Source organism: Pseudomonas sp. AP19 (assembly GCF_001728855.1).
Taxonomy (GTDB): domain Bacteria; phylum Pseudomonadota; class Gammaproteobacteria; order Pseudomonadales; family Pseudomonadaceae; genus Aquipseudomonas; species Aquipseudomonas fluorescens.
On sequence record NZ_LXJP01000033.1, the window covers coordinates 1 to 56,533 of the forward strand.

The window sequence follows — 56,533 nt, forward strand, 5'->3', positions numbered from 1 at the left end:
CCTTTTTTTTTGCCTCGGATTTAGTTGCACTCATGAATAGGCGGCATAAAAAAAGGTGCGATCCTCATCGAGGTCGCACCTTCTTTTTCAGCGGTGGGCTATCAATTACCCAGCGCCTTGGAGGCCAGCCAGAACAACCCGGCTGACAGGCCTACGGTTGCCGGCAAGGTCAACACCCAAGCCATCAGAATGGTCTTCACCGTGCCGCCTTGCAGGCCGCTCTTATTGGCAACCATGGTGCCGGCCACGCCTGAAGACAGTACGTGAGTGGTGGAAACCGGCAGGCTGAAGATGTTGGCCAGGCCAATCATGCTCGCCGTGGTGATCTGCGCCGACATGCCCTGGGCGTAGGTCATGCCCTGCTTGCCGATCTTCTCACCGATGGTCAGGACCACACGTTTCCAGCCGACCATGGTGCCCAGGCCCAAGGCCAGTGCGACCGCGAGGATCACCCAGAACGGTGCGTACTCGGTGGTGGCGGTCAGGTCTTTGCGCAGCTTGTCGAGGTCGGACTTCTCACGCGCATCCAGGCCCGGCAGCTTGCCGACTTTCTTCGCGGTATCGTCCAGGCACAGCAGGTAGCGGCGCACTTCAATTCGGTGGTCGGAGGTCAACGAATGGTAGTCGGAGACACCTTTGAGCGTTTCCATCAGCGCGCTGATGGTTGGCTCGGTCTGCTGCGGGTTGCACTGGAACTTGCCCGGCAGGTCGTCTTTAACACTTTTACCCAGTGCCAGGAACTCGCCGAGCGTGGCGTTGTTACGCTGGTAGAACTGGCTCAAATGCACGGTGGCGTCGCGGGTCCGTTCGATCTGGTAAGTGGTGCTGCCCAGGTCGAGTACGAACTGTGCCGGTACGATACCGATCAGCACCAGCATGATCAGGCCGATGCCTTTCTGACCATCGTTGGAACCGTGCACGAAGCTCACGGCCATCGCGGAAATGACCAGCACCAGGCGGTTCCAGAACGGCGGGTGCTTCTTGTCGTCAAGCTTGCGGCGTTGGTCCGGGGTCTTGTGCATTTTCGACAGCGGGCGCCACCACTTCAGGCCCAGCAGCACCAGGGCTGCGACCAGGAAGCCAGCCATCGGCGAGAACACCAGGGAGGCGCCGATATCGATCGCTTTCTGCCAGTTCACACCGTCAGCCAGGGGGATATCGTTGATCAGGGCATTGGCCAGGCCGACACCGAGGATCGAGCCGATCAGGGTGTGGGAACTGGAGGCCGGGATACCGAAGTACCAGGTGCCCAGGTTCCAGGTGATCGCCGCTGCCAATAAAGAGAAGACCATGGCCAGGCCGTGGCCGGTATTCACATTGATCAGCAACTCCACCGGCAGCAAGTGCACGATGGCGTAGGCGACACCGACACCACCGAGCAACACGCCGAGGAAGTTGAACACCCCGGAGAAGAACACGGCCAGGTGCGGCGGCATGGCTTTGGTATAGATGACTGTGGCCACCGCGTTAGCGGTGTCATGAAAGCCATTGATGAACTCGAAGGCGAGGACAAAGGCCAGGGCGAGCAACAGGCTCACTAGAACCCAAGCATCCAGTCCGCTGAATAAATCGATCATGAAGGTTTTCTGACCCGGTCGTAAGGGGGCGCGATTATGCCAGAAAACCTCAGTAATCGATGCATTAGCTGCTCATCGGTAACAATCTTCATTGAAAAAATGTCGGCGAAAGCGGCGCATCCCAGGGTTTTCGGGGGTTTGGCAAGTCTTTGATTTATAAAGTGCCGGGTCGAAAACACGCGGTTTTGTCACGCAAACGTCATGTCTGAAACATTTGTATGAAATTTCGCTGATAGCAGCAGGACGCTGACCAGTTTCGTGTCAATGCGAGGAGCCCTCCGCCGGTGGTGGGCCGGCAGAGACAGCAAGACCCTGGACTCTGAGCGAAGCGCTTATGGCTCTTCGGCTTTGAGTTCCTGTTCAATCTTTTGGATTTCCTGGGCAAATGCCTGATCCAGCAAACTGGCGCGCTTGCGCCATGGTTTGCGCTCCGGCTCAGGCTGAGCGGCGTAGGTGGTGACTTCCCCGCCGTAAACGTCCTTGTAACGTTGTTCCTGGCGCTCAAGTTCCGCGCGCAGTTCGTCTTTCGTCACAGTGTTACCTAATTGAGATGAGTTGAGCTTATTGAGTGTGCAGCGTCATACCTGAAAGGCGTCCTCGGGATGTTTCAAATTGAACGGTAGAACCATTCAAGTTTGAAAGGCGGCCAAAGGGCAGATCTTTTAAGCGGGTACTTGTGACCTGTGATGCATGCGACGGCATCGCCTGGTGAGCTCCCATCCCGATTGTGATAACGGGCCGACCTCTGCACAGGTTGCATTATAGCGGCGCATTTGAATAACACTATCATCGTGAAGTTAAAAAGCGTCAATGTTGTGTGAGGGTTTTGTTACATGTGAACGTCGGTATTTGCAAAAAGCGCCGTCATCAATGTGCGCGTTTCTAAATGTCAGCATGAATACTCGAACTTTATGACGCTATCAGACAAACCCTAAACTTGAGGTGTCGAGACTGACCCGCGCGCGCTCGCCAAATTGCGATAATCGCATGATCGTCCGATAATCGCCCAATGTTGCCGGTGCTGCCTTGTACATCCCGGCTGGCGCGGCTTGTAATAGCGGCCAACCCTCCCAGCGGTTGAAAATAAGAGAAGGACCCTGAAATGAACGATCAATTGCGCAACTCCTTCGCGTCAGTGGCGCCGCCGATCGTGGCTTCACCGGCCAAGCGCATCCAGGCGTTTACCGGTGATCCGGACTTCATGACCTCCCTGGCGCGTGGCCTGGCTGTGGTCCAGGCGTTTCAGGAGCGCAAGCGCCACCTGACCATCGCCCAGATCAGCCACCGTACCGAAATCCCCCGCGCCGCCGTGCGTCGCTGCCTGCACACCTTGATCAAGCTCGGTTATGCCACTACCGATGGGCGTACCTACTCGCTGTTGCCCAAAGTCTTGACCCTGGGCCATGCCTATTTGTCGTCCACGCCACTGGCCGTGTCGGCCCAGCCGTACCTGGACCGCATGAGCGAGCAGCTGCATGAAGCCTGCAACATGGCGACACTGGAAGGCGACGACATCCTTTATATCGCGCGTTCCGCCACCACTCAGCGCCTGATTTCCGTGGACCTGTCGGTGGGCGGGCGCTTGCCGGCCTATTGCACTTCCATGGGCCGAATCCTGCTCGCCGCGCTCGATGACGCTTCGTTGCAGGACTACCTCGACCACGCCGAGCTGCAGACCAAGACCAGCCGTACCCTGACCACCCCCGAAGCGTTGTTCGAGTGCTTGCAACAAGTGCGTCAGCAAGGCTGGTGCATCGTTGACCAGGAACTGGAGCAGGGTCTGCGCTCCATCGCCGTGCCGGTGTATGACGCCTCCGGCCAGGTGTTGGCCGCGCTGAATGTCAGCACACACGCCGGGCGGGTCAGTCGCAGTGAGCTGGAGCAGCGTTTCCTGCCGAGCATGCTCAGTGCCAGCCGTGAGTTAAGTGCGCAATTGTTTGCCTAAGGTGTTCGGTGACCGCACAGATCCAGGCTTGATCAATTGACGGTGTTTCCCAAGGCTTATTAATGTGCGGCAGCGCTCTCAGCGTCGCCCCAATAATAATGACGGCCCCAGGCCGCCAGCCCGCCATCGGTGTGGAAATAACAATAATGAATCAACCTTCTGTCGGTATTAACCTGGACGTGCAGTCCTTTATCAATGCCCAGCCGCTGTCGCGCTATCAGTGGCGCGTGGTGATCCTGTGTTTCCTGATCGTCTTCCTTGATGGCCTCGACACCGCCGCCATGGGGTTTATTGCGCCCGCGCTGTCCCAGGATTGGGGGATCGACCGCGCCAGCCTCGGCCCGGTGATGAGTGCTGCGTTGATCGGCATGGTGTTTGGCGCACTCGGTTCCGGCCCGCTGGCTGACCGCTTCGGCCGCAAAGTGGTGTTGGTCGGTGCGGTCCTGGTATTTGGCGCGTTCAGTTTGGCTTCGGCCTACAGCGCCAATGTCGACCAACTGCTGGTGTTGCGCTTCCTGACCGGCCTGGGCTTGGGCGCGGGGATGCCGAACGCGACAACTCTGCTCTCCGAATACACCCCCGAGCGCCATAAATCGCTGCTGGTGACCAGCATGTTCTGTGGGTTCAACCTGGGCATGGCCGGTGGCGGGTTTATCTCGGCCAAGCTGATCCCGGCGTTCGGCTGGCATAGTTTGCTGCTGATCGGCGGCATCCTGCCGTTGCTGCTGGCGGTGGTGCTGTTGGTGTGGTTGCCGGAATCGGCGCGTTACCTGGTAGTGCGCAATCGCGGCACTGACCGGGTGCGCAAGACCTTGTCTCCCATCGAGCCCAACCTTGTCGCCCAGGCCAGCAGTTTCAGCGTGCCCGAGCAAAAAACCGTCAAGGCCCGCAACGTCTTCGCGGTGATCTTCTCCGGCACCTACAGCGCCGGCACCTTGTTGCTGTGGCTTACCTACTTCATGGGCCTGGTGATTGTTTACCTGCTGACCAGTTGGTTGCCAACCTTGATGCGCGACAGTGGCGCCAGCATGGAACAGGCCGCGTTTATCGGTGCTTTGTTCCAGTTCGGCGGGGTACTGAGTGCGGTGGGTGTGGGCTGGGCAATGGACCGGTTCAACCCGCACAAGGTCATCGGCATTTTCTACCTGCTTGCCGGGGTGTTTGCCTACGCGGTAGGCCAGAGCCTGGGCAATATCACGCTGCTGGCGACCCTGGTGCTGATCGCCGGGATGTGTGTCAACGGTGCGCAATCGGCGATGCCATCCCTGGCCGCACGTTTCTACCCGACCCAAGGTCGCGCCACGGGCGTGTCGTGGATGCTCGGCATCGGCCGCTTCGGCGCGATCCTCGGCGCGTGGATGGGCGCCACCTTATTGGGCCTGGGCTGGAACTTCGAGCAAGTGCTGACGGCGCTGGTGATCCCGGCCGCATTGGCCACCGCAGCGGTGGTGATCAAAGGCATGGTCAGCCATGCGGATGCCACATAAAAACGGTCGCCATTCCTGTGGGAGCAGGCGTGCTTGCGATGCAAGCGACGCGGTCCAACAGGTGGGCCGAGTCGATGCGATGGCAGGCACGCCAGTGCCCACACAGACCGCGCCCACGGGCGGATGGCGGTTTTTCAGAAACGGTTAGCTAGACAACAATCCGTTCGATAATCGAACAGTGAGTCGATTATCGGATTGTTCGGCCCATGGCCACGGCTTAACCTTCAAGCACTTCGGCGCGACCTCAGCGCCTTTTTCGATCAACACCGGGAGCCCGACCCCATGGCTGAAATTCTTGCGCTGCGTGACGCCGTGAAGCAATTCTTGAACGACGGCGATACCGTCGCACTCGAAGGCTTTACTCACCTGATCCCTACCGCAGCGGGTCATGAAATCATTCGTCAGGGCAAGAAAGACCTGACGCTGGTGCGTATGACGCCTGACCTGATCTACGACCAGTTGATCGGCGCCGGTTGCGCCCGCAAGTTGATTTTCTCGTGGGGCGGCAACCCGGGTGTGGGTTCTCTGCATCGCCTGCGTGACGCAGTCGAGAAGCAGTGGCCGCAACCGTTGGAGATCGAAGAGCACAGCCATGCCGACCTGGCCAATGCCTACGTCGCCGGTGCCTCGGGCCTACCGTTCGCGGTGCTGCGCGCCTACGCCGGTTCCGATCTGCCCAAGGTCAACCCATTGATCAAAAGCGTGACCTGCCCGTTCACCGGCGAAGTGCTGGCGGCGGTGCCGTCGGTACGTCCGGACATCACCGTGATCCACGCCCAAAAGGCCGACCGCAAGGGCAACGTGTTGCTCTGGGGCATTCTCGGCGTGCAGAAGGAAGCGGCCTTGGCGGCCAAGCGTTGCATCGTCACGGTGGAAGAAATCGTCGATGACTTGAACGCGCCGATGAACAGCTGTGTGCTGCCGACCTGGGCCCTGACTGCGGTGTGCCATGTGCCCGGCGGTGCGCACCCGTCCTACGCCCACGGTTACAACGAGCGCGACAACCGTTTCTATCAGGCGTGGGACCCGATCGCCCGCGACCGTGAGACCTTCACCGCCTGGATCGACGAATACATCCATGGCACCGCCGACTTCCGTGAATTCCAGGCCAAGCTGGCCGCCGCGCAGGAGGCCAAGTAATGGCTTACTCGACCAATGAAATGATGACCGTCGCCGCCGCGCGCCGCCTCAAGAACAACTCGGTGTGCTTCGTCGGCATCGGCTTGCCCTCCAAGGCCGCCAACCTGGCACGCCTGACCTCGTCGCCGGATGTGGTGCTGATCTACGAATCCGGCCCGATAGGCGCCAAGCCGTCTGTATTGCCCCTGTCTATCGGCGATGGCGAGTTGGCGGAAACCGCTGACACCGTCGTACCGACCGGTGAGATTTTTCGCTACTGGCTGCAAGGCGGGCGTATCGACGTCGGCTTCCTCGGCGCCGCTCAGGTCGACCGCTTCGGCAACATCAACACCACCGTGGTCGGCGATTATCACCACCCCAAAGTGCGCCTGCCAGGTGCCGGTGGCGCGCCGGAAATCGCCGGCTCGGCCAAGAGCGTGCTGATCATCCTCAAGCAGTCGGCCCGTTCGTTTGTCGACAAGCTCGACTTCATCACGTCGGTCGGCCACGGTGAAGGCGGCGATTCGCGCAAACGCCTGGGCCTGCCGGGGGCCGGTCCTGTAGGGATTATTACCGACCTGTGCATCATGGAACCGGAGGAGGGCAGCCACGAGTTTGTGGTGACCGCGTTGCACCCTGGAGTGACCCGTGAGCAAGTGATCGCGGCCACCGGTTGGGCGATCCGCTTTGCCGACCAGGTGAGCACCACCGCCGCGCCGACCGACGTAGAACTCACGGCCTTGCGTGATCTCGAAGCACGCACCGCCGCCGCCCATGGCCAAGCGCCGGGAGAAGCCTGATGCGCGACGTATTTATCTGTGACGCCATCCGCACGCCCATCGGCCGGTTTGGCGGTGGTTTGTCCACGGTACGCGCCGATGACCTGGCCGCCTTGCCGATCAAGGCACTGGTCGCGCGCAACCCCTCGGTGGATTGGACTGCCGTTGATGAGGTGTTTCTTGGCTGCGCCAACCAGGCCGGTGAAGACAACCGCAACGTCGCGCGCATGGCGCTGTTGTTGGCGGGCCTGCCGGAGAGCATTCCGGGTGTGACCCTCAACCGCCTGTGCGCTTCGGGCATGGACGCCATAGGCACGGCGTTTCGCGCCATCGCCAGTGGTGAAATGGAGCTGGCGATTGCCGGTGGCGTCGAGTCGATGTCACGCGCACCGTTCGTGATGGGCAAAGCTGACGCCGCCTTTTCACGCGCCATGAAACTGGAAGACACCACCATCGGCTGGCGTTTTATCAACCCGCTGATGAAGGCCCAATACGGCGTGGATGCCATGCCGCAGACCGCTGATAACGTGGCTGACGACTATAAGGTGTCACGCGCCGACCAGGACGCCTTTGCCCTGCGCAGCCAGCAACGTACCGCCGTCGCGCAAGCCGCCGGGTTCTTCGCTGAAGAAATCGTGCCGGTGCGCGTCGCCCATAAAAAAGGCGAAACCGTTGTGGATCAGGATGAACACCCTCGCGCGGACACCACGCTGGAGGCCCTGGCCAAACTCAAACCGGTGAATGGCGCCGACAAAACCGTCACTGCCGGCAATGCTTCTGGCGTGAACGATGGCGCGGCAGCGCTGATTTTGGCCTCGGCTGAAGCGGTCAAGAAACACGGCCTCACCGCCCGCGCTCGGGTATTGGGCATGGCCAGTGCGGGTGTCGCGCCGCGGGTGATGGGCATCGGCCCGGTGCCGGCGGTACGCAAACTGGTGGAGCGCCTGGGGTTGGCGGTCACCGACTTTGACGTGATCGAACTCAACGAAGCCTTCGCCAGCCAGGGCCTGGCGGTGCTGCGTGAGCTGGGTATTGCAGATGACGCGCCTCAGGTGAACCCGAACGGCGGCGCCATCGCCCTCGGCCATCCGCTGGGTATGAGCGGCGCGCGTCTGGTATTGACGGCGTTGCACCAGCTGGAAAAAACCGGCGGCCGCAAAGGCCTGGCGACCATGTGTGTGGGCGTGGGCCAAGGCCTGGCCCTGGCAATTGAACGCATCTAATAAGAGAGGATTGCTCCATGAGTGACAAGCCTGGATATCGGCGCCCGCAAGCGGGCACTCAACCGGATTACCTGCACCCGGCCTACCAGTCGACGAACCTGCGTTCGCCGTCCAAGCCGTTGGTGTTCCTGCCCCATTCCTTGTCGGAAATCACCGGCCCGACCATCGGCGCCGAGCGGGTTAACGAGAAGGATAACGACCTCACCGCCCAGCACGATGGCGAGCCCCAGGGCGAACGCATCATCATCCATGGCCGCGTGCTGGATGAAAACGGTCTGCCCGTGCCGGGCATTCTGGTGGAGATCTGGCAGGCCAACGCCGCCGGTCGCTACAACCACAAGCGTGACCTGCACGACGCGCCGCTGGACCCGAACTTCACCGGTACCGGCCGCACCGTCACCGACGCCGATGGCTGGTATCAGTTCCAGACCATCAAGCCTGGCGCCTACCCATGGGGCAACCATCACAACGCGTGGCGCCCGGCGCATATCCATTTTTCGCTGTTCGGCCCGAGTGTGCTGACGCGTCTGGTGACGCAGATGTACTTCCCCGGCGACCCATTGCTTGAATATGACCCGATCTATAACTGTGTGCCGGACACCTCGGCCAAGCAGCGCTTGATCGCCCGCTTCGACCTGGAAAAAACCATTCCTTCCTATGCCCTCGGCTACCGCTGGGACATCGTCCTGCGCGGCCGCGACGCCACGCCGATGGAGAAATGAGATGACACTCAACGCGACCACGTCCCACACCGTTGGGCCGTATTACCACATCGGCCTGACCTGGCTGAACCGCGAAGACTTGACCGTGCCCGCGACCCTGGGCGAGCGCGTGGCGATCAGCGGGCAAGTAGTGGACGGCAACGGTGATGTCGTCAACGACGCCATGCTTGAAGTCTGGCAGGCCAATGCCGCCGGTAAATACGACCACCCGGAAGATGAACAGGAAAAGGCTGTCGACCCGAACTTCGAAGGCTTTGGCCGGGTGCCGGTGGACGCCGAAGGGCGTTTTCGATTTACCACCATCAAGCCGGGCAGCGTGCCGGGCCTGAACGGCACGACCCAGGCGCCGCACCTGGTGGTGCTGGTGTTTGCCCGTGGCTTGGTGAAGCACTTGCTGACGCGGATTTATTTTGACGGTGAAGCGCTCAATGGCGATGACCCGTTACTGGCGTGTGTGCCTGCAGAGCGGCGCAGCACCTTGATTGCCAAGGCGGATGCAGACGGTGTGCATCAGTGGAATGTGATTTTGCAAGGCACGGACAAGGAAACGGTGTTCTTCGACTATTGAGTCGGCTTAAGGGCCTCATCGCAGGCAGGCCCGGCTCCCACAGGTGATTACGGTCAAATGTGGGCGCCGGGTTTGTCCGCGATGCGGCCCTTGCAGGCAACCGATATGCAAAAGTCTGCTTGCGGAACATGGTTGTTGCAAAGTATGTCTAGGCTATAACCGTTCCCACTGAGTGAAAAAACATGACAACAACAACGAGTCACTACACCGGAGAAGAACGCAAAAAACGGATTTTTGCGATTGTCGGTGCTTCCTCCGGCAACCTCGTCGAATGGTTCGACTTCTACGTCTACGCGTTCTGCGCCATTTACTTCGCCCCGGCGTTTTTTCCGTCGGATGACCCAACGGTCCAACTGCTCAACACCGCCGGCGTATTCGCCGCCGGGTTCCTGATGCGGCCTATCGGCGGCTGGCTGTTTGGCCGGGTGGCCGACAAGCACGGGCGCAAAAACTCGATGATGATCTCGGTGCTGATGATGTGCGCCGGTTCCCTGGTCATCGCGTTCTTGCCCACTTATAAAGACATTGGCGCCTGGGCCCCGGCCTTGCTGCTGGTAGCACGCCTGTTCCAGGGCTTGTCAGTGGGTGGCGAATACGGCACCACGGCCACCTACATGAGTGAAGTTGCCCTCAAGGGCCAGCGCGGTTTCTTCGCTTCGTTCCAATACGTGACCCTGATCGGCGGCCAGTTACTGGCGGTGCTGGTGGTGGTGATCCTGCAACAAATCCTCACCGAAGACGAATTGCGCGCCTGGGGCTGGCGGATTCCATTCGTGATCGGCGCGATTGCCGCGGTGATTTCGCTGTTGTTGCGACGCACGCTCAAGGAAACCACCAGCAAGGAAATGCGTCAGGACAAGGACGCCGGCAGCGTCGTCGCGCTGTTTCGCGACCACGGTAAAGCGTTCGTGACGGTGCTGGGTTATACCGCCGGCGGCTCGCTGATTTTCTACACATTCACCACTTACATGCAGAAGTATTTGGTGAACACCGTTGGCATGCACGCCAAGACGTCGAGCTACATCATGACCGGCGCGCTGTTCCTGTATATGTGCATGCAGCCGCTGTTCGGCATGTTGGCGGACAAGATCGGCCGACGTAATTCGATGCTCTGGTTTGCCGGCCTTGGCACCCTGTTTACCGTACCGATCCTGCTGACCCTGAAAACCGTCAGCAGTCCGTTCCTGGCCTTTGTGCTGATCACCCTGGCCCTGGCGATTGTCAGCTTCTACACCTCCATCAGCGGCCTGGTCAAAGCGGAGATGTTTCCGCCCCAGGTGCGTGCGTTGGGCGTGGGCCTGGCCTATGCGGTGGCGAATGCGGTGTTTGGCGGTTCGGCGGAAGTCGTCGCGCTGAGCCTGAAGTCCATCGGCATGGAAAACACCTTCTATTGGTACGTCACCGCGATGATGGCGGTGGCCTTCCTGTTCAGCTTGCGCCTGCCGAAAGAGGCGGCGTACCTGCATCACGATTTGTAAGGGATGAGTTATGACACTGCGCACGAGCAATCAAATGTTCGACGCCTACTTCACCGCTGACAGCATGGCTGAGGTGTTCTGCGACGAGGGGCGTTTGCAGGGCATGCTGGATTTCGAAGCGGCGCTGGCCCGGGCGCAGGCCGGGGTCGGGTTGATTCCGCAGGCCGCGGTCGCACCGATTGCCCAGGCGTGCCTGGCGTCTTTGTATGACGTGGATGCCCTCGGCGTGGCGATTGCCACGGCGGGCAACTCCGCGATTCCGCTGGTGAAGGCGCTGGGCAAATTGATTGCCAGTGAAGACGCGGGGGCCGAGCGTTATGTGCATTTGGGCGCGACCAGCCAGGACGTGATGGACACCGGCCTGGTCCTGCAATTGCGGCGCGCGGTGGGGTTGATCGAAACCGACCTGGCGCAATTGGGCGAGGTGCTTGCGGCGCAAGCCCAGCTTTACGCGCAGGTGCCGTTGGCCGGCCGCACCTGGTTGCAGCACGCCACACCGGTGACGCTGGGGATGAAAATTGCCGGTTGGCTGGGCGCCGTGACACGCAGTCGTCAGCGCCTTGCCGAACTGAAGCCACGCTTGCTGGTGCTGCAGTTCGGCGGTGCGTCCGGCACCCTGGCGGCGCTCGGCGAACACGCCATGCCCGTCGCCGAAGCCTTGGCGGCTGAGTTGCAACTGAGCCTGCCCGAGCAACCCTGGCACACCCAACGTGACCGCCTGGTGGAGTTCGCCAGCGTGCTCGGCTTGATCGCCGGCAGCCTGGGTAAAGTGGGGCGTGATATCAGCTTGTTGATGCAGACCGAGGCGGCCGAGGTGTTCGAGCCGTCGGCGCCGGGTAAAGGTGGCTCGTCGACCATGCCACACAAACGCAACCCGGTCGGTGCGGCCGTGCTGATCAGCGCTGCCACACGCGTACCGGGCCTGGTGGCGACGATGTTCAGCGCCATGCCCCAGGAACACGAGCGCAGCTTGGGCCTCTGGCATGCCGAATGGGAAACCCTGCCGCAGATCTGCCGGTTGGTGTCCGGCGCCTTGAAACAGGCGTTGCTGATCAGCGAAGGCTTGGAAGTCGACCCCGAGCGTATGGCCCGCAACCTTGATTTGACCCAGGGCCTGGTGCTGGCCGAAGCCGTCAGCAGTGTGCTTGCCCAGCGCCTGGGGCGCGAGACCGCGCACCACCTGCTGGAACAATGCTGCAAACGTGCCGTCGCCGAACACCGCCATTTGCGCGCGGTGCTGGCGGATGAGCCGCAGGTCACCGCCGAGCTGTCGGCGGCCGAACTCGACCGTCTACTCGACCCGGCCCATTACCTGGGCCAGGCCCACACTTGGGTCACCCGTGCGGTGACCGACCATTTTGCATTGACCGCGTAAGGAGACCGCTGTGGCCTTTGTACAACTCGCCGAGGGCGAACTGCATTACCAATTGGACGGTCCGGTCGACGCGCCGGTGTTGGTACTGTCCAATTCGTTGGGCACCGATTTGCATATGTGGGACATCCAGATCCCGGCCTTCACCGCGCATTTTCGCGTGCTGCGGCTAGACACCCGTGGCCACGGTAAATCCCTGGTGAGCAAGGGCCCCTACAGCATTGAGCAACTTGGCCGCGACGTGATCGCGTTGCTGGATGCGCTGGATATCCAGCGTGCGCATTTTTGCGGGCTGTCCATGGGCGGCCTGATCGGTCAGTGGCTGGGCATCAATGCCGGTCACCGTCTGCAGCGCCTGGTGGTGTGCAACACCGCCGCGAAGATCGGTACCCCGGACATCTGGAACCCACGTATCGACATGGTGTTGCGCGACGGCGCGGCAGCCATGGTTGCGCTTCGCGATGCGTCGATTGCACGCTGGTTCACCGCCGATTTCGCCGCCGCCAACCCGCACCAGGCCCGGCAGATTACCGACATGCTCGCCGCCACCTCGCCTGAGGGTTACGCGGCCAATTGCGCGGCGGTGCGCGATGCGGATTTGCGTGAACAACTGTCGAAGATCCAGGTGCCGACCCTGGTCATTGCCGGCACCGAAGACGCCGTCACCCCGCCGGCCGGCAGTCATTTTATCCAGCAGCAGGTCAAGGGCGCCGAGTACGCCGAGTTTTACGCAGCGCACCTGTCCAATGTTCAGGCCGGCGCTGATTTCAGCAACCGTGTGCTGGAATTCCTGCTGGCCCGCTAAGGAGCTTTTTGTGGACGAGAAACAACGTTATGCCGATGGCCTGCAAGTGCGCCGCGAGGTGTTGGGCGACGCCCATGTCGACCGCAGCCTCAATGCCCTGACCGAGTTCAACAGCGAGTTCCAGGAAATGATCACTCGCCATGCCTGGGGTGATATCTGGACCCGCCCGGGCCTGCCTCGGCATACCCGCAGCCTGATCACCATCGCCATGCTGATTGGCATGAACCGCAGTGAAGAGCTGAAATTGCATCTACGTGCTGCCGCCAGTAACGGCGTGACCCGCGCCGAGATCAAGGAGGTGCTGATGCAGAGCGCGATCTACTGCGGGATCCCGGCGGCGAACGCGACGTTTCACTTGGCCGAGTCGGTGTGGGATGAGTTGGGCGTCGAGTCGCGCGAGTAAGTGGAGCGAAAACCCGCCTGGCGCAGGTCAGGCGGGTTTTTGTTACGAAGGCCTTCGCTTTGCACGCTTTCACGCTGTCGCCAATACACACCGCGAGTCGTGAGGTCGTGCCTTACGCGATTCAGGCGCTTGCTTGAACGGGGTTATAGTTCTGTGGGTGATAACGCCGTTTCAAGCCAGGTTCTTCTTCGCCGGAAACAAACCCCCCACCGCTGTACAGCGTGCCTGCTTTACCATCGCCCATATTGATAAACGCATAATTTTTTACATTGGAATCAATGGTGACTTTATCGTCACCGTCGCCGGCCTGTAGGAAAAGCCTGGAACCGCCGGCGGGATCATTTTTAATCGGCAGGAGAAACTTCTGCCCATTCACCTCAGCCATCAATGAGTTGTCTGGCCCCACACTGATACGAAGGGTGTCATTACCCGCGCCGGTGATAATTTGCATGACCCCATCGCCAAACTGCCTCGGGTTTTCGTTAGGCGAAAACTTGAAAGTAGTCTCGCCGTGTTTGAATTCGGCATTTTTTTGCAGATGAGGCGCGATGGCGATGATGTCTTGCTGCGAGAACGTTTTGAGTCCCGAGGACTCGGGGGCGGAGGTGTATCCATTTATCCCGGAGACTGAGTGCTGGTCGTTAAGACTGACGGTGGTCTGGAACCAGATGTCGTCCGCGATCTGGACGTGGTCATCGCCCCCATTGGTTTTTATTTCCACCAGTTCGGTCATGCCGCCAGCATTCTGAATGGGCAGCAAGTAGCGCCTGTCGTTTATTTCTGCGACGACGCCGATATCCGGCAGGCTCTTCAAGTGGACCTTGTCTGCGCTATTACCGGTTTCGATCGTGACTTTATTGCGCACCATGGGCGCGCCGTGAAAACTGCCCTCATGGGCCGTCGCCGAGGTGATCCGCACATTGCCGTTGTCGTAGGTGTGAGTGACCGGGGTGCTGGTAGGTGCGCGTGGAACTTCTGTGATTGCGCGCGATTCCATGGGCTGCGATGCCGGGGCGGTGAGTGCGGTGGCTGCGGGCTTATCCATTAAGGTGTGAATGCGCTGGCCGGTAAGCGATGTGATCGCTCTACCATGCGTCGATGCTTTTTTTTTGCCGCTGCTGGACGGTAGAAAGTTAGCGTCTGCGCGATGAAGCGTGCGTGCTGACCCTGAGTGTTTTTTATCTGCTTCAGTGGTCTTTTCGTTAGGGCCGAAATGAATGGGCGAATAGCGATGCAGCGAGGATACAGGCGACATGGATAAGTCCTTTTGGCGGTCGGGAATATAAGGGGTCACGTAGTCCGCAGTAAGTTTGCGGGCTACTGATCCGGTAGTGGGAAGGCAAGGTCTCTGCGTTCCAGCACTACTTGTTTCATATTCCTACACGTGCTTTGGATTTATAGCCGGTCGGCTGTTGATGAATAGTCAGGCGGGGGCGCCTGAAGGGGACTACGTGTCCACAATAAATGCCCTGCGAAGGCTGGCGGGTGTGTCAGTGTGAATCTGCGTCCCATATCCAACTCCACGCACCTGGCAACTGCACGGGTTCATTGACATCCTTCACCGTGCGCGCCAGTGCTGCGCGTTCCAGCGCGGCATGCTCGGTGTAGAACGGCTCGGCGGCGGTCTTCATGCCGTTGATCCGGGCACTGTCCATCAGGATCTGTAGATACTCCTGCATATGCCGCGCGGTGTAGCGGTTGATATCGTGGAAGGTCACCACCACCGGTATCACACCGTCGACGGTCGGTAACTCACCCAGCGCAATGCGCTCGCGGACTACCGACAGTTGCCGATACAAATTCGCGCGCCGACGCGGGCTGCCGTTGAAGCCCCAGATCTTGCCGTCATTGGCACTCAGGTCCGTCAACAATACGTGCATGCCGTGGCGCTGGTAGGCAGCGAAAGTGCGCTTGTCGTAGTTCCAGAAGGGCGGGCGTACCAGCGCCGGTGAGGCGCCAGTGATCGACGCAATGTCGGCTGCACCCTGGGTGAGCGTGCGTTCAAGTTCGGCGTCATTCAGCCAGCGGTGGTTGGTATGAAACGCCGTGGCCGTGTGGAAGGCCAGGACATGCCCGGCGGCGTATTCGCGTTCCATGGTCTTGTGCCCCCGCGGGTTACCGCCGGACCGGGAGGCTTCGGTCTGCAGGAAGAACACCGCCTTGATGCCCGGCAGCACCGGGTTTTTCGCAAGATCGGCCATCACCGAGCGGCTCGGGTTGTTATAGCCGGAGGCGCTGGGGCCGTCATCGAAGGTCAGCAGAAAACGGATCGGCGCCTGGGCCTGCAGACGCTCTGTGGTCTGCGGCGTCAAGGCAATAGGCGCACTCATACAGCCGCTGAGGCTCAGCGCCAGGGCGATTGCGATGGCGAAAGATTTCATGGTGTGCACGGGCTCGAATGGAGGCCGCTGCTGGGCGAATCAGCAGCGGCAGGCGCGAACCATACAGCAAGTCCGACGCCGGTTTACAGCAGACTTATCGGGTAGCTGACGATCAACCGGTTTTCGTCGAACTCGTTGTTGCTGTAGTCCCTGCGCATCGTCGAATTGCGCCAGCGTACGTTGAGGTCCCGGAGTGCGCCGCTTTGCACGGTGTAGCCCAATTCGCTCTCACGGCCCCATTCCTTGCCGTCGGTGATGGTCCCGGTGTGCACATTACTGCCGCTGATATAGCGGTTCATCAGCGTCAGGCCCGGTACGCCGAGGGCGGCGAAGTTGTAGTCGTGGCGCACTTGCCAGGATTTCTCCTGGGCGTTGTCGTAGCTGGAGTTGTAACTGTCGTTGGCCAGGGTGCCACCGCTGGTGCCGTTGACGCGCATCCAGGCACTGTTGCCGGTGAGTTTTTGCAGGCCGACGTAGAACGTGTTGCCCCCGTAGCGAGCGGAAAACAGGCCGGACCAGGTCTTGTTGTCCAGGTCTCCTGCGCGGGCGCTGCCGTCATCCTTGCCATAGAAAAAGCCGAGATTGGCGCCCAAGGTCCAGTCGCCGATGGGCTGGCTGTGGGTCAGGTTGATGTATTGCTGGCTGTAGATGTCCTTGAGCTGGGCGTTCCACACGCCGATTTGGGTGCGCTTGTCATTGAACGCGTATTCGCCGCCCTGGAAGTTGAAACGGTCGGAGGTGAAAGCGGCTTTGCCGGTCATCGACATGTCCGACATGCTGCTGTCATCGCGCGGGCTGTTGGCCCGGAACTGCCCGCCATAAAGGGTCAGGCCGGCAATTTCCCTGGAGGTAATTTGCCCGCCGCGCAGGGTTTGCGGCAGGGAGCGGCCGTCGTCCGCGCGCAGGATGGGCAGCACCGGCATCCACTCGCCGACCTTCAGTTCGGTCTTCGAAATCCGCGTTTTAAAGGCAACGCCGAGGCGCCCGAAGTTATCCGCCGGGCGGCCGTCGTGGTCCAGCGGCAACAACTGGGTGCCACCGGTGCCGCGCCCGCCATCAAGCTTTTGTGAGTACATACCCAATACATCCAGCCCGAAACCGACGGTGCCCTGAGTAAAGCCGGACTTGGCGTCGAGGATGAAACTTTGCGTCCACTCCTGCGCGCCGCCCTGGGCTTTGGTCGGGTTGGTGTAATTGCGGTTGAAGAAGAAGTTGCGCATGTTGAGGTTGGCGCTGGCGTCTTCGAGAAAACCGTGTTCCTCGGCGACCACGGGTAGGGCAAGGCTGGCGACAGCGGTCGCCAGCAATAGCTGGCGCGGGTGGAAAGTGCTCATGGTGGTGGACCTGTTGTTATTGGGGTTATGCAGGTGCCGGCCATGGTGCTTGGCGGTGTGGGGGCGATGAAAGTGGGGGAGGGCGGGTTGTGGGCGATGATCGAACGCAATTGTGGCGCGTCAACTCGTCAGCTTCTGGCGTATGGGGGCTGGTGTCTACTGTCAGGTTTAACAGTAGATGCCGTGTATTCAAGCGCCTATTTTCGTGGCGGCAGCCGTTGCTTTCCAAGTGTTTAAGGGAGAAGAGCTCATGAATTTTGGATCATATGTGGGTCAGTGTTTAACGTCTTCGGATGAGTTCGACGCCAGCCTGACCATTGCGCACAAGAAGCCGATTCCGATTAACTTCGACAACCTTGAGTTGCAGTCCTGCATCGAGGGCGGTCAGCTGTGCATTCGCCTGGGGATTCAAAGCAAGCCTGGCGCCAATAATGAGTTGACCCTTGAGGCTGACGCGCTCCCGTTGAAACCGGGAATGACCTATCCCATCGGTCCGAAATCCTTGCCAGTGAGGGCCCGCTTTGGTTTGGAAGGCTACCTTGAGCACCTCCCCGACATTTATTGGGGCAATTTAGACGTCAATCACATCTACACCGACAAAGCCGGCAAGACATCGATCAATGTCAGCTTCTCGATCGGTTGGGATGACGATGACGGTAACGAGATGGAGCTCAAGTGCTCGACGCTGCAGGTCAGTACCTAGGCTCATTGGGATGATGACCAATATGTCGGGATATAAAAAAACCGCTTCCTGTGAGGGAAGCGGTTTTTTTCACAACAGCACGATCAGAACAACTTCAGTGCCGGTGCTTCTTCTTTCAACGGCTCGTTCTTCGCGGTCTGCTCATTCCAGCCACCGCCGAGGGCCTTGTACAGGTTGACCTCGCTGTTCAGCTGCGCCAGGCGGTCGGTGATCAGCGATTGCTGGGCACTGAACAGCTGGCGTTGGGCGTCGAGGAAGGTCAGGTTGCTGTCGACACCAATGCGGTAGCGACGCTCGGCCAGGCGGTAGTAATCCTGGTTGGCGGCGACAAAACCACGCTGGGCATCCAGCTGCTGCTTGTAGGTCTCACGCGCGGCGAGGCCGTCGGAAACTTCCTGGAAGCCGGTCTGAATCGCCTTCTCGTAGTTGGCCACGTTGATCTCTTTCTGGATCTTCGAGTAGTCCAGGCTTGCGCGCAGGCTACCGGCGTTGAAGATCGGGATGTTGATCTGCGGGGCGAACGACCAAGTACCCGAGCCGCCTTTGAACAGGCCGCCCAGCGTCGGGCTGGCAGTGCCGGCGCTGGCGGTCAGGCTGATGCTTGGGAAGAACGCAGCACGCGCCGCACCGATATTGGCGTTGGCAGCCTTGAGGTTGTACTCGGCCTGCACAATGTCGGGACGACGTTGCAGCAGGTCGGAGGGCAACCCGGCCGGCACTTCGCTGAGCAGGTCATCCGACAGCGGCTTGCTGGCGATATTCGCCGGCAGGCCAGTGCCCAGCAACAGGGTCAGGCTGTTTTCGTCCTGAGCCACCTGGCGGGTATACCGCGCCAATTGCACGCGGGCATTTTCCACCGAGGTGCGCGCCTGGCTGAGGTCGAGGGCCGAGGCCACGCCAACTTCGTTACTGCGCGTGGTGAGCTTGTAGCTCTGCTCGAATGCGCCCAGGGTTTCCTGGGTCAGCTTGAGCAGTTCCTTGTCGGCCTGCCAGGTCAGGTAGGCGTTGGCCACACTGGCCACCAGGCTGATCTGGGTGCTGCGCCGCGCTTCTTCAGTGGCGAAGTACTTTTGCAGGGCTTCTTCACTCAGGCTGCGCACGCGGCCGAACAGGTCCAGTTCATACGAGCTGATCCCCAGGCCCGCCGAGTATTGGCTGGCGATGGTCGATTCGCCGCTTTGCGACAGTTTGGCCGGGGTGCGCGAACGGCTGCCGCTGCCGGTTGCCGAAACGGCCGGGAACAGGTCGGCACGCTGGATCTGGTATTGCGCCGCGTAGGCGTCGATGTTCAAGGCCGCGACACGCAGGTCACGGTTGTTCACCAGCGCAGTCTGGATCAGCTGTTGCAGGGCAGGGTCGTGGAAAAACTGCTTCCAGCCTTGCTCGGCAGCGGCCTGGCCCGGCGCCTGGGCCGACGAATACGCCGGCCCTTGCGGGAACTGAGCAGCCACCGGTGCTTCAGGGCGCTGATAGTCAGGTATCAGCGAGCAGCCACTGAGCACGAATGCCGTGACGGCTAGGGAAAGTAGCGACTTGCTCATTGGCCAGCCTCTTTAGGAGTTTCAGTAGTAACCGTCTTTTTACGTTCGCCCGCGGCCGATACGGTCGCGAAGAACAGTGGGACCCAGAAGATCGCCAGGACGGTGGCGGTGATCATACCGCCAATTACGCCGGTACCGATTGCATGCTGGCTGCCTGAGCCTGCGCCGCTGGAGATCGCCAGTGGCAATACGCCGAGGACGAACGCCATGGAGGTCATGATGATCGGCCGCAGACGCATGCGGGACGCCTCGATGGCCGCCTCGACGATGCCTTTGCCTTGTTCGTGAAGCTCCTTGGCAAACTCCACGATCAGGATGGCGTTTTTCGCCGCCAGGCCCACCGTCACCAACAGGCCCACCTGGAAGAACACGTCGTTGGACAACCCGCGCATGCTGGTCGCCATCAACGCACCCACAACCCCGAGGGGCACTACCAGGATCACCGCAATCGGGATCGACCAACTTTCGTACAGTGCCGCGAGGCAGAGGAACACCACCAGCAGCGACAAGGCGTACAGCGCAGGTGCCTGGGAGCCGGACAGACGTTCTTCATACGACAGGCCGGTCCACGCATAGCCAACACCTGCCGGCAGTTGCTTGGCGATACGCTCGACTTCGGCCATGGCGTCACCGGTACTGTAGCCCGGCGCCGGGGTGCCGAGGATTTCCATCGCCGCAACACCGTTGTAGCGCGAGAGTTTCGGCGAACCGTAGATCCACTTGCCCGACGCGATGGCGGACAACGGCACCATCTTCCCGGAGTCGCTGCGCACGTACCATTTGTTCAGGTCTTCAGGCGACATGCGGCTGGCGGCGTCACCTTGCACGTACACCTTCTTCACCCGACCACGGTCGATGAAGTCGTTGACGTAGCTGCCACCTAGGGCGATCGCCAGGGTCTGGTTGATATTCGACAGGGTGATGCCTTGGGCACTGGCCTTCTCGTCGTCGACGGTGAGCTCGTACTGCGGCTCATCGTTCACGCCGTTGGGGCGCACACCTGCCAGAATCTTGCTTTGTGCTGCCATACCCAGGAACTGGTTACGCGCCGCCATCAGTTTATCGTGGCCGACACCGCCCTGGTCTTGCAGGAACACGTCGAAGCCGGTGGCGTTACCCAGCTCCAGTACAGACGGCGGAACGATGGCAAATACCATGGCGTCCTTGAATGTCTGCATGAAGTAACCCTGGGCGCGCTTGGCGATCTCGAACACCGAGGTGGAAGCGTCACGCTCGCCCCACGGTTTGAGCATCACAAAGGCCAGGCCCGAACTTTGGCCGCGACCGGCGAAGTTGAAGCCGTTTACGGTAAACACCGATTTCACGCCTTTGCCTTCGCCTGGCTCGCCTTCCTTGTCGTTGAGCAGGAATGTGCGCATGTCGTCGATGACTTTTTGCGTACGTTCAGCCGTAGAACCGACCGGCGTCTGCACCTGGGCAAAGATCACGCCCTGGTCTTCATCGGGCAGGAACGCCGCAGGGATGCGCATGAACAGCCAGATCATGCCGGCGATGATCAGTGCGTACACCAGGAACGCCGGGATCTTGTGCTTGATCATGTTACCCACGCCGCGCTCGTAGCTCAGTACGCCACGGTCGAAGGTGCGGTTGAACCAGCCGAAGAAACCACGCTTGGGTTGGCCGTGTTTTTCCGGGTCGATCGGCTTGAGCATGGTGGCGCACAAGGCCGGGGTGAAGATCAGCGCAACCAGTACCGACAACGCCATGGCCGAAACGATGGTGATGGAGAACTGTTTGTAAATCACACCGGTGGAACCACCGAAGAACGCCATCGGCAACAGCACCGCCGACAGTACCAGGGCAATACCCACCAGGGCACCCTGGATCTGGCCCATGGACTTGACCGTCGCCTCCTTGGGCGACAGGTGCTCCTCGGCCATCACCCGCTCGACGTTTTCCACCACGACGATGGCGTCATCCACCAGCAAGCCGATGGCCAGGATCATGCCGAACATGGTCAGGGTGTTGATGGTGAAGCCGAACGCAGCCAGGATCCCGAAGGTACCCAGCAACACCACCGGTACGGTCATGGTGGTGATGATGGTCGCGCGGAAGTTCTGCAGGAACAGGAACATCACCAGGAACACCAGCACGATCGCTTCGACCAGGGTGTCGACAACACCGGAGATCGATTCGGTTACGACTGGGGTGGTGTCATACGGCACCACCGCCTTCATGCCAGGCGGGAAGAACGGTTCGAGCGACGCGACGGTGGCGCGGATGGCCTTGCCGGTGTCCAGGGCGTTGGCGCCCGACGCCAGCTTGATCGCCATACCGGAAGCCGGCTTGCCGTTGAACTGCGCAGCAATGCTGTAGTTCTGGCCACCGAGCTCAATACGGGCGACATCCTTCAGGCGTACCTGTGAACCGTCGGTATTGACCTTCATCAGGATATTGCCGAACTGCTCGGCCGTCTGCAGGCGGGTCTTGCCGATGATCGTGGCGTTCAACTGGGTGCCGGGCAGGGCAGGCAGGCCGCCCAGTTGGCCGGTGGCCACCTGTACGTTCTGTGCGGAAATCGCCGTGCTGACATCCACCGGCGTGAGCTGGTAGTTGTTCAGCTTGCCCGGGTCCAGCCAGATACGCATCGCGTACTGCGAACCGAACACCTGGAAGTCACCGACACCCGCAGTCCGCGAAATCGGGTCCTGGATGTTCGACACGATGTAGTTGGACAGGTCGTCCTTGGTCATGCTGCCGTCTTCCGACACCAGACCGATCACCATCAGGAAGTTCTTCACCGACTTGGTCACGCGGATACCCTGTTGCTGCACTTCTTGCGGCAGCAGCGGGGTGGCCAGGTTCAGCTTGTTCTGCACCTGAACCTGGGCGATATCCGGGTTGGTACCCTGGTTGAACGTCACGGTGATGGTCATGCTGCCGTCGGAGTTACTGTCCGAGGAAACATAACGCAGGTTGTCGATACCGTTGAGCTGTTGCTCGATGACCTGCACCACGGTGTCCTGCACGGTTTGTGCGGACGCGCCTGGGTAGGTCACCTGGATGTCGATGGCGGTCGGCGCGATGGCCGGGTATTGGTTGATGGGCAACTTCATGATCGAAAGTGCCCCGACCAGCATGATCACCAGGGCAATAACCCAGGCGAAAATGGGGCGGTCGATAAAAAATTTCGACATGGGTTACTCCCCTTTGCCAGCAGCGGCAGCAGGAGCAGCAGCAGTGCCAGCGTCAGCAGGCTTAGCGTTGTCGGCTGCCTTGACCTTGACCTCGACGCCCGGCTTGACGTACTGCAAGCCTTCGGTGATCACACGGTCGCCGGCGTTCAGGCCTTTTTCCACCAGCCAGTAGGCGCCGTACGTACGGTTGGCCACCAGCTCACGTTGCTCGACCTTGTTGTCGGCGTTGACGATCAGCGCCGTTGGCGTGCCCTTCAGGTCGCGGGTCACGCCTTGTTGCGGTGCCAGGATAGCCTTGCTGTTCACGCCGGCTTGCAGCTGGGCGTGGACGAACATGCCCGGCAGCAGGGTGTGGTCAGGGTTCGGGAACACGGCGCGCAGGGTCACGGAACCGGTGGTCTGGTCGACCGACACTTCGGAGAACTCCAGCTTGCCGTCCTGGCCGTAAGCGGTGCCGTCTTCCAGGGTCAGCTTGACCTTGGCCGCGTTTTCGCCGGATTTTTCCAGCTGGCCGCTTGCCAGGTCGCGGCGCAGTTTGAGCATTTCTGCCGAGGACTGCGTGACGTCGACGTAGATCGGGTCCAGTTGCTGGATCACGGCCATGGCATCGGCCTGGCCATTGCTCACCAGTGCGCCTTCGGTGACCGAAGAGCGGCCAATACGCCCGGAGATCGGCGCGAACACTTTGGTGTAGCGCACATTGATCTGGGCGGTTTGCACATTGGCTTCGGACGTCATGCGGTTGGCGACGGCGGTGTCGTATTCCTGACGGCTGACAGCTTGCTCATCGACCAACTGCTTGTAGCGGTCGGTGATCGACTTGGTTTGGGTCAGGCTCGCTTGTGCGCTTTTCAGGGTGGCTTCATACACCGACGGGTCGATCTGGTAGAGCTGTTGCCCTTCCTTCACGTCGCCGCCTTCCTTGAACAGGCGCTTGAGAATGATGCCATTGACCTGAGGACGAACCTCCGCGATGCGGTAAGCCGTGGTGCGGCCCGGCAGCTCGGTGGTCAGGGTGAAGGCTTGCGGTTGAATGGTGACCACGCCGACCTGAGGGGTTTGAGCGGGCGGAGCCGCTTCTTCCTTTTTACATCCGCTGAGCAGCGATGCCAGGGCGACGGCAGTGACCAGAGCGGTAACAGCTGGCTTAAGTTGCATGAAGATCCTCGGGTCAGGCGCGCAGAATGCGCACAAGAAGTGTGGAAGGGTAAAAAACAAGCTGTGAGTAGATAAGTAGCTTGCTACGCAATATACTTACGTTCATGGTTGTTTGTAAACTCTTGACAGGCTTCGCAGGTTGTTGACAAAGCAGCCCCGAAAGCCTCGATTTTAGTACGTTCGGTGCCCAAGACGGTGTCGTCCCACAATTATTCAGATGATCGTTACCGCCTATTAAAGCAGCGTTACCGATAGTCCCAAGTGTTCTGATTGAGGTTTTACTGCCATGGTTCGTCGCACCAAAGAGGAAGCTCAGGAAACGCGCAGCCAGATTCTCCAGGCCGCCGAGCAAGCCTTTTATGAGCGCGGCGTCGCGCGGACTACGTTGGCGGACATCGCCGCGTTGGCCGGGGTGACGCGCGGGGCTATCTATTGGCATTTCAGTAACAAGTCCGATTTGCTGCAGGCACTGCTCGACACCCTGCACGAACCGTTGGACGAGTTGGCGCGGGCCAGTGAAAGCGAGGATGAAGTCGACCCGCTTGGCTGCATGCGCAAGCTGTTGATTCATTTGTTTCATCAGGTGGCTCTGGACCCGAAAACCCGGCGCATCAACGAGATTTTGTTTCATAAGTGCGAGTTCACCGATGAAATGTGTGACATGCGTCGCCAGCGCCAGACCCATAGCCTGGAATGCAACCTGCGTATTGGCCTGACCTTGCGTAACGCGATCCATCGCGGGCAACTTCCGGAAAATCTCGACACCACCCGTGGGGCGGTGTGCATACATGCCTATATCAACGGGATCATTGGCCAGTGGCTTCTGGTGCCCGACAGTTTTCAACTGCATCAGCAGGCTGAACGCTGGGTTGATGCGGGGCTGGACATGCTGCGCCTGAGCCCCAGCCTGCGCAATTAAGACAAAATGCGTAATTACTTCCAGTTGTGTCAACAGTAAAGACGAGACACAGTCCATCGTCCCTTCGGACGATTGGTGGGGTGACTTTATATACGGGCTGGCGGGCGGTTGATAGGTAGCCGCCTAAGTATTTTGTAGCGATATTGTTGCAAGGCTGTAAAGGAATGTTTCCCGGCCCCAATGAAAAAGCCCCGGTTCCTTCGAACTGGGGCTTTTTCGTTTCAGCGGATTACATCAAATTGCCAGTGTCGGGTAGTCGATGTAGCCGACCGGGCCCTTGGCGTAGAAGGTTTCCGGGTGCGCTTCATTTAATGGCGCATCGGCCTTCAGGCGCGCCGGCAGGTCCGGGTTGGCAATGAACGGTACGCCGAAGGCCACCGCATCAGCCTTGCCGGAAGCCAGCCAGGCATTGGCGCTGTCTTTGGTGAAGCGTTCGTTGGCAATGTAAGCGCCGCCGAAAGCTTTTTTCAGTTGTGGGCCGAGGCTGTCGCCGGCTTCTTTTTCACGCGAGCAAATGAACGCGATACCCCGCTTGCCCAGTTCGCTGGCAACGTAGGTGAAGGTTTCGGCCAGGTTGTCGTCGCCCATGTCATGGGAGTCGGCGCGCGGTGCCAGGTGCACACCCACACGGCCGGCGCCCCAGACTTCGATGGCCGCGTCGGTCACTTCCAGCAGCAGGCGCGCACGGTTTTCCAGGGAACCACCGTAGTTGTCGGTACGTTTGTTGGTGCTGCTCTGCAGGAACTGGTCGAGCAGGTAACCGTTGGCGCCGTGGATCTCCACGCCGTCAAAACCTGCAGCCTTGGCGTTTTCGGCACCGACGCGGTAAGCGTCGACGATGTCGGCGATTTCAGCGGTTTCCAGGGCGCGTGGGGTTGGGTAGTCGGCCAATGGGCGCACCAGGCTCACGTGACCTTTTGGCTGGATGGCGCTCGGTGCCACCGGGGTTTCGCCGTTCAGGTAGGACGCGTGGGAGATCCGGCCAACGTGCCACAGTTGCAGGACAATCTTGCCACCCGCGCCATGCACGGCCTTGGTCACATTGGCCCAGCCGCGCACTTGGTCGTTGGACCAGATGCCCGGCGTGTCCGGGTAGCCCACGCCCAGCGGCGTCACGGACGTGGCTTCGCTGAGGATCAGCCCGGCGGAAGCGCGTTGCACGTAATACTCGGCCATCAGCGCGTTGGGTACGCGACCGGCATCGGCGCGGCAGCGGGTCAGCGGTGCCATGATGATGCGGTTCGACAGTTCCAGGTCGCCCAGTTTGATCGGATCGAAAATAGTCGTCATGGGATAACACCCTTCTCTTTAAGTGGATTGATCAGTTGGTCGCAGGGGCCAGGTCGGCATCGCCGCTCTGACGGAAAGTAATCAAGGTCACCAGCAAGGCAAGAATCGCCAGGGCCGCAGCGGCCAGAGGCACGCTGGTCAGGCCGAAACCGTGGGCAATCACACTGCCGCCAACCCAGGCGCCCAGGGCGTTGCCGATGTTGAAGGCGCCGATGTTCAAGGTGGACACCAGGTTCGGTGCCGCCTTGCCGAAGGTCACCACGTTGATTTGCAGCGCCGGTACGGCAGCGAACGAGGCGGTGGCCCACAGGAACAGGGTGATTTCAGTCGGGATCACCGCGACGCTGGTCCAGGTCAACACCGTGGAGACCACCGCCATGCTGATGAACACGCCGATCAGGGTGGCCGCCAGGCGTTTGTCCGCCAGCTTGCCGCCGATGATGTTGCCCACGGTGAGGCCCAGGCCGATCAACAGCAGGGTCCAGGTCACGCCTTTGGGCGACACGCCGGTGACGTCGCCAAGCAGTGGTGCGACATAGGTGAAGAGGGTGAACATGGAGGCGGCGAACAGCGCGGTCATGGTCAGCGACAACCAGATGCCGGCGCCCTTGAGGGCGGCCAGTTCGGCGCGCATGTCGAGTTTTTCTTCGTCGCGCTTGGCCGGCAGGAAACGGATCAGGCCGATCAGCGCCACCACACCAATGACGGTCACTGCCCAGAAGGTCGAGCGCCAGCCGGCTTCCTGACCCAGCGCGGTGCCCAGCGGTACGCCGAGTACATTGGCCAGGGTCAGGCCGGTGAACATCAAGGCTACCGCCGACGCGCGCTTGTTGGCCGGCACCAGGTTGGCGGCGACCACCGAACCGATACCAAAGAAGGCACCGTGGCACAGCGCGGTGACCACACGGGCAAACATCAGCACGTTGTAATCACTGGCCAGCGCACAGAGCAGGTTGCCGACAATAAAGATGCCCATCAACGCTACCAGGGCGGCCTTGCGTGGCAGCTTGGCGGTGGCCAGTGCCATGAAGGGCGCGCCGATGGCCACGCCCAGGGCGTAGCCGGTGACCAGCCAGCCGGCGCCGGGAATCGACACGCCCAAGTCCGCCGCCACGTCGGGCAGCAAGCCCATGATGACGAACTCGGTGGTGCCGATGGCGAAGGCGCTCAGGGCCAGTATGAGTAGCGAGAGGGGCATTTGCGTGTCCTTGGTTACAGCGGTTCGATGATTTCGGCGCTGAGTTCAGTCGTGAGTGCCGCGAGGAATGCTTGGATCACTTCCTCGTTACGCTTGAAAAAGTGCCACTGCCCGGCCTTCTGGCTGCTGATCAACCCGGCGCGTTGCAGGGTGGCCAGGTGGGCCGACACGGTCGACTGGGACAAGCCGCAGCGCTGGTCGATCTGCCCGGCGCAGATGCCGTATTCGTGGTTGTGCAATTGCTCTGGGAACTGCACTTTCGGGTCTTTGAGCCAGGTGAGAATGTCTCGTCGTACTGGGTGTGCCAGTGCTTTTATTATTTCGTCGAGGTCGATGGACATGGCGGTTGCTCGGTTTCGTAAAGCGTTATATCGCGATGAAGCGAACTTTAAATCGGTATATCCCGATATACCAATATGATTTTGGTCTTAAGCCAGATCAAATCGGTATATCGGGTTATAACGATACGTTGACGGCAGTGCTAAACTGCGCGCCATGAATTATCTCGCACATCTGCACCTGGGCGGCCAACTTCCTGCACAACTGCTGGGCAGCCTCTATGGTGATTTCGTCAAAGGCCGGCTGCAGGGGCAGTTCAGCCCGCAAATTGAGTCGGCGATTCAGTTGCATCGCTCGATTGACCGTTTCACCGACAGCCACCCGCTGGTAGGCGCGGCGTTGTCACGCTTCAGCCTGACCCGCAAGCGCTACGCCGGGATCGTCCTCGATGTGTTTTTCGACCACTGCCTGGCGCGGGATTGGGCGCTGTATGCCGAGCAGCCTCTGGAGCACTTCACGTCACAGGTGTACCGCGTACTCGCCGCCGAGCCCCAGTTGCCGGGGCGGCTGGCGCAGATTGCACCGTATATGGCAGCGGATGATTGGCTGGGCTCATACCGAGAGTTCGCGGTAATGGAGCAAGTGTTGCGGGGGATTTCGCGGCGCCTGACCCAGCCCGAGGAATTGGGCCATGCGATGCAGGAGTTGCGGGTGCTGTATGAGCCGTTGAGCGAAGACTTCCGGGTGTTCTACCCCGAATTGCAGAAATTCGCACACGCCCAACTGATGAGTGGGATCTAAATGTGGGCGCGGGCTTGCTCGCGAATGCGCTGTATCAGTCAGCCTATTTGTTGCTGACAGACTGCATTCGCGAGCACGCCCGCTCTCACATTTTTTAACCGTGCCCGCTTTAGGCCGCAAACGCCGGTCGCACCGCCACGTGCTCAGTTTCCGGCAACGGCCCAAACAACGCTTTCTGAACCGCCTGTTGCGCCTGGAACGCCAGCGCTGCGCGTTCCTGCCCGGCACAGGCAATCGGCGTGAGCACATGGATTTCCACATCGCCCTGGTCATTGGCAAACAGGCGCATCAGGTGCGAGAGCAAATCGTCATCGCCGATAAACGGTGCCAGCGGGTCCACTTGCCCGTCGCGCAGGTAACGGATCGCCACCGGTTGCAGTGACACGTCCGCATCAATCGCACTGGCCAGCAAGCGTCCGTGAAAGGTGCGCAGGCTGCGCCCGTCGGTGGTGGTGCCCTCAGGGAACATCAGCAGCGGGTGCTGTTGTTCCAGGTGACGGGTCATCTGCTTGCGGATCAACTGGCTGTCGCCCGAACCCCGGCGGATAAACAGGCTACCGGCCTTGGCCGCCAACCAGCCGGCCACCGGCCAAGTGCGCACTTCGGCCTTGGACAAAAACGACATCGGCGTGACCATGCCCAGCAGCGGAATATCGGTCCAGGACACGTGATTGCTCACCCACAGCATCGGCGTTTGCGGCAACTCACCGTGGACTGTCACGCGAAAGGGCAGGGCGTTGGTCAGCCGCGCCATGAAAAACCGCGACCAGCGCTGGCGCCGCACCATTGAGTTGGCCACACCCAAACGCTCGAACACACCGAACACACTGGCCATGCTCAAGCCCAGCGCGACCACCAGCAGCACTCGGGCGATGCGCCCGTACACACGCAGGCGGCCCATTACATGGCCGCCTTGAAGTGGCGTGCGTAACGCGGGCACAACTCATCGCGCTTGAGCAGGATGAACACGTCGGCCACCTGGAAATCTTCATCCCAGCACGGCTCGCCGCAGATCTTCGCACCCAGGCGCATATAGGCCTTGAGCAGCGGCGGCATTTCCGCGATCACGTTGGTCGGCAGGTCCAGCGCCGGCAGTGGTTTTTTCGGCTCAGCGCGCAAGTGTTCGTTGCACAGGTAACGTTCGCGAAGGCGCTGCATGATCGCGTGGGCCTGGATGCCGCCGTCGTGCATCGGGATGCTCGCGCAGCCCATCAAATAGCTGTAGCCGCCCTGATTCAAGACTTCCGCCAGCTCGCCCCACAACACCGCAATGGTGCCGCCATTGCGGTAGGCCGGGTCGACGCAGGTGCGGCCGATTTCCAGGATCGGCCCTTGCAGGTGCCGCAAGCCATGCAGGCTGAATTCTTCTTCGCTGTAGAACCGGCCCAAGGTGCTGGCGGCCTGGTGATCGAGTAAACGGGTGGTGGCCACCAATCGACCGCTGTTCAAGTCACGCACGCCAATGTGGCTGCAGTGAACATCATAGTCATCCATGTCCAGACCCAGTTCCGCGCCTTTCAGCTTGGCGTTGAACTCGCCGCTGAACACGTTGAACCGCAGGGCCTGGGCTTCCTGCAAAGCCTGTGCGCCAATCAGGCGTTCGGCTTGCAGACGGCGTTCATTGCCGGTGTCGCTGATGCGGGCGATCTGAGTCATGGCGAATCTCCGAGTGCCAGCCACGTTCCGGCCGGTCGACTTGTTTGTCCAAACTCAGGCTATGTAGGCTCGGTGTCATCTCCATGAAGTTCCAGTGACGCTTAGATGACAGCCGCGGCAGGGCGTCTGCTACCGGATGCAGCGCGATCCAAATGTGGGAGGGGGCTTGCTCCCGATGACGGTGGATCAGTTACAGATAAGCTGACTGAGCCACTGCCATCGGGAGCAAGGCCCCTCCCACAATTAACAGGCACCCACTCAAGACTCGCGTAGCAAAACTGTCACTCATCCAGGCTAGGCTCGCGGGCTTGAATGCCCCCTTGAGTTTGTGCCCATGGTCCGAGGCCTGTTGTGTGTTGCCCTGCTGTTAGTCACCGTCACCGCCCACGCCGAAACCTGGCCTGACAAGGCGTGGGCCAAGGGCACACCGCTCGACGGTGCCGCTGTTGACGCCCTCAATGCCTACGCTTTTCCAACCCGTGACGATGCCACCCGCCAGGGCATCCGCACCGACGCGCTGCTGGTGATCCGCGATGGCGTGATCATCTACGAACGCTACGCCGCGCCCACCACCGCCGACACGCCGCACCTGACCTGGTCGGTGAGCAAAAGCCTGATGGCCACCGTGCTCGGCGTGGCCTACGGCGAACACCGCTTCAAACTCAGCGACCCGGCGGCGCGCTTCTACCCACCGATGAAACAACACCCCAAGGTGACCCTGGCCGACCTGCTGCACTGGGCCTCGGGCCTGGACTGGCAGGAAGACTATGAATACGCTCCGCTGAAATCCTCGGTGGTGGCGATGCTCTACACCCGTGGCCGCGCCGACATGGCCGAGTTCGCCGCCGATACCGAGGCCGCCGCAGCACCGGGCCAGGCCTTCCGATATTCCAGCGGTGACAGCGCTATTTTGTCCGCCACCCTCAAAGGCATGCTCGGCCACAAGGCCTATGTGGATTACCCGTGGGAGGCGCTGTTCAAGCCGCTGGGCATTCATAACGCCACCTGGGAAACCGACGCCGACGAAACCTTTGTCGCCTCGTCCTACGCCTACCTCACCGCACGCGACCTGGCACGCGTCGGCCTGCTGATGGCGCGCGACGGTCGTTGGGGTGAGCAGCAATTGCTGCCCAAAGAGTGGGTCGCTTTCAACCGCCAACCCTTCGACAAATACCAGCCAGGCCAGGACGAAGCCGTCCCCGGCGGCCAATGGTGGCTCAACCGCGAAGTGCAGGGCGCCCGCCGACCGTGGCCCGATGCGCCGGCCGACACGTTCGCCGCTCTCGGCCACTGGGGCCAGGCGTTGTTTGTGATGCCGGATGAACACCTGGTGATCGTGCGCTACGGCGATGACCGCGATGGCAGCTACCGCCACAATGAGTTGCTCAAACGCGTGCTGGCGGCGGTGCAGCCATGATCCGCCGTCACCCGGTTATCAGCGTTTTCCTGCTGCTATTACTCGCCCTGCTGGGCTGGGTGTGGCACGAGCGCGTCAACCTGCAAGCCTTCCCTGACATCATCGCGGCGTACACGGCCAAGGAGTATTGCTCGTGCCGGTACGTGGAGAACAATCCGGCGGCCTATTGCCTCGGCTATGTGAAGCAGTACGTGCCCGTCAGCCGCTTCATCGACACGCCGGAACGCAGTGAGGTCACGGCGAGTGGGTTGGGGCGTACGCACACGGCAAGGTGGTTGGGTGAGCGCCAAGGCTGTCGCTTGAATCCCTGAAATACCCAAAATCCAATGTGGGCGCAGGCAAGCCAGCGCCCACATTGGATTTGCGCCGTTTGTGACATTGCGCTTAAGGTTCGTCCAGGTTTTTTTCCCCATGAGTCTTTATGTTCAATGCCAAACCTTTGGCTTTCACGCTGCTGACCTGTGCAGCCCTGCCTGCCCACGCCGATTGGTACCTGGATAACGAATCCTCACGGCTGTCGTTCGTGACCACCAAAAATACCGAAATCGCTGAAGTGCAGCGCTTTTTGGTATTGCACGGCAAAGTCGACAGCCAGGGCGCAGCGCAAGTGGAAGTGGAGCTCGAGTCGATCAACAGCGGCATCCCGCTGCGCGATGAGCGTATGCGCAATGAGCTGTTCCAGATCAAAACCTTCCCTGAAGCGTTGATCCGCGCGCAGATCAACCTGCAACCGATTAATGACCTGGCCCCCGGCGCGCAAGTGGAATTGCGCCTGCCTCTGAGCGTCACCCTGCATGGCAAGACCCAGACCTACAGCGCCGAGTTGTTGGCCACCCGCCTGGATGACCGGCGTTTCCAGGTGGTAACCCTGGAGCCGGTGGTGTTGCATGCCGAGGATTTCGAGCTGGCGCCGGGCGTGGCGGCGTTGCGTAAGGCGGCGGGGCTTAAGTCGATCAGTTTGTCGGTGCCGGTGGGTGCGGTACTGATCTTTACGGCGCGCTGAGATGAGCGGCGCAGTGTTTCCGTGGCGCAGCGCCAACCGGTTCGAGTTGCTGGTCGACGGGCCGAATTTCTTCCCGCAGATGCTGGTGGGCATTGCCCGCGCCGAGCGGCAGGTCGAATTGGAGTTGTACCTGGTGGAAGCCGGTGCATGCGCCGACGCCATGGTGCAGGCGTTGGTGCTGGCCGCCGAACGCGGCGTGGGCGTGCGTTGCCTGTTTGATGATTACGGCAGTCTGGCGTTTACGCTGGGGCTGCGCAAACGCCTGACCGACGCGGGCGTGGAGCTGCGCTTTTACAATCGTTTGAGCTGGCGGGGTTGGGTGCGCAACCTGTACCGCGACCACCGCAAACTGTTGCTGATCGACCAGAGTATCGCGCTGGTCGGCGGTACGGGCGTCACGGATGAGTTCTGGACGCCGGGGCAAGACACCGCCGAGTGGCATGAAGTGATGGTGCAAATCAGCGGCCCGCTGGTGCTGGACTGGCAAGCCCTGTTCGAACGTCAATGGCACGCCAATGTGGCGCGCCGCGCGTGGAAGCCCTCCACCCACTTTGGTTTGCCGCGCCTGCCCAAGGTGCCTGCGGCCGGGCCGGGTCTTGGCCGCGTGGCCTATGCCGACGCCCGCCAGCACCGCGATATTTTGCAGTCGCTGATTCGCGCATTGAACAAAAGCCAGCGACGGGTCTGGCTGGCGACCCCGTATTTTCTGCCGACTTGGGGCGTGCGCCGTGCGTTGCGCCGTGCGGCCGGACGCGGTGTGGATGTGCGTTTGCTGCTCACCGGTCCGCGCACCGATCACCCCTCCGTACGTTACGCCGGGCACCGTTATTACCCGCGCTTGTTGCGCGCGGGTGTGCAGATCTTTGAATACCAGCCGTGCTTTTTGCACCTCAAAATGGTGCTGGTGGATGATTGGGTAAGCATCGGTTCGTGCAATTTCGACCATTGGAACTTGCGCTTCAATCTGGAAGCCAACCTGGAGGCACTGGACCCTGAGTTGACGCTGGCCGTGGCGGGCAGTTTCGAGCGCGATTTTGCCCAGAGCCAGGCGGTGAGTCTGGAGGCGTGGAAGGCGCGGCCGTTATGGCGGCGCGTGAAGCAGCGGCTGTGGGGATGGATTGATCGGTTGGTGGTGAATCTGTTGGATCGGCGGGGGTAATTCACCCCCGCCTGTTACCGCCAACGCGGCTTAAAACTGCAGTGAATACTGCGCCGTGAGGCTTTGGTCGCGTGTGCGCTCACCGTGTTGCCGGTTGAAGCTCAGGTCCAGTGCGCTGTCGCGTGTCAGGCGCGCGGTGGCGCCCAGTTCCAGCCGGGTGCTGAGGCGATCCAGTGGCGCGCCGCTGACGCTCATCACGCGCCCGCCGTCCCAGGCCGCCTGGGTGCTGGGTTGCAGATCGCCGCTGGCATGGGTGTAGGCCAGGCCACCCCGCAGGCTCAACCATGACGGGCCGACTTGCGCCTTGCCCAAGTCCAGGTTGAACCGCACGCCACCGGTGGTCAGGTTGACGTGTTCCTGCGAGCGTTTGCCCTTCAGTGCGGCAATACCGCCGCGCTCGTTGAAGCCTTCGCTGCGCTGCTGCACATTGGCCACTTGCAGGTACGGCTGCCAATTCCAGGCACCATGGTTGAAGGCGTAGTTAGCCTCGGCAAACGTCTGCACGGTGCGGCTTGCGTACTGGGCGGACAGGCGATTGTCGAGGCCTGGGAAGCTGACGCGGCGTTTGGTCTGGATCTCATGCTGCGCATAGGCGATGCCGCCATAGAGGCCAAAAGCGTCCCAGTTGTGGCCAATATGCAGGCCCACCTGGTAGGTATCGACGTTCGCCTTGCCGCGTGCTCCGGCCTTCACCTCGGTTTGACTGCTGCCAGTCACCACACCCAGTCGTGTGCCTTGCTCCAGGGTGTGATCGAACCCCACCAGCAGGCCCGTGCTGCTGTGGGACGTGCGGGCGGTGTTGCCATCGCCGGCGAGTTGGCCGGACTGGCGAGGCAGTTGCACCCAGGCACCCTGCTTCAACTCATCGGGCCGCGCGATGCCGCCTGGCGTGCCACGCTGGCGGTCAAGGGCCGCCTGACGCAGCACGCGGCTGTTCTCGATCAACGCCGCTTGGGTACTGGCGTGCAGCTCACCGCTCAACGTGTCCAGGGCTGAAGGTGCCTGCTCGGGAAACAACGCTGTCAGGCGTTGCAGCAACGCGGACGGCAGGGTTTCAGCGTCGGCGGCATTGGCGACGGCGCGCTGGTTGGGTGTGTTTGCTGCCGACGCCAGTGACTGACCACGGCCGAACTCCACCTGTAACGTGTTGCCTTCCTTGACCTGGGAAACACTCAGGAAGGGCGAGAACTCGCGGCGGTCGATCGAGGCGAATTCGCCATTCAACCCACCTTGGGCCTGGAGGATGTTGTAACGCTGACCCAGGTAGTCGTTATTGGGTTGCGCGCTCAGGTACAGCGAGCCGCCGTTGAGGGTCGCCTGGTGACTGACGTGCAGTTTTGCCGGATCGGCCGGGGCTGCCAGCCCGGTCATCAGGGTTGAGCCGGCGGCGTGTTGATAGTCGCCTTCGACGGCCAGTGAACCGTTCAGGCGCAGAACACCGCCGTCGACCTTGACGTCGCCCTTGAGGGCGTTGGTGCCGTCCAGTTCCAGAATGCCTTCCTTGAGCGTGGCGCCGGCGAAGCTGTTATTACCGCTCAGGCGCAGCCAGCCGATGCCGGTTTTTTCCAGGCGGCCCGGGCCGCTGATATCGTTGCGCCAATCGTCCCAGGCGCCGCCTTGCCAGACGACTGCGCCGCCGGCAGGGCGGTCCATGTTCACCGCGGTGTCGACCCGCAGTTGGCCGGGGCCGTCGATGGCTTTTTTGAGGTTGATCAGGCCCCAGCCGTAGACGTCGTCCACACCCGGCTCGCCGAGGTCGGTGGCGGTGGTGAGCAGCACGTCGCGGATTTGCGGGTTGTCGAGGTAGGGGAAACGCTCCATCAGCAGTGCCAGGCCACCGCTGACGTGGGGGGCGGCCATGGAGCTGCCGGAACTCAACGCATAACCCAACTCGGGGTTATCGCCGGTCACAGTAAAACCGGTGACTGCACCGTCCGGGCCATAGTGGTTTTCGGTCTCTATCGAACCGCTGACCCAGGACGAGTTGATATCCGTTCCGGGCGCCGCCAGGCACCAGTCCTTGCTGAAGCCGCAGCGCTTGGAGGAATCGCTCAAGGTCAGCTCTTTCGTTAAGTTGACGACGGTCAACCAGTAAGGCTCCAGTTCTGCAATGGCACGTGGCAGGCTGGGATGCAGCCCGGCGGTTGGCGCTGCTTGAGGCGACGCGTTGGCGGTGCTGAGGTTGCCCGCTGACCACACTTGCAGGATCCCGTACTTGATAGCGTTGTCTGCGATGGCCTTGAGTTCTGAATAAACCGGGGTTTGCGTTTCGCTTAATGCCGTGTCCAGCTCTGCGGCATTCGCCGGCGAAAATGCGCTCCCCCAACTGTTATTCACGACACGCACATTCTGCTTGTGCAATTGGGCGTAGGCGGCGTCGACCGCTGCCGCTGTCGGCAGGGAAAGCCTCAACACATCTGTTATGGCAATCGGACCGCCCAGATAGGTATTACCGAACTTACGCACGGCACTCACGTTGGCCGCGTACGCCACACCATGAACCCCGGAGCCATCCCGGTTGGCGAGTGCGGTACCGGCAACGTGGGTGCCATGCGCGTCGTAAGTCGTGCCAACAAATCCGAGATATTCGTCCAGTTGCTCTCGGGTGAGGTTGCCATCGGCCACCGCTTCTTCAAGGCCTGCCAATGCTTCGGGTGGCAATGAGTCGATAACGGTGACTGCGGCGCGATCGCCTTCGCTGTAGAAGCAGCCTCGCTCCAGCACGGTCCCACTCATGCAACCGGTGTCAGCCATCAGCACACCGACATTTGCCTTCCCGGCAAACTCGCCATGGCGCAGGTCGACGCCAGCGTCGTAAACGCCTATGTGCACCCCGGCGCCATTCAACCCTCGCGCATAAGCGAAGTCCGCGCCGACCGCGCCCAACCCCCAGTTACGCTTGAACTCCTCACTGCGCCAACTGGCGGCGTCGTGCAGTCGGCCTTGTTCGACATAGCTCGCCGCCTCAACCGATCTGCCTGACAGGCAGCCCAGTACACAAAGGGCCAGCAGGTTTTGCTTGAAGGAACATTGAACGGGCACTTTTTTGATTGCCGCTCGGGCGTTTTTCGTGGGCGACATGGCTCACACACCTGCACATTAATATTGGGCGGACAGGGTGTGCGAGTGAGCAGGGGGCTGGATGTAGGACTCGACTGTTAGGGGGGAGTGAAACTTAGGTTTTTACTGACCGAGACGGGGACGCGAGCAAGCCCCCTCTTTAAAAAGAGGGGGCTGCAACGGTTACAACAACTCGAACGTCTGCTGCTGTACATCCTGGGAGTCGAGCCCAATCTGCACATTGAACTGGCCCGGTTCCGCGGCGAACTTGAGTTGGGTGTTATAGAACTTCAGGTCATCCTCGGTGATGGTGAAGTGCAGCGTGCGCTCTTCACCGGCCTTGAGCATGACCTTCTGGAAGTTCTTCAGCTCTTTCACCGGCCGGATCATCGAGCCGGCCACGTCCTGGATATACAGCTGCACCACGGTTTCGCCGTCGACCTTGCCGGTGTTTTTCAGCGTGACGCTGGCGTCGAGCTTGCCGGTTTTATTCAAGGTGGTGGAGGACAGCGCCATGTCCGCCAAGCTGAACGTGGTGTAGCTCAGGCCATAACCAAACGGGAACAGGGGCCCGGTGACGTCATCGAAGTATTGCGAGGTGTAGTTGCCCGGCTTGCCTGGGGTGAACGGCCGGCCGATGCTCAGGTGGTTGTAGTACGTCGGAATCTGCCCCACCGAGCGTGGGAAGGTGATCGGCAGCTTGCCCGACGGGTTGTAATCACCGAACAGCACGTCAGCAATCGCGTTGCCACCTTCGGTGCCGGCGAACCAGGTTTCCAGGATCGCGTCGGCTTGCTGGTTCTCTTGCAGAATCGACAGTGGGCGACCGTTCATCAGCACCAGCACCAGCGGTTTGCCCGTGGCTTTGAGTGCCTTGATCAGGTCGCGCTGGCTCTGCGGGATGTTCAGGTCGGTGCGGCTGGAGGATTCGTGGGACATGCCACGCGACTCGCCCACGGCAGCCACCACCACGTCGGCGTCTTTCGCGGCGTTCACCGCTTCGTCGATCATTGCCTGCGGGGAGCGGGTGTCATCCACCACTTCCGGTGCATCGAAGTTGAGGAAGTTGAGGTAGTCGACCACGGCCTTGTCGTTAGTGATGTTGGCACCACGGGCGTAGATCACTTTGCCTTTTTCGCCGATCACGGCGTTCATGCCGTCGAGCAGGGTCACCGATTGTTCCGGCTTACCGGCAGCGGCCCAGCTGCCCATCATGTCGATGGGGGCCTTGGCCAACGGGCCGACCAGGGCGATGGTCGCGGATTTTTTCAGCGGCAGGGTATTGTTCTGGTTTTTCAGCAAAACCAGGCTGCGGCGTGCGATGTCGCGGGCATCGCTGCGGTGCAGGCGGCTGTCGGCATAGGTGTCGACCGGGTCATCCTCGGCCTTGCCGATACGCAGGTACGGGTCTTTGAACAGGCCCATGTCGTACTTGGCGCCGAGTACTTCACGCACGGCGTTGTCGATGTCGCTTTGTTCGATCTCGCCAGACTTCAGCAGGCCGGGTAATTCCTTGCCGTACAGCGAGTCGTTCATGCTCATGTCGATGCCGGCCTTGATCGCCAGCTTGGCGGCTTCACGCCCGTCTTTGGCCACGCCGTGCTTGATCAGCTCGAAGATCGCGCCGTGGTCACTGACGGCCAGGCCTTTGAAGCCCCAGTCTTTGCGCAGCAGGTCGTTCATCAGCCAGGTGTTGGCCGTGGCGGGTACGCCGTTGATCGAATTCAACGCCACCATCACACCGCCGGCACCGGCCTTGATGGCTGCGTGGTAGGGCGGCAGGTAGTCCTGGTACATCTTGACCGGGCTCATGTCGACCACGTTGTAGTCGCGACCGCCTTCCACCGCGCCGTACAGGGCGAAGTGCTTGACGCTGGCCATGATGCTGTCGGCATTCGCGGGGCTTACGCCCTGGAAGGCCTTGACCATCACTTCGGCAATGCGCGAGACCAGATAGGTGTCTTCGCCGAAACCTTCGGACGTACGGCCCCAGCGCGGGTCGCGGGAGATATCGACCATGGGCGCAAAGGTGATGTCGAGGCTGTCGGCGGCGGCTTCCTGGGCGGCGATGCGCCCGGAGCGGCCGATGGCGTCCATGTCCCAGCTGGAGGCCAGGGCCAGGCTGATCGGGAAGATGGTGCGATGGCCGTGGATCACGTCATAGGCGAAGAACATCGGGATCTTCAACCGGCTGTGCATGGCCGCGTCCTGCATCGGACGGTTTTCCGGGCGGGTGATCGAGTTGAAGGTGCCACCGATGCGGCCGGCGGCGATTTCCTTGCGGATCAGCTCGCGGGGCATTTCAGGGCCTATGCTGATCAGGCGCAATTGGCCGATCTTTTCATCCAGGGTCATCTGCTTGAGCAGGTCGCTGACAAAGGCGTCCTTGTCTTTAAGCGCAGCAGGCTTTGTTTCTGCCCACACGGGGTGACTGGCCAGAGTGGCAACAAGGCCGAGCAAACACAGCTTTTTCATGAATATCCTTTTTCGGCTCACTGCACAGCACAATCGCGCTGTTCTGCCAAAATGTGGGGGAACCTATGTTGTTGTTCGAGTGTTATTGCAGTAAATGCACGACACTTGTGAACTCTTATTCGCGCTGGGCATCTTTTTAGCTGATTGGCTCGACGCAATCCAGTGGTGGCGGATTATGCCCCAAGCGCGCGGTGTATAGGGTTAGTCGTCACAATCCATCCAGTTTGGCCAGGAGAAACATCATGCAAGCAGCACACGCTTACCGCTGGGGCTTCAAGGCCGCGGCTCTGCTACTGATCAGCAGCGTGCTGAGCGGTTGCGGCATCAACACCATTCCCACCCTGGACGAACAGGCCAAAGCCGCCTGGGGCCAGGTGCAGAACCAATACCAACGCCGGGCCGACCTGATCCCTAACCTGGTGGAAGTGGTCAAGGGCTACGCCGCCCATGAACAAGACACGCTCACCGCGGTGATTGAGGCGCGGGCCAAGGCCACGTCGATCCAGGTGGACGCCAGCACCCTCGACAACCCGGAAAAACTCAAGCAATTCCAGCAAGCCCAGGATGGCCTGAGCGGTGCCCTCAGCCGTTTGATGGTGGTGTCCGAGCGTTACCCGGACCTGAAGGCGAACCAGAACTTCCTGGCGCTGCAATCCCAGCTTGAAGGCACCGAAAACCGTATCGCCGTGGCCCGCCGCGACTTTATCCAGGCGGTGCAGGCCTACAACACCGAGATTCGCACCTTCCCGGGTCGCCTGTGGCATAGCGTGATGTACAGCGACCTGCCGATCCGCGCCACGTTTGAAGCGACCAGTGCCGACGCCGATAAAGCGCCGCAAGTGAAGTTCAAATAAGGCTTCTCTGAGGTGTCGATGCGTTTATTACGGACAGGCTTGGCGCTGTGGTTGCTGGCGTGCGTCGGTGTCGCCCAGGCGGCGCTGACCTTTCCGGCATTGACCGGGCGGGTGGTGGACGCCGCGCAGATGATCGACCCGGCAACGCGCGCGCAGATTACCCAGCAGTTGCAGGCGCTGGAACAAACGTCTGGCGACCAGCTCGTGGTGGTCACCGTGCCCGACCTGCAAGGCGTGCCGATTGAGGACTACGGTTACCAATTGGGTCGCCAGTGGGGCATCGGCCAGAAGGGCAAGGACAACGGCGCACTGTTGATCGTTGCCCGTGATGAGCACAAATTGCGCATCGAGGTCGGCTATGGCCTCGAAGGTGTGCTGACCGATGCGCAGTCATGGGTGATCATCAACCAGGTGATTACGCCCAAGTTCAAGGCCGGCAATTACAGCCAGGGCATCAGTGACGGCGTGGCGGCCATGGTGCAAGTGGTGGGCGGTGAACCGCTGGCGGTGCCGGCGCATGTGGCGGATGCGAATTTCGCCAAGGATAATCCGGGCTTTTCCATCGGCTTGTTTATCCTGCTGATCGGCGTGTTATGGCTGTGCAATCGCCTGGGCCTGCCGGTTGGCGCTATCCTGCTGGCGATCCTCAGCAGCAGTGGCCGCGGCGGTGGTGGCGGGGGTGGCGGCGGCGGTGGCTTCCGAGGCGGCGGCGGTGGTTTCGGCGGCGGCGGTGCCTCTGGTGGCTGGTAATGAAGGTGCGGCGGGTAATGACAATAACTAGAAAAGAGCAACTACAACCATGGCATTACTGACTGAACACGAGCAGCGCCAAGTCGCCGAAGCGATCGCCCGGGTTGAAAAAACCACCGACGCCGAACTGGTCACCGTGCTGGCGGCCCGCGCCGACGATTACGCTTACATCCCGCTGCTATGGGCCAGCCTGATTGCGTTGGTGGTGCCTGGCGTGGTGCATTACTTGTCGGGCTACCTGACCATGTACACCTTGCTGTTGGCGCAGTGGGCGACGTTTATTGTGCTGTGCCTGGTGTTTCGCTTGCCCAAGGTCACCACCCGCTTGATCCCGCGTTCGGTACGCCATTGGCGCGCGTCGAACCTGGCACGCCGGCAGTTTCTGGAGCAGAACCTGCACCACACGCTGGGCGGCACCGGCGTGCTGATTTTTGTCTGCGAGGCGGAGCGGTATGTGGAAATCCTGGTGGACGAGGGGATTTCCAAACGCCTGGATAACAGCAGTTGGGATGGCATCGTCAAGGCGTTTACCCAGCAGGTGAAACACGGGCAAACGCTGGCGGGGTTTATCGCCTGCATTGAAGCCTGTGGCGAGTTGCTCAAGGTGCATGTGCCGGTGACGCAGACGCGTAATGAACTGCCCAACCGGCTGATCGTGCTGGAGTAACCCAAACACCGCTGAACGTAAGGGCTAGCCGCTTTTCTGTGGGAGTCGGGCTTGCCCGCGATGGCCTCACCTCGGTTTGCCTGATGGACCGCGGTGCCAGCATCGCAGGCAAGCCAGTTCCCACACAAAGCAGCTCTCACATTTGATTTGCGGCGGCTGAGTGACCGTTGATCAAATAACCCCGTGCCCTCAACGCCTATCCCCCCTAAAATGCCCGGCATTCCCAGCCCGAGGCGTTTTTGTTCATGTCCGTCACCGCTCAACCTGCCAGCCCTGCGCCGGATCATCACGCCCAGTTCATCGAACTGCTGAGCGCAAGCCTCGCGCAGCAGGCCTTTATCAAGCTGGTGCTGGCCAAGTACGTCGGTGAGGAAGCCGAGTTGCAGCGGCTGATCATCAAGCCCGTGACGGTCAAGGAACAGCCGTGCCTGTCCTTCGTCTACCGCTACAAAACCCGCGACATCACCAAGAACTTCCCGCTGGCGGACGGCGTGGCGGCGATTGCTGCGTTGTTGCCGGCGTCATTCAAGAACGCGCACTTGCTGTCGCTGACGGATGAAGCCCAGTTGGAGTACAGCAAGAAGAACAAAAGCTCGCTGTTCAAGAGCAAGCCGCAGCAACTGCGTGAGGCGCCGTCCGCAGAGCATAACCGCGAGAAAAATCGCTTCCTGGACCTGACACGGCCGTTCCTCGCGGACCTGGGCGTCACCGACGCCAAGCAGGCGCTGATCCCGTCGATGTCGCGCAAGTGGAAGCAGATCAATAAATTCATCGAAGTGTTCAGCCATGCGCTGACCTCGTCACCGTTGAAACTGGACCGGCCGGTGCGTGTTGCCGACTTTGGTTCGGGCAAGGGCTACCTGACCTTCGCTATCCACGATTACCTGCGCAACACCCTCAAGGCCGAGGGCGAAGTGACGGGTGTCGAGCTGCGCGAAGACATGGTGACCCTGTGCAACACCGCCGCTGCGCGCCTGGAACACCCGGGGCTGGTGTTCAAATGCGGGGATGTGCGCAGCGTCGCGCCGAGCGAACTGGACGTGATGATCGCCCTGCATGCCTGCGACATCGCCACCGATTACGCGATCCACACCGGCATCCGCTCCGGCGCGTCGATCATCATGTGCTCGCCGTGCTGCCACAAACAGATTCGTCTGCAAATCCAGAGCCCGGTGCTGCTCAAGCCGATGCTGCAATACGGCCTGCACCTGGGCCAACAGGCGGAAATGGTCACCGACAGCCTGCGTGCGTTGTACCTCGAAGCCTGCGGTTATGAGACCAAGGTGTTCGAGTTCATCTCGTTGGAGCACACCAACAAGAACAAGATGATCCTGGCGGTCAAACGCACGGAGCCGATCGACAACGCGCAGTTGCTGGAAAAAATCCAGGCGCTGAAGGCGTTCTACCAGATCAGCGAACACTGCCTGGAAACCTTGCTGCGCGCGGAGGGTTATTTGAGCTGAGAACGCTGCAAATCAAATGTGGGAGCCGGGCTTGCCCGCGATGGCATCGCCTCGGTTTTCTGACAGACCGAGTTGCCTGCATCGCAGGCAAGCCAGCTCCTACACAGGCCTGCTTTCACATTAAATAGCGTTCGGCTTGGGAAGGGGGGCAGGCTGCACCGCCGTCTTGCGCCCGAGCATCACCGTCACGATCACCCCGCAGGCAAACACCCAGGTAATCGGCTCGATATGTTCACCAAAGAACAACGCCGAAAACGCGATGGTGAAGAAAATCTGTAACAGCTGAATCTGGCTGACCCGTGCAATGCCGCCCATGGCCAGCCCGGCGTACCAGGCAAAAAACCCCAGGAACTGCGAGAACAGCGACACATAGCCAAACGCCCACCAGGTGCGCATGGAAATTGCGCCTTGGTGCTGCGCCGCCAGGTACCACACCGGGCCGATCAACACCGGCGTCGACAGCACCAGTGCCCAGCAGATCACCTGCCAGCCACCCATCTCTTTGGCCAGCCGGCCACCTTCGGCATAACCCAGGCCGCCCACGGCAATTGCGCCGAGCATTAACAAATCACCGGCCTGGATACTGCCGGCGCCGGTGATCAACGCGTAACTCAACACCAACGCACTGCCCAACGCCGCGCAGGCCCAGAAGGCTTTCGACGGCCGCTCATGGGACAGCCACGCCGCATACAGCGCCACGCACAGCGGTTGCAGGCCGTTGACCAGCGCGCCATGGGACGCCGGCAAGGTTTGCATGGCCCAGGCCGACAGCACCGGGAAACCGAGAATCACGCCGGCGATGACCAGGCACAACCCGCGTACCTGGCGCCAGGTCGGCCAGCGCTCACGGCGCCACAGCAACAGCGCCGCCGCCGGCACCGCCGCGAACAACGCGCGACCCAGGCCGTTGAGCAACGGGTGGATTTCCTGCACCACGATGCGCGTGAAGGGCAGGGTCAGGCTGAAGATGATGACGCCCAGCAAGCCGAGGGCCATGCCGGTGTTTTCGCGCGAACTCATGAGTCGGGACCAGAATCTGGAGGGCTTCAAGGAACGCCCATCTAGCCACAACCCCCGCCAAACGCGGGCCTACAGCTGGTCGCAGATTGATCCGTACAGTTCCACTCTCACCGCAGGCGGGCGCGCCGCCGTTGCGGGTCAGCCCGGCTCCCGGGTTGGACCGCTACGGCCTGGCAGACCGAAAGCTGCTGTGCGAGCTGGCTTGCCTGCGAGGGCGTCAGCCCGGTCTATTAGAAGAACCGCGTAATGCTGATCTTCGCATCGCGGCCTTTGGTGTAGGCACGGTCGCCGCTCAGGGCCGGGCGGAAGTTACTGTTGAACAGGTTGTCGACGGTGACATTCACTTCGGTGCCTTTGAGGTAAGCCTGTTGCGGTTTCCATTTGGCGAACAGGCCTTGGGTGTTGTAGGCCTTGTTGCCGTACTGGTCGTAGAACAGGTCGCCCAAACTGCTGCCGGGGCCGCCGGAATATTTGTCACTCGGCAAGCGATGGGTCGCGCCGATGAACTGGCCCATCCAGCCCACCTGAGCATCCCAGGCTGGAATGTGGGTGCCCAGTACCAGCACCCATTTGGTCGGTGGAATGTCACGTGCCGGCACGTCCGAGCCCCACGGGTTGGTGTAGGCGCCCTGGTGTTCGCCTTTGGCGTAGGCGAACGACACCGAGCCGAACAGGTAGGTGGAGTTGTAGAACGATTCGAGCTCGAAGCCCTTGATGGTCAGGCCGCCGATGTTGCGGTAGTTGGGCATTGCCCCCGCTGGGCAGGCGCTGGAAATCGTGCCGCCATTGATGGCCTGGTTCTGGCAGCCGACGCCGGTGGCTTTGAAAATTTCGTCTTCGACTTTGTTGTGGAACACGGTGGTGCGCACTTGCAGGTTGTCGTCCTGGGCAAGCACGTTATCGAAGCTGACGACACTGCCCAGGGTGATCGACGTGATGCGCTCGGGGTCGAGGTCAACGCTGGTGGCCGTGCGGCTGCCCAGGCCTTGCACTTCGTACTGTTCGTCGATGACCGGTGCGCGCCAGGTTTTGCTCCAGTTGGCGAACAGCCCAAGGTGCGGGGTGACGTTCCAGAACAGCGCCAGGCGCGGTGACCAGCCGGTGTAGGTGCGGTCGCTGTAGTCGTGGCCGAAGGCTGGGTCGGGGTTGTTGTAGTACGGCGCATCGTTGCCTTCGCCACGGTTACGCACGTGGTCGTAGCGCAGGGAGGGAGTTACGGTCACCTCGCCGACGGTCACCGCATCCTGCACAAAGACGCTGTGGGTATCGACCTTGCCGTGGGGCATGAAGCCTGGCTGGAAATGCCCATAGTGATAGCGCGCGGTGTTGTACGTGGCGCCAGGCATCCACATCTCGGTTTCGCGGCTGTGCCTGCGAACCTGCCCGCCGACGGTCAGCGCGTGCTGCAACGGCCCGCTGTCGAACAGGCTGACGTTGCGGATGTCGAGGTGCTTGTCGGTGTAGGCAGTGTCCATCTTGCGCCCGCCGCTGGCCAGTTGGAAAAACGCGCTGGCGTCGCGCTCGTCGGTCTGGTCGGTGTTGGACTGCGAATACTTGACGGTCAGGTCCACCAGCGGGTTATCCAGCGGCGTGTATTCGTACTTGCCCGACCAGGTGGTGTCGACGGTGTCGCGGTGGGCTAAAAAGCGCTTCAACGCACCTTCGTAGCCGTAACGGTCGATGTTGGCCTGGGTCGGCGGCGTCGGGTAGCTGGCAGCGGAGAAGGGTGTCCAGCGATTGCTGTGGGACCGCGAGTAGGACAGGCCTACGCTGTGCTCATCGGTGAAGTGCGCGTTGACCTTGAACAGTTTGCCGTCCACATCCTGGGCGCTGTTGGGCAGGCGCTGAGGGTTGACCGGGTACTCGTTGTTGTCGTTGGGCAACTTGCCGGCCACTTTCATATCACCGCCGTCGCGTTGGGTCAGGTAAGCCAGCGCGTCAAAACGACCGTCGTCGGTGCGGCCATACACGGCACTGCTGTAGACCTGTTCGTGGTCATTGCTGGAGTAGCCATATTTGAGCATGGCGCCGCTGTTGCGACCGTCCTGGAGCAGGTCCGGCGCGTCCTTGGTGGTCATGTTGACCGTGCCGCCAAACCCGCCGTTGCCGGTGAACGGCGAGTTGGGGCCTTTTTCGACCTCGATGCTTTTGATCAACTCCGGCTCGATAAACACGGTGCCTTGCTGGTAGCGCTCGAAGCCGCTCTTGGTGGCGCCGTCGACGGTCAGCGGTACGTCTTCGGCATCACCGAAGCCGCGGATGTTGATGGTCTGGCCACCGGGTTTCAACGAACCGCCCTGGCTCACGCCGGGCAAGGTCTGCAACAGGCTGGGGATGTTATTGGACTGGTAGCGGTCAATGTCGGCCTGGGTCAGGGTCGAGCGGTTGACGGTGCTCGCGTCGACGTCGTTACCGGTGCCTATCACGCTGAGGGCGTCGAGCTGGATCGCGCCGCTGTAGCGGGTTTTGTCTTCGGCGGGGCGCACGATGTAAGTGGTGCCGACTCTGATCAGGCTGAACTCGCTGTTTTTCAGCAGGGTGCGAATCGCCACTTCCGCGGTGAACGCACCGTTGAGTGCCGGTGCCTGCGCGTTCTTGAGCAGCGCTTCATCGAACAGCAGCTGGATTTTCGCTTGCTGCGCCACTTGGCTCAGCGAGGTGGCCAGCGACTGGGCGGGCAGTTGCAGCGTGAATGTCTCGGCCTGCGCACTGAGGCTGAACGCCAGGCAGCTGGCAATAACGGACGGTCGAAGAAACAGGTGCAAAGCGTGGCAAGGCGCGCGAAACATGGAATCCCCCGGGGCGGCTAACTAGCCAAAAAGGTGTGCGTATCAAGCACAGTCGGGAGGAAGACGGCGCAGGCCAAAAAATCCACACCTGCGAATGCAAAATATTCTCAAATGGGTGCGAGCCCTACTGGGTCGGCTCGATTCTTAAGATGCCGTCGGCCGACGCCACGGCCTTGACCGGCAGCAGGGCAGGCAGGGCATTGAGCAGAGCGTCCGGGTCATTCACATCCAGATTGCCCGAGACCTTCAGTTGCGCCACGGCTTTGCTGACCTGTAACGGTGCCTGGGGCCGGTAGAGGCTCAACTCGTCAATGAGGCTGGCCAGGTCGCGATTGCGAAATGAGAGGTGCCCGCTGCGCCAATCGGCGACTTCTTCGCCGGTAAGGGTTTGCTGTTGAACAGTGCCTTTGGCGTAACTGTAAGTCGCGCGTTGCTGCGCACCGAGCACGGTGACGGGGCTTTTGGCGTCCGCTTCGAAGGCGACCTGGCCATGGGCGACACTGATCACCAGTTGCTGCTGGCTGCGCCGCACATCAAACCCGGTGCCGACCACCCGCACGTTGGCTGCGCCGGCTTGCACGTACAACGGCCGTTCCTTGTCGGCCGCGACCTCGATGTACAGCTGGCCCTTGTCCAGATGCAGGATGCGTTGATGGGCGTTGAAATCCACCCGCAGGTGGGTGTTGGCATTTACATACAGCGTGCTGCCATCGGGCAGGTTGAGCGTGCGCATGCCTTTGGCGTGCCCGGCGATTTGGCTGTGGTAGAGCTCACGAGGCGCGCCGATGTGGCTGGTCAGCACTGCGCAGACCAGCGCTGCCGCGGTGGCGAGGGCGGGGCGCCAGAACGAGGGTTTGCGCGTGGGCAGTGGCACGGGTTGGTTCAGTTGCTGCAACTGGGCGAGGTCGGCCCACAGTTGCTCGAATTCGGCATAGGCGCGGGCATGGGCAGGCTCGGCCTGCCAGGCGGCGAAGGCTTTGCGGTCGGCACGCGCCGGGTCATTGCGGTTGCGCGCGAACCAGCTGGCGGCTTGGGCATCGATGGAGTCGCTCGCTTCGATGTCCAGGGCGTCGATGTCGCTCAAGCGGTTCATTCTGGCTGCTCCGTGCCGGGGTCAATGTGAAGACGTCGCTTGCAATGCAGCAGGGCGAAAGCGATGTGCTTTTCGACCATGCTGGTCGAAATGCCCATGCGCTCAGCGATCTGCGCCTGACTCAGGCCTTCGAAGCGATGCAGCATAAGGGCTTCTCGCCTGCGGGGCGAGAGTTCGGCGAGGACTTCTTTCAACTGTTCCAGGCGTTGCAGGCGCTGCGCGGCGGCCATCGGGTCGTTTTGTTCATCGGTGAGCGGCTCGGCGTGGGGATCGGCCGGGTCAGCGTAGGCGATGTGCCGTACCTTCTGTTTACGCCAGTGATCGCGCAGCAGGTTGCGCGCCATCTGGAACAGAAATGCCCGTGGCTGCTCGACCTTGGCGCGGTCGCGGTAGTCCAGCCACTGGGTGAAGACATCCTGGGTCATGTCCGCCGCGTCGCTGGCGTTGTCCGTGCGTTTGCGCAGGAAATACAGAATATCTGCATAGAACCTGCGAAAGGCATCGACCGACAACGGATCGGGCTTGGGACGAGACATGGCTATCCTTCTTGACGAAGTACGACGTAGATAAGCCATGAATGATATCGAGAATTATTGTCATTTGTCGCTGTGTAATGAATGAACTCGGTCAAAATGTGGGAGCTGGCTGGCCTGCGATGCAGGCACCACGATTTGTCAGCTAAACCGAGGAGATGCTATCGCAGGCCAGCCAGCTCCCACAGGAGGCCACGGCTCTATCGCAGTAATGTCCTAAGCTGCTCGACCCCCGCTGCACCCAAGGGGAACACCGGCAACCTTGGATCACCCGCGTCCAACCCGGTCAAACGCAACCCGGCCTTGATCGTCGCCGGCAACCCACCCTTGAGGATGAATTCCAGCAGCGGCAACTGGCGGTAGAACAGTTCGCGCGCCTTGCTCAGATCATTGGCCAACACCGCCTCGTACAACGCCAGGTTGAGCGGCGCGATCAGGTTCGGCGCCGCCGTGCACCATCCTTTTGCGCCCGCCGCAAAGGCTTCCAGGGCCAGCGGGTTGCAGCCGTTGTAAAACGGTACGTCACTGTGCCGATGCAACTGGTGCATGCGCTGAATATCCCCAGTGCTTTCCTTAACCATGCTCACGTTTTCGACGTGCTGGACGATGCGCAGAATCAGCTCCACCGACATGTCCGTGCCGCTGGTGGCCGGGTTGTTATAGAGCATGATCGGCACGCCGACGCTCTCGCCAATCGCGGCATAGTGGGCGAGGATTTCTGCTTCGCTGAGTTTCCAGTACGAGGTCGGCAGTACCATCACCACATCGGCGCCATTGGCCTCGGCGTAACGGGCGCGACGCACGGCCTTGGCGGTGGTCAGGTCGGACACACTGACGATAGTCGGTACGCGCCTGGCGATTTTCGCCAGGCTGTAGGCACTCACTTCATCCCACTCGGCGTCGCTCAAGTAGGCGCCCTCGCCGGTACTGCCCAAGGGCGCGATGGCATGCACGCCGCTGTCGATCAAACGGTCGATGGAGCGGCCCAGGGCGTCGAGGTCAATGCGTTGGCCGTCGGCGCTGAACGGCGTGATGGTGTATCCGATGATGCCGTGAATAGCGGGTGTGGGCATGGGAAGTCTCCAGTCAAAAAAGGGCAATCAGTTCAAGCAGTCGGCGTGTTGGCGCAGGCTCTGGCGGGCGTAGTAATTGAACGCGGCGCCGTGGCGCTTGGGCTTGGAGATCCAGGCATGGGCCTCGCGGCCCAGCGCCGGCAGGATCGGCTTGATCGTGCCCGCGGCCATCGCCAGCAACTGCAACTTGGCCGCGCGCTCAATCAACTGCGCGATCACGCAGGCTTCTTCGATGCTCGCCCCGGTGGCCAGTTGGCCATGATGCGAGAGCAAAATCGCGCGTTTGTCGCCCAGCGCCGTGGTGATGATTTGCCCTTCTTCATTGCCCACCGGCACGCCCGGCCAGGCTTCCAAGAAAGCGCAGTCTTCGTACAGCGGGCAAAGGTCCATGTGCGACACCTGCAGCGGTACCTCCAACATCGACAGCGCGGCAATATGGGTGGGGTGCGTATGGATGATGCAGTTCACATCCGGCCGCCCACGGTACACCCAGGTGTGAAAACGGTTAGCCGGGTTGGGGATGCCGTGGCCTTCCAGGACGTCCAGGTCCTCATTGACCAGCAACAGGTTGCCGGCGGTGATTTCGTCAAACCCCAGGCCCAGTGGCTGGGTGTAATAAGTGCCAGGCGTGGGGCCTCGCGCGGTGATCTGCCCGGCCAGGCCGGAGTCGTGGCCATGTTCGAACAGGATGCGACAGGTGAGCGCCAGCTTTTGCCGGTCGGTCCACGTATTATCCGCCAGGGAATTTTGCATCTGGATCAGCGCTTGCTTGACCAGTTGTTCTTTGGGGAGTGCTAATGTCTTGGCCATATCGGTGTCCTTTGGGTGGTTCAATGGACGTCGGATTTGCGGGTCTCCAGCGCGAGCAAGGCTGTTGGGTGAATGCAAATGACACTAAAGATGCTATATGACACATTGTGTCATTGGCAAGCGCAGCTCTCGCTTTTCTGCATGGATTAACTGCATCAAATGTCTATCCGTTTGAAATTATTGAGAAAAAAACTTGGGGTAACCTTGGAGTCCTTGGCCGAAAAGTCCGGGATGACCAAGAGTTACCTGTCGAAAGTCGAGCGCGGGCTCAACACGCCGTCGATTGCCGCCGCGCTGAAACTGGCCAAAGCCTTGAACGTGAAGGTCGAAGAACTGTTCAGCGAAGACAGCGTCAGCCTCGACAGCTACAGCCTGGTGCGCAGCCATGAGCGGCCGGACACCGCGCCGGGTTATGCGGTGCTCGCCCATCAGGTCAGTGAGCGCAGCCTGCTGCCGTTCATCATCTACCCGCCGACGGAGTTCACCGACAAGACGTTCAAGGAGCATGTGGGAGAGGAGTTTCTGTTCGTGCATGAAGGCCGGGTGGAAGTGGATTTCATGAACGAGCGGGTGATTCTGGAGCGGGGTGACGCGCTGCACTTCAACGCGCAAAAGCCTCACCGGCTTCGCTCGGTAGGGGAGGTGCAGGCGCAGTTGTTGGTGGTGGTGCACAGCGCTGAGGAATGACTGCGATCACTAGTTGAAATGCAATTAATGTGGGAGCTGCTTTGTTCAGGTGATCAGCGCTCGACCGGCACCGAGAGCGCCGAATTACCCAGCGGATGCGTGCGCGCCGCAAAAAACTTCAGCGCCACACCGCTGCCCTCAAACAACGCCGCATACCGGCGTTTCTGCTGACGAATAAACCCGTCGCTGCGCCCCGATACCGAAATCGCCAGGGTGGTCAGCTTGGCCTGGCGCAGCGCATCCACCAGGTGTGTATCCTGCGGCCCCAAATCATGGCCGAAGATGCACAGTGCGCCCTCATGGCTGAGCAGTTGCTCATAACAGAACGACAGATAGTCCGAGCTGCGGATGGTCTTGAGCTTCTCTTCCACGTTGCCTTCGCTGACAAACAGCGGCACATCGTCCAGGGTCTTGATCGTGTTGTTGATCGCAAAGCTGCTGAGCAAGGTGCTGTCGGTGGACGGCAGTTTGCGCGCCGTGCCGTCGAGGTTGCGCACCAGGTGCAGGCCGCCATGCAGGTAGAGGATCCGCGTGGCGTCGGTGTGCGTGTTGCGCAGGTCGAAGCTGGCGTCGGCGCTGCGGAACAGGTCATCAATGCCCGGGGTGTGCAGGATCGCCCAGTAGTTGAGCAAGTCGTAGTTACTGGTGAACACGCTGGCGTAGCGGGCCAGCTCCGCGTTGATCGTCGCCAGCGTCGACGGCTGCACCAGGCGCCACGGAATGTGCACGGCGTGGATGGTGTTGATCAACGCTTCCTTGATCGCATAGTAGCGATTGCGCGGCGCGGCCGAGCTGACCGCCAGGGCCTTGTTGACCCGGCTGGTGGTTTTCAATGCGCCCAGTGCTTGCTCGAAACTGCGGGTTTGCAGGGCGTCAAACACACTCAGCTCGGATGCGCTCAGGGGTTTTTCCTCGACGGTGCGTGCGTTTTCAAACAGCGAGTCGTAGGCAAAGTCTTCCCAAATGGCCCGGCTGGCGCCGTTGCCGATCAGAATCCCATTGAAGTCCACGCTGCTGCGCAGCGCGCTCCAGTCTTCAAGGTGGGCGTCAATATCCTGGAAATCCTTCATTGCGGCGGGTCTACTCGAAATCGGCTGGGTGGTGACTTTATCACGAGCCGGAGTTGATCTTGGTCAAGATGCCGCAGGCAAGTGAGGTTGATCCTGTATCTATAACGCCTCTGAGGATTCGCCATGAGCAGCACCTTCTTCATCCCCGCCGTCAATATCATGGGCATCGACTGTCTCGACGAAGCCATGATCGCCATCCGCAATTACGGCTTTCGCAAGGCACTGATTGTCACCGACGCCGGTCTTGCCAAGGCGGGCGTGGCCAGCATGATCGCCGAGAAGCTGGCGATGCAGGACATCGACTCGGTGATTTACGACGGTGCCAAGCCCAACCCCAATGTGGAAAACGTCGAAAAAGGCCTGGCGCTGTTGCAGCACAGCCACTGCGATTTCGTGGTGTCCCTGGGCGGCGGTTCGCCCCATGACTGCGCCAAGGGTATCGCGCTGTGCGCCACCAATGGCGGGCATATCGGCGACTACGAAGGTGTCGATCAGTCCAGCAAGCCGCAACTGCCGCTGGTGGCCATTAACACCACCGCCGGCACCGCCAGCGAGATGACGCGCTTTTGCATCATCACCGACGAAACCCGCCACGTGAAAATGGCCATCGTCGACCGCAACGTCACGCCACTGCTGTCGGTCAACGACCCCGCGCTGATGGTCGGCATGCCCAAGGGCCTCACCGCCGCCACCGGCATGGACGCCTTGACCCACGCCATCGAAGCCTACGTGTCCACCGCCGCCAACCCGATCACCGACGCCTGCGCGATCAAGGCCATCGAGCTGATCAGCGCCAACCTGCGCCTGGCGGTTCGCGATGGCAGCGACATGGCCGCACGGGAAAACATGGCCTACGCGCAGTTCCTGGCCGGGATGGCGTTCAACAATGCGTCCCTGGGTTTTGTGCACGCCATGGCCCACCAACTGGGCGGCCTGTACGACTTGCCCCACGGCGTGTGCAATGCGGTGTTGCTGCCCCATGTGCAAAGCTTCAACGCCAGCGTCTGCGCCAAACGCTTGAGCGACGTGGCACGCGCCTTGGGCGCCGATATCAAGGGCATTACCCCGGAAGAGGGCGCCCAGGCGGCAATCGCGGCCATTCGCACGTTGGCCCTGGATGTTGAGATCCCGGCCGGGCTGCGCGAGCTGGGCGCCAAGCTGCAGGATATTCCGCTGCTGGCGACCAATGCGTTGAAGGACGCCTGTGGGTTGACCAACCCACGGCGCGCCGATCAACGTCAGATCGAAGAGATATTTCGCAGCGCGTTCTGATCGGCCCGGCAGCGGGCGGCGCACACACATGTGCCGCCCGCCAACGCTACACACAACAGCGTCATCGGCCACGCCTGCTGACTCACCAGCAGGCTCGCGCCGCCGCCGATCAGCGCCGCCATCAATTGATGCATAAAGCCGCTCAAGGCCATGGCATAGGAACCGCTCACCGGCGACTCATCATTGGCCAGCGACAAGCTGATGGGGTAACTCATCGACTGCCCAAAAACCGCCAGGCAATACGGCAGCCACAGCAACACTGCCAACCCGTCGCTGAACACACTGCCCAGCAGCATCACGGCCGTGCCTGACAACACCAGGGCCACGCCCCAACTCATCATCGCCAACCGCCCGGTGCGTGCGACCCAGCGATTGACCATCAACGCGCCTGCAAGATACGCCGCGCTGATCGGCCAACCCAGCCAGCCATATTGGGCCGGGCTCCACTCAAAATGGCCCTGCAGAATGAGCGGCGCACAGGTGTTGAACGCGATGATCACCCCATAGCCCAACCCGCCGGCCAACGCGGCGTGCAAGAAGGCCGGGTGGCGCACAATCGTCGCGTAAATGCGCGTCGCGGATACCGACGGATCGGCTTTTACCTGTGGCGCAAACACCACCCGCTGCAACACCAGCATTAACCCGACAGCGCCGATTGCCAACGCATAAAAAATCGCGTCCCAACCGAACGCCACCTGCAACACCGAGCCGGCAAATTGCCCGATTCCCAACGCGATGACAAAGGTCATGCCCAGCCACGACAACCCCTTGGCCAGCAATGCACCGCTGAAACTGTCACGCACCAATACCCGGGCCATCACCGACACGCCGCCCGCGCCCAGGCCCTGAACCAGGCGTAACGCCAGGAACGACTCGATATTGAACGCTGACGGAATCGCCGCACTCGCCAGTGCGTACACCGCCAGTGCGCCAAGCAATACCGGCTTTCTTCCAAACCGCTCGCCCAGGCTGCCCCACAGCAACATCGGCAATGCCATGCCCACCAGGTACACCGCCAGGGCCAATGCGACCTGGTCTTCGGCGGCGGGCAGGGCATGGGCAATCGCCGGTACGGCGGGCAGGTAGCAGCTGATACCGACTTGACCGAGGAAGGCGGCGCTGCAGGCGAGGGCGAGGGTGGTGGTATTTTTCAAGGGCGGGCTTATCCTTTTTCAGCGGTAAGCTACAAGCTGCTAGTGTGTTTGTCTCTAACGTGCAGCTTATCGTTTGTCATCAAGGAACCCACCCAATGAGAGTTCTCCTATTCGGCGCCACCGGCATGGTCGGCCAAGGCGTGCTGCGCGAGTGCCTGCTGGCGGCTGACGTCCAGGAAGTCGTCGCCGTCGGCCGCACCCCGTTGACCCAGGAGCACGACAAACTGCATCAGGTGTTGCACAGCGACATGCTGGATTTCCAGCCCCTGGAAAACTTGCTGCAAGGGTTTGACGCGTGCTTTTTTTGCCTCGGTGTTTCGTCGGCGGGCATGAATGAAACCCGGTACACCCACCTCACCTATGACCTGACGCTGGTCGCCGCCAGTACCCTGGCGCGGCTAAACCCGCAAATGACGTTTATCTACGTGTCCGGCGCCGGCACCGACAGCTCCGAGGCAGGCAAGTCGATGTGGGCGCGGATCAAAGGCAAGACTGAAAACGCCTTGCTGCGCCTGCCGTTCAAGGCGGTGTACCTGTTTCGGCCGGGGGTTATCCAGCCCTTGCATGGCGTGCGCTCGAAGACGCCGTTGTACCAATCTTTCTATACCGTGCTCGGGCCGGTGCTCTCGTTTGTGCGTCGCGCCAAGCCCGGCTGGGTGGTCAGCACCGAGACCGTCGGCCAGGCCATGTTGGCGGCGGTGCGCCATGGCGCGCCGCACGCGGTGGTGGAGCAGGCCGAGATCAATCGCTTGGCCGCCGAGCGTCGCTGATGTTGCACAAGAGCCTGGTGGTGCTGGGTGCGATTGGCTTTTTCAGTGCCGGCATCTTTGCCGACCACACCACCTTCCTGATCATCGCCCTGGGCATGTTGGGCGCCGGCATTATCGCCTCGATCCCGACGTTCTGGACCCTGCCCCCCAAACTGCTGGCTGGCGCCGGTGCCGGTGCGGCCGGTGGCATTGCGGTGATCAACACCCTTGGCCAGTTTGGCGGCATTGTCAGCCCGGTGATGGTGGGGCGGATCAAGGACCTCACCGGCAGCACCACCCCGGCGCTGTATGTGATCGGCGTGTGCGCACTGTTGGCCGCAGCGCTGCTGCTGTGGGGCTTGCCGCAAAAGCTGCGCACGTTGGACAGGGGATGATCAGCTTGCCGTTGCCAATGCTCGCGCGGGCGAGCTGCTGAACTGAATCAACGCCACCCCGCCGATCAACAGCAACGCCCCCAGCACACGGGGCGTTGTGAGTTGGCGCTCGGCCAGGCCGAACAGGCCAAAGTGATCGAGCAGCAGCGAGGCGAGGATCTGACCGGCCATGGCCAGTGCAATAAACCCCGACGCGCCCAGCTTGGGCAGCAGCATCAGTGCCAGGGAAATGAAGCACACGCCAAATGCGCCACCGGCCCACATCCACAGCGGTGCCTGGCTGATAAAGCTCAGGCTCGGCAGTGGTAAACGCAGGGCCAGTATCACCGGCAGCAACACGATGATGCTCACCAGCAATGAGGCCAACGTGGCCCATAAGGGGTGACCGAGGCCGCGCCCGAGGTTGGCATTGATTGCACTTTGAAACGGCACCACCGCCCCGGCAATCACCGCCAGCGCTAACAAACCCACCCAATGCAACGTGGTCATTTCGACTCTCCCAGAGGTTTTACTGGACTCTAGGCTATTCGTCGCGCAAATTTAAATTCCAAATTCTTATGCAGAGCATGCAGTTGATGAATGATCTTCGCCGCATTGACCTCAACCTGCTGGTGATTCTGGATGCCTTGCTCAGCGAGCAACATGTGACTCGCGCCGCCGAGCGTTTGCACCTGAGCCAGCCGGCGGTCAGCCACGCATTGGCCCGCCTGCGAGACCTATTGAATGACCCGTTGCTGGTGCGCCAGGGCGGCACGCTGGTGCCGACGGCGCGTGCCCTGGAGTTGGCGACGCCGTTGGCCGAAGCCCTGGCCCAGGTGCAGGCCCTGTTGGCACCGAATCGGTTTGACCCGGCGTCAGCCAAACGCAGGTTTCGCGTGGCGATGTCGGACTACAGCGCGGCCATTTTTCTGCCTGGTTTGGTGCGCACGTTACGCCGTGAAGCGCCCGGCATCGACCTGCAAATCATCCAGGCCAGCCGTGAAGGGATGGTGGACGGCGTGCTCAATGGCGATATCGACCTGGCGGCCGGGGTCTTCCCCGATATGCCCGCCGAACTGCGCACCACGCCGTTGTTTGAGGAGCATTACACCTGCCTGGTGGACCGCCACAGCCTGCCGCAAAGTGGCACGCTCGACCTGCCCAC

The 56,533-nt window shown here is 61.1% G+C and carries 50 protein-coding genes and 1 pseudogene (1 of these 51 cut by a window edge); 27 read left to right on the top strand and 24 right to left on the bottom strand.

Translation table 11 applies throughout. The annotated features are described in order from the left end of the window. Positions 1 to 101 precede the first annotated feature (101 nt). Complete coding sequence (locus A7D21_RS21275; RefSeq protein ID WP_053254812.1) at positions 102 to 1,577, bottom strand: inorganic phosphate transporter; 1,476 nt, start codon at positions 1,575 to 1,577, stop codon at positions 102 to 104. 332 nt (positions 1,578 to 1,909) lie between these two features. After that, a complete protein-coding gene (locus A7D21_RS21280; RefSeq protein WP_003172389.1) occupies positions 1,910 to 2,110 on the bottom strand; it encodes a hypothetical protein in 201 nt (66 codons plus the stop codon). Between the two features lie 569 nt (positions 2,111 to 2,679). Between A7D21_RS21280 and pcaR the strand changes: the two genes are divergently transcribed. The 11 genes from pcaR to pcaC all read left to right on the top strand — a co-directional run bounded on the left by pcaR (position 2,680) and on the right by pcaC (position 13,478). Beyond that, complete coding sequence (gene pcaR, locus A7D21_RS21285; protein ID WP_034103970.1) at positions 2,680 to 3,522, top strand: pca regulon transcriptional regulator PcaR; 843 nt, start codon at positions 2,680 to 2,682, stop codon at positions 3,520 to 3,522. A gap of 146 nt (positions 3,523 to 3,668) precedes the next feature. After that, a complete protein-coding gene (locus A7D21_RS21290; RefSeq protein ID WP_053254813.1) occupies positions 3,669 to 5,009 on the top strand; it encodes an MFS transporter in 1,341 nt (446 codons plus the stop codon). A gap of 282 nt (positions 5,010 to 5,291) precedes the next feature. Beyond that, positions 5,292 to 6,149: a CoA transferase subunit A gene (locus tag A7D21_RS21295; RefSeq protein ID WP_069552633.1), complete on the top strand. Its 858-nt coding sequence runs from the start codon at positions 5,292 to 5,294 to the stop codon at positions 6,147 to 6,149. Continuing rightward, positions 6,149 to 6,928: a CoA-transferase subunit beta gene (locus tag A7D21_RS21300; protein ID WP_069552634.1), complete on the top strand. Its 780-nt coding sequence runs from the start codon at positions 6,149 to 6,151 to the stop codon at positions 6,926 to 6,928. The genes A7D21_RS21295 and A7D21_RS21300 overlap by 1 nt, the downstream gene beginning before the upstream one ends. Then, positions 6,925 to 8,130, top strand: coding sequence for a 3-oxoadipyl-CoA thiolase (gene pcaF, locus A7D21_RS21305; RefSeq protein WP_171902627.1), 1,206 nt, complete (start codon positions 6,925 to 6,927; stop codon positions 8,128 to 8,130). The genes A7D21_RS21300 and pcaF overlap by 4 nt, the downstream gene beginning before the upstream one ends. A gap of 17 nt (positions 8,131 to 8,147) precedes the next feature. Continuing rightward, the gene (pcaH, locus tag A7D21_RS21310; protein WP_053254817.1) at positions 8,148 to 8,852 is read left to right on the top strand and encodes a protocatechuate 3,4-dioxygenase subunit beta; all 705 of its coding nucleotides are present in this window, start codon (positions 8,148 to 8,150) and stop codon (positions 8,850 to 8,852) included. A 1-nt stretch (position 8,853) separates the two neighbouring features. Continuing rightward, entirely contained in the window at positions 8,854 to 9,420 is a 567-nt protein-coding gene (gene pcaG / locus A7D21_RS21315; RefSeq protein WP_053254818.1) for a protocatechuate 3,4-dioxygenase subunit alpha, read from the top strand. A 182-nt stretch (positions 9,421 to 9,602) separates the two neighbouring features. Next, positions 9,603 to 10,898 (top strand): MFS family transporter, encoded by a 1,296-nt coding sequence (locus A7D21_RS21320; protein ID WP_053254819.1) that lies wholly within the window; start codon positions 9,603 to 9,605, stop codon positions 10,896 to 10,898. A 10-nt stretch (positions 10,899 to 10,908) separates the two neighbouring features. Beyond that, positions 10,909 to 12,273: a 3-carboxy-cis,cis-muconate cycloisomerase gene (locus tag A7D21_RS21325; protein ID WP_053254820.1), complete on the top strand. Its 1,365-nt coding sequence runs from the start codon at positions 10,909 to 10,911 to the stop codon at positions 12,271 to 12,273. Positions 12,274 to 12,283: 10 nt separating this feature from the next. Then, positions 12,284 to 13,075 carry a 3-oxoadipate enol-lactonase gene (pcaD, locus tag A7D21_RS21330; protein WP_053254821.1) on the top strand — a complete coding sequence of 264 codons (792 nt, stop codon included), beginning with the start codon at positions 12,284 to 12,286 and terminating at the stop codon, positions 13,073 to 13,075. Positions 13,076 to 13,085: 10 nt separating this feature from the next. Beyond that, the gene (gene pcaC / locus A7D21_RS21335; protein WP_024073913.1) at positions 13,086 to 13,478 is read left to right on the top strand and encodes a 4-carboxymuconolactone decarboxylase; all 393 of its coding nucleotides are present in this window, start codon (positions 13,086 to 13,088) and stop codon (positions 13,476 to 13,478) included. A gap of 121 nt (positions 13,479 to 13,599) precedes the next feature. On the opposite strand, the gene A7D21_RS21340 is transcribed toward pcaC, so the two are convergent. From A7D21_RS21340 to A7D21_RS21350, 3 genes are all read right to left on the bottom strand, one after another. Next, positions 13,600 to 14,733: a hypothetical protein gene (locus tag A7D21_RS21340; protein ID WP_141718254.1), complete on the bottom strand. Its 1,134-nt coding sequence runs from the start codon at positions 14,731 to 14,733 to the stop codon at positions 13,600 to 13,602. 235 nt (positions 14,734 to 14,968) lie between these two features. Further along, positions 14,969 to 15,859, bottom strand: coding sequence for a polysaccharide deacetylase family protein (locus A7D21_RS21345; RefSeq protein ID WP_053254823.1), 891 nt, complete (start codon positions 15,857 to 15,859; stop codon positions 14,969 to 14,971). Positions 15,860 to 15,942: 83 nt separating this feature from the next. Further along, the gene (locus tag A7D21_RS21350; RefSeq protein WP_053254824.1) at positions 15,943 to 17,193 is read right to left on the bottom strand and encodes an OprD family porin; all 1,251 of its coding nucleotides are present in this window, start codon (positions 17,191 to 17,193) and stop codon (positions 15,943 to 15,945) included. Positions 17,194 to 17,443: 250 nt separating this feature from the next. On the opposite strand from A7D21_RS21350, the gene A7D21_RS21355 reads away from it, so the two are divergent. Continuing rightward, the gene (locus A7D21_RS21355; protein WP_073637191.1) at positions 17,444 to 17,896 is read left to right on the top strand and encodes a hypothetical protein; all 453 of its coding nucleotides are present in this window, start codon (positions 17,444 to 17,446) and stop codon (positions 17,894 to 17,896) included. Positions 17,897 to 17,979: 83 nt separating this feature from the next. Here A7D21_RS21355 and adeC read toward each other — a convergent pair whose 3' ends face one another. Genes adeC through A7D21_RS21370 form a run of 3 tightly spaced genes read right to left on the bottom strand, consistent with a single transcriptional unit; the run spans position 17,980 to position 23,753 of the window. Then, positions 17,980 to 19,437 (bottom strand): AdeC/AdeK/OprM family multidrug efflux complex outer membrane factor, encoded by a 1,458-nt coding sequence (gene adeC, locus A7D21_RS21360; RefSeq protein ID WP_053254826.1) that lies wholly within the window; start codon positions 19,435 to 19,437, stop codon positions 17,980 to 17,982. Beyond that, entirely contained in the window at positions 19,434 to 22,595 is a 3,162-nt protein-coding gene (locus A7D21_RS21365) for an efflux RND transporter permease subunit (protein ID WP_053254827.1), read from the bottom strand. The genes adeC and A7D21_RS21365 overlap by 4 nt, the downstream gene beginning before the upstream one ends. A 3-nt stretch (positions 22,596 to 22,598) precedes the next feature. After that, on the bottom strand, positions 22,599 to 23,753 hold the full coding sequence (locus A7D21_RS21370) for an efflux RND transporter periplasmic adaptor subunit (protein WP_053254828.1): 1,155 nt from the start codon (positions 23,751 to 23,753) through the stop codon (positions 22,599 to 22,601). Between the two features lie 286 nt (positions 23,754 to 24,039). Between A7D21_RS21370 and A7D21_RS21375 the strand changes: the two genes are divergently transcribed. Continuing rightward, entirely contained in the window at positions 24,040 to 24,672 is a 633-nt protein-coding gene (locus A7D21_RS21375) for a TetR family transcriptional regulator (protein WP_053254829.1), read from the top strand. A gap of 234 nt (positions 24,673 to 24,906) precedes the next feature. Here the strand turns inward: A7D21_RS21375 and A7D21_RS21380 are convergent, their stop codons facing one another. From A7D21_RS21380 to A7D21_RS21390, 3 genes are read right to left on the bottom strand one after another with little or no spacing between them, the layout of a single operon-like run. Further along, a complete protein-coding gene (locus A7D21_RS21380) occupies positions 24,907 to 25,962 on the bottom strand; it encodes an alkene reductase (RefSeq protein WP_053254830.1) in 1,056 nt (351 codons plus the stop codon). A gap of 31 nt (positions 25,963 to 25,993) precedes the next feature. Next, the gene (locus tag A7D21_RS21385) at positions 25,994 to 27,160 is read right to left on the bottom strand and encodes an MFS transporter (RefSeq protein ID WP_017137251.1); all 1,167 of its coding nucleotides are present in this window, start codon (positions 27,158 to 27,160) and stop codon (positions 25,994 to 25,996) included. Between the two features lie 14 nt (positions 27,161 to 27,174). After that, entirely contained in the window at positions 27,175 to 27,501 is a 327-nt protein-coding gene (locus A7D21_RS21390; RefSeq protein ID WP_053254831.1) for a helix-turn-helix transcriptional regulator, read from the bottom strand. Between the two features lie 154 nt (positions 27,502 to 27,655). Here A7D21_RS21390 and A7D21_RS21395 point away from each other — a divergent pair, with 154 nt between their 5' ends. After that, positions 27,656 to 28,240 carry an ACP phosphodiesterase gene (locus A7D21_RS21395; RefSeq protein ID WP_069552636.1) on the top strand — a complete coding sequence of 195 codons (585 nt, stop codon included), beginning with the start codon at positions 27,656 to 27,658 and terminating at the stop codon, positions 28,238 to 28,240. 109 nt (positions 28,241 to 28,349) lie between these two features. On the opposite strand, the gene A7D21_RS21400 is transcribed toward A7D21_RS21395, so the two are convergent. Continuing rightward, a complete protein-coding gene (locus tag A7D21_RS21400; protein WP_053254833.1) occupies positions 28,350 to 29,141 on the bottom strand; it encodes a 1-acyl-sn-glycerol-3-phosphate acyltransferase in 792 nt (263 codons plus the stop codon). Further along, positions 29,141 to 29,896 carry an L-ornithine N(alpha)-acyltransferase gene (gene olsB, locus A7D21_RS21405; RefSeq protein WP_053254834.1) on the bottom strand — a complete coding sequence of 252 codons (756 nt, stop codon included), beginning with the start codon at positions 29,894 to 29,896 and terminating at the stop codon, positions 29,141 to 29,143. Before olsB ends, A7D21_RS21400 begins: the two co-directional genes overlap by 1 nt. 334 nt (positions 29,897 to 30,230) lie before the next feature. Here olsB and A7D21_RS21410 point away from each other — a divergent pair, with 334 nt between their 5' ends. The 4 genes from A7D21_RS21410 to A7D21_RS21425 all read left to right on the top strand — a co-directional run bounded on the left by A7D21_RS21410 (position 30,231) and on the right by A7D21_RS21425 (position 33,475). Further along, positions 30,231 to 31,313 carry a serine hydrolase gene (locus tag A7D21_RS21410; protein ID WP_053254835.1) on the top strand — a complete coding sequence of 361 codons (1,083 nt, stop codon included), beginning with the start codon at positions 30,231 to 30,233 and terminating at the stop codon, positions 31,311 to 31,313. Beyond that, positions 31,310 to 31,624, top strand: a complete 315-nt coding sequence (locus A7D21_RS21415) for a hypothetical protein (protein WP_053254836.1) — start codon at positions 31,310 to 31,312, stop codon at positions 31,622 to 31,624. Before A7D21_RS21410 ends, A7D21_RS21415 begins: the two co-directional genes overlap by 4 nt. A gap of 110 nt (positions 31,625 to 31,734) precedes the next feature. Beyond that, on the top strand, positions 31,735 to 32,316 hold the full coding sequence (locus tag A7D21_RS21420) for a YceI family protein (protein WP_069552637.1): 582 nt from the start codon (positions 31,735 to 31,737) through the stop codon (positions 32,314 to 32,316). Between the two features lies 1 nt (position 32,317). Continuing rightward, positions 32,318 to 33,475: a phosphatidylserine/phosphatidylglycerophosphate/cardiolipin synthase family protein gene (locus tag A7D21_RS21425; RefSeq protein WP_069552638.1), complete on the top strand. Its 1,158-nt coding sequence runs from the start codon at positions 32,318 to 32,320 to the stop codon at positions 33,473 to 33,475. A 30-nt stretch (positions 33,476 to 33,505) separates the two neighbouring features. Here A7D21_RS21425 and A7D21_RS21430 read toward each other — a convergent pair whose 3' ends face one another. After that, a complete protein-coding gene (locus A7D21_RS21430; RefSeq protein ID WP_069552639.1) occupies positions 33,506 to 36,556 on the bottom strand; it encodes a S8 family serine peptidase in 3,051 nt (1,016 codons plus the stop codon). Between the two features lie 162 nt (positions 36,557 to 36,718). Further along, positions 36,719 to 39,010: a beta-glucosidase BglX gene (gene bglX, locus A7D21_RS21435; RefSeq protein ID WP_053254840.1), complete on the bottom strand. Its 2,292-nt coding sequence runs from the start codon at positions 39,008 to 39,010 to the stop codon at positions 36,719 to 36,721. A gap of 242 nt (positions 39,011 to 39,252) precedes the next feature. Between bglX and A7D21_RS21440 the strand changes: the two genes are divergently transcribed. The 4 genes from A7D21_RS21440 to A7D21_RS21455 all read left to right on the top strand — a co-directional run bounded on the left by A7D21_RS21440 (position 39,253) and on the right by A7D21_RS21455 (position 42,744). Then, entirely contained in the window at positions 39,253 to 39,864 is a 612-nt protein-coding gene (locus tag A7D21_RS21440) for a LemA family protein (RefSeq protein ID WP_069552640.1), read from the top strand. An 18-nt stretch (positions 39,865 to 39,882) separates the two neighbouring features. After that, entirely contained in the window at positions 39,883 to 40,614 is a 732-nt protein-coding gene (locus A7D21_RS21445) for a YgcG family protein (RefSeq protein WP_053254842.1), read from the top strand. Between the two features lie 49 nt (positions 40,615 to 40,663). Next, complete coding sequence (locus A7D21_RS21450) at positions 40,664 to 41,281, top strand: TPM domain-containing protein (RefSeq protein ID WP_053254843.1); 618 nt, start codon at positions 40,664 to 40,666, stop codon at positions 41,279 to 41,281. Between the two features lie 245 nt (positions 41,282 to 41,526). Continuing rightward, entirely contained in the window at positions 41,527 to 42,744 is a 1,218-nt protein-coding gene (locus tag A7D21_RS21455; protein WP_069552641.1) for an SAM-dependent methyltransferase, read from the top strand. A 120-nt stretch (positions 42,745 to 42,864) separates the two neighbouring features. Here the strand turns inward: A7D21_RS21455 and A7D21_RS21460 are convergent, their stop codons facing one another. The 6 genes from A7D21_RS21460 to A7D21_RS21485 form a co-directional block, all read right to left on the bottom strand. After that, on the bottom strand, positions 42,865 to 43,764 hold the full coding sequence (locus tag A7D21_RS21460; RefSeq protein ID WP_069552642.1) for a DMT family transporter: 900 nt from the start codon (positions 43,762 to 43,764) through the stop codon (positions 42,865 to 42,867). A gap of 230 nt (positions 43,765 to 43,994) precedes the next feature. Then, entirely contained in the window at positions 43,995 to 46,553 is a 2,559-nt protein-coding gene (locus tag A7D21_RS21465; RefSeq protein WP_069552643.1) for a TonB-dependent receptor, read from the bottom strand. Between the two features lie 124 nt (positions 46,554 to 46,677). Then, a complete protein-coding gene (locus tag A7D21_RS21470; protein WP_053254847.1) occupies positions 46,678 to 47,646 on the bottom strand; it encodes a FecR domain-containing protein in 969 nt (322 codons plus the stop codon). Then, positions 47,643 to 48,182 carry an RNA polymerase sigma factor gene (locus A7D21_RS21475; protein ID WP_053254848.1) on the bottom strand — a complete coding sequence of 180 codons (540 nt, stop codon included), beginning with the start codon at positions 48,180 to 48,182 and terminating at the stop codon, positions 47,643 to 47,645. Before A7D21_RS21475 ends, A7D21_RS21470 begins: the two co-directional genes overlap by 4 nt. A gap of 197 nt (positions 48,183 to 48,379) precedes the next feature. Continuing rightward, positions 48,380 to 49,252, bottom strand: a complete 873-nt coding sequence (locus A7D21_RS21480) for a dihydrodipicolinate synthase family protein (protein ID WP_069552644.1) — start codon at positions 49,250 to 49,252, stop codon at positions 48,380 to 48,382. Positions 49,253 to 49,279: 27 nt separating this feature from the next. Then, entirely contained in the window at positions 49,280 to 50,062 is a 783-nt protein-coding gene (locus A7D21_RS21485) for an aldolase (protein ID WP_053254850.1), read from the bottom strand. 159 nt (positions 50,063 to 50,221) lie between these two features. On the opposite strand from A7D21_RS21485, the gene A7D21_RS21490 reads away from it, so the two are divergent. After that, positions 50,222 to 50,749, top strand: a complete 528-nt coding sequence (locus tag A7D21_RS21490; RefSeq protein WP_069552645.1) for a helix-turn-helix domain-containing protein — start codon at positions 50,222 to 50,224, stop codon at positions 50,747 to 50,749. A gap of 53 nt (positions 50,750 to 50,802) precedes the next feature. On the opposite strand, the gene A7D21_RS21495 is transcribed toward A7D21_RS21490, so the two are convergent. Beyond that, on the bottom strand, positions 50,803 to 51,819 hold the full coding sequence (locus tag A7D21_RS21495) for a DUF4917 family protein (RefSeq protein ID WP_069552646.1): 1,017 nt from the start codon (positions 51,817 to 51,819) through the stop codon (positions 50,803 to 50,805). 123 nt (positions 51,820 to 51,942) lie between these two features. Between A7D21_RS21495 and yiaY the strand changes: the two genes are divergently transcribed. Continuing rightward, on the top strand, positions 51,943 to 53,091 hold the full coding sequence (gene yiaY, locus A7D21_RS21500) for an L-threonine dehydrogenase (RefSeq protein WP_069552647.1): 1,149 nt from the start codon (positions 51,943 to 51,945) through the stop codon (positions 53,089 to 53,091). On the opposite strand, the gene A7D21_RS21505 is transcribed toward yiaY, so the two are convergent. Beyond that, positions 53,058 to 54,245: an MFS transporter gene (locus A7D21_RS21505; RefSeq protein ID WP_069552648.1), complete on the bottom strand. Its 1,188-nt coding sequence runs from the start codon at positions 54,243 to 54,245 to the stop codon at positions 53,058 to 53,060. The two genes, yiaY and A7D21_RS21505, sit on opposite strands and share 34 nt — an antisense overlap. Positions 54,246 to 54,340: 95 nt before the next feature. On the opposite strand from A7D21_RS21505, the gene A7D21_RS21510 reads away from it, so the two are divergent. Then, positions 54,341 to 55,015, top strand: a complete 675-nt coding sequence (locus A7D21_RS21510; protein WP_053254855.1) for an NAD(P)H-binding protein — start codon at positions 54,341 to 54,343, stop codon at positions 55,013 to 55,015. A gap of 14 nt (positions 55,016 to 55,029) precedes the next feature. After that, positions 55,030 to 55,389 (top strand): annotated as a pseudogene (locus tag A7D21_RS21515) (MFS transporter); the annotation flags it as partial. On the opposite strand, the gene A7D21_RS21520 reads toward A7D21_RS21515, so the two are convergent. Beyond that, on the bottom strand, positions 55,390 to 55,878 hold the full coding sequence (locus A7D21_RS21520; RefSeq protein WP_053254857.1) for a DMT family transporter: 489 nt from the start codon (positions 55,876 to 55,878) through the stop codon (positions 55,390 to 55,392). It abuts the pseudogene before it with no gap. Positions 55,879 to 55,946: 68 nt separating this feature from the next. Here A7D21_RS21520 and A7D21_RS21525 point away from each other — a divergent pair, with 68 nt between their 5' ends. Next, a protein-coding gene (locus A7D21_RS21525; protein ID WP_053254858.1) for a LysR family transcriptional regulator crosses the window boundary here: on the top strand, positions 55,947 to 56,533 show its 5' portion. Its footprint extends 340 nt past the window's final position; the window shows 587 of its 927 coding nt (coding positions 1-587); its start codon is at positions 55,947 to 55,949; its stop codon lies off the right edge, out of view.

What these genes read in the sequence shown, in the direction of transcription:
- bglX (WP_053254840.1), bottom strand. Translation starts at nt 39,010, where the DNA reads ATGAAAAAGCTGTGTTTGCTCGGCCTTGTTGCCACTCTGGCCAGTCAC.
- A7D21_RS21395 (WP_069552636.1), top strand. Translation starts at nt 27,656, where the DNA reads ATGAATTATCTCGCACATCTGCACCTGGGCGGCCAACTTCCTGCACAA.
- A7D21_RS21385 (WP_017137251.1), bottom strand. Translation starts at nt 27,160, where the DNA reads ATGCCCCTCTCGCTACTCATACTGGCCCTGAGCGCCTTCGCCATCGGC.
- A7D21_RS21440 (WP_069552640.1), top strand. Translation starts at nt 39,253, where the DNA reads ATGCAAGCAGCACACGCTTACCGCTGGGGCTTCAAGGCCGCGGCTCTG.
- A7D21_RS21320 (WP_053254819.1), top strand. Translation starts at nt 9,603, where the DNA reads ATGACAACAACAACGAGTCACTACACCGGAGAAGAACGCAAAAAACGG.
- A7D21_RS21380 (WP_053254830.1), bottom strand. Translation starts at nt 25,962, where the DNA reads ATGACGACTATTTTCGATCCGATCAAACTGGGCGACCTGGAACTGTCG.
- A7D21_RS21430 (WP_069552639.1), bottom strand. Translation starts at nt 36,556, where the DNA reads ATGTCGCCCACGAAAAACGCCCGAGCGGCAATCAAAAAAGTGCCCGTT.
- yiaY (WP_069552647.1), top strand. Translation starts at nt 51,943, where the DNA reads ATGAGCAGCACCTTCTTCATCCCCGCCGTCAATATCATGGGCATCGAC.
- adeC (WP_053254826.1), bottom strand. Translation starts at nt 19,437, where the DNA reads ATGAGCAAGTCGCTACTTTCCCTAGCCGTCACGGCATTCGTGCTCAGT.
- A7D21_RS21370 (WP_053254828.1), bottom strand. Translation starts at nt 23,753, where the DNA reads ATGCAACTTAAGCCAGCTGTTACCGCTCTGGTCACTGCCGTCGCCCTG.
- A7D21_RS21480 (WP_069552644.1), bottom strand. Translation starts at nt 49,252, where the DNA reads ATGCCCACACCCGCTATTCACGGCATCATCGGATACACCATCACGCCG.
- A7D21_RS21490 (WP_069552645.1), top strand. Translation starts at nt 50,222, where the DNA reads ATGTCTATCCGTTTGAAATTATTGAGAAAAAAACTTGGGGTAACCTTG.
- A7D21_RS21460 (WP_069552642.1), bottom strand. Translation starts at nt 43,764, where the DNA reads ATGAGTTCGCGCGAAAACACCGGCATGGCCCTCGGCTTGCTGGGCGTC.
- A7D21_RS21485 (WP_053254850.1), bottom strand. Translation starts at nt 50,062, where the DNA reads ATGGCCAAGACATTAGCACTCCCCAAAGAACAACTGGTCAAGCAAGCG.
- A7D21_RS21465 (WP_069552643.1), bottom strand. Translation starts at nt 46,553, where the DNA reads ATGTTTCGCGCGCCTTGCCACGCTTTGCACCTGTTTCTTCGACCGTCC.
- A7D21_RS21365 (WP_053254827.1), bottom strand. Translation starts at nt 22,595, where the DNA reads ATGTCGAAATTTTTTATCGACCGCCCCATTTTCGCCTGGGTTATTGCC.
- olsB (WP_053254834.1), bottom strand. Translation starts at nt 29,896, where the DNA reads ATGACTCAGATCGCCCGCATCAGCGACACCGGCAATGAACGCCGTCTG.
- A7D21_RS21455 (WP_069552641.1), top strand. Translation starts at nt 41,527, where the DNA reads ATGTCCGTCACCGCTCAACCTGCCAGCCCTGCGCCGGATCATCACGCC.
- A7D21_RS21420 (WP_069552637.1), top strand. Translation starts at nt 31,735, where the DNA reads ATGTTCAATGCCAAACCTTTGGCTTTCACGCTGCTGACCTGTGCAGCC.
- pcaH (WP_053254817.1), top strand. Translation starts at nt 8,148, where the DNA reads ATGAGTGACAAGCCTGGATATCGGCGCCCGCAAGCGGGCACTCAACCG.
- pcaG (WP_053254818.1), top strand. Translation starts at nt 8,854, where the DNA reads ATGACACTCAACGCGACCACGTCCCACACCGTTGGGCCGTATTACCAC.
- pcaR (WP_034103970.1), top strand. Translation starts at nt 2,680, where the DNA reads ATGAACGATCAATTGCGCAACTCCTTCGCGTCAGTGGCGCCGCCGATC.
- A7D21_RS21415 (WP_053254836.1), top strand. Translation starts at nt 31,310, where the DNA reads ATGATCCGCCGTCACCCGGTTATCAGCGTTTTCCTGCTGCTATTACTC.
- A7D21_RS21520 (WP_053254857.1), bottom strand. Translation starts at nt 55,878, where the DNA reads ATGACCACGTTGCATTGGGTGGGTTTGTTAGCGCTGGCGGTGATTGCC.
- A7D21_RS21425 (WP_069552638.1), top strand. Translation starts at nt 32,318, where the DNA reads ATGAGCGGCGCAGTGTTTCCGTGGCGCAGCGCCAACCGGTTCGAGTTG.
- A7D21_RS21450 (WP_053254843.1), top strand. Translation starts at nt 40,664, where the DNA reads ATGGCATTACTGACTGAACACGAGCAGCGCCAAGTCGCCGAAGCGATC.
- A7D21_RS21325 (WP_053254820.1), top strand. Translation starts at nt 10,909, where the DNA reads ATGACACTGCGCACGAGCAATCAAATGTTCGACGCCTACTTCACCGCT.
- A7D21_RS21295 (WP_069552633.1), top strand. Translation starts at nt 5,292, where the DNA reads ATGGCTGAAATTCTTGCGCTGCGTGACGCCGTGAAGCAATTCTTGAAC.
- A7D21_RS21510 (WP_053254855.1), top strand. Translation starts at nt 54,341, where the DNA reads ATGAGAGTTCTCCTATTCGGCGCCACCGGCATGGTCGGCCAAGGCGTG.
- A7D21_RS21410 (WP_053254835.1), top strand. Translation starts at nt 30,231, where the DNA reads ATGGTCCGAGGCCTGTTGTGTGTTGCCCTGCTGTTAGTCACCGTCACC.
- A7D21_RS21340 (WP_141718254.1), bottom strand. Translation starts at nt 14,733, where the DNA reads ATGTCGCCTGTATCCTCGCTGCATCGCTATTCGCCCATTCATTTCGGC.
- A7D21_RS21390 (WP_053254831.1), bottom strand. Translation starts at nt 27,501, where the DNA reads ATGTCCATCGACCTCGACGAAATAATAAAAGCACTGGCACACCCAGTA.
- A7D21_RS21300 (WP_069552634.1), top strand. Translation starts at nt 6,149, where the DNA reads ATGGCTTACTCGACCAATGAAATGATGACCGTCGCCGCCGCGCGCCGC.
- A7D21_RS21345 (WP_053254823.1), bottom strand. Translation starts at nt 15,859, where the DNA reads ATGAAATCTTTCGCCATCGCAATCGCCCTGGCGCTGAGCCTCAGCGGC.
- A7D21_RS21375 (WP_053254829.1), top strand. Translation starts at nt 24,040, where the DNA reads ATGGTTCGTCGCACCAAAGAGGAAGCTCAGGAAACGCGCAGCCAGATT.
- A7D21_RS21445 (WP_053254842.1), top strand. Translation starts at nt 39,883, where the DNA reads ATGCGTTTATTACGGACAGGCTTGGCGCTGTGGTTGCTGGCGTGCGTC.
- A7D21_RS21470 (WP_053254847.1), bottom strand. Translation starts at nt 47,646, where the DNA reads ATGAACCGCTTGAGCGACATCGACGCCCTGGACATCGAAGCGAGCGAC.
- A7D21_RS21290 (WP_053254813.1), top strand. Translation starts at nt 3,669, where the DNA reads ATGAATCAACCTTCTGTCGGTATTAACCTGGACGTGCAGTCCTTTATC.
- A7D21_RS21350 (WP_053254824.1), bottom strand. Translation starts at nt 17,193, where the DNA reads ATGAGCACTTTCCACCCGCGCCAGCTATTGCTGGCGACCGCTGTCGCC.
- A7D21_RS21275 (WP_053254812.1), bottom strand. Translation starts at nt 1,577, where the DNA reads ATGATCGATTTATTCAGCGGACTGGATGCTTGGGTTCTAGTGAGCCTG.
- A7D21_RS21475 (WP_053254848.1), bottom strand. Translation starts at nt 48,182, where the DNA reads ATGTCTCGTCCCAAGCCCGATCCGTTGTCGGTCGATGCCTTTCGCAGG.
- A7D21_RS21495 (WP_069552646.1), bottom strand. Translation starts at nt 51,819, where the DNA reads ATGAAGGATTTCCAGGATATTGACGCCCACCTTGAAGACTGGAGCGCG.
- A7D21_RS21355 (WP_073637191.1), top strand. Translation starts at nt 17,444, where the DNA reads ATGAATTTTGGATCATATGTGGGTCAGTGTTTAACGTCTTCGGATGAG.
- A7D21_RS21400 (WP_053254833.1), bottom strand. Translation starts at nt 29,141, where the DNA reads ATGGGCCGCCTGCGTGTGTACGGGCGCATCGCCCGAGTGCTGCTGGTG.